Here is a 42,629-nt window from a genome sequence, read left to right as displayed (position 1 = left end):
AACGACCTCCCATAAACCCCGCAACGCCCGCCTCGATCGCCTCATCTTAATCGAGGCACCAAGACTTACGACCCATACGCCGCGGCGGGTCTTGCCTTGGAAGGTCTTTGAGGCCAGCGTTCTTATCGATAGGACACGGCGTATGGGTCCCGGATCGGCGCTCGCTATGCTCGCTTGTCCGGGACGACACCGGTGATCAAGCAAGCCGCCCCCTCAACCTGACTTTCCCAAATGTTCGAGCGCGTCCTCGGCGCGCAGCGGCACCCGCGAGGCCTCGTTGTTGAGATCGACGAGCTGCGTCATCAGCGCCAGCAACACCTTGCGGTCGGCGGCCTTCAGCGGCTGCAGCATCCGCGCCTGCGCGCGCTCGACTGATGGCATGATCTCGCGCAGCGTGGCCGCGCCCGCCTTGGTCAGATAGAGCAGTTTGACCCTCTTGTCTTCTCGCGCGGGCTTGCGCTCGACCAGGGCTTTGGATTCCAGCCGCTCGATCACGTTGCCGAGCGTCGAGCGGTCGAACGCGATCACCGCCGAGAGCCGCGTCGCGTCGATGCCGGGATGGGTGTGGATCGAAACCAGCGCGGCATATTGCACCGGCGTCAGGTCGAACGCCCGGCATTCCTCGACAAAGATCGCGACCGCGATCTGCTGCATGCGGCGGAACAAATAACCGGGCGCCGCGTAGACGGCGTCCATCGTGATGGCTGCGGGCTTACTCGGCATCGGGCTGCTTGTCCGGTGCGGCGTCGGCGAACGCCTTGATTTCCTTCGCCGCGGCTTCGGCCTGAAGCAGGCGGGGGAATGCCGAGACATCCACCCCAAAGCGCCGTGCGTTGCCGAGTTGCGGCACCAGGCAGAGATCCGCCATCGTCGGCATCGCGCCAAAACAGAATGGGCCAGCTTCAGCGGCAACCAGGGCTTCGCAGGCCGTCAGCCCCTCACGGTTGACCCAGGCCGCCCACTCCGTCACCTTCTCTTCGGGCAAACCAAGCCCACGCAATCGATTCAAGACCTTGAGATTCTGTACCGGGTGAACGTCGCATGCCAGCGCCATTGCAAAGGCGCGCACCTTGGCGCGGCGCAGCGGATCCTTCGGCAGTAGCGGCGGCTCCGGATAGGTCTCGTCCAGCCATTCGATGATGGCAAGCGATTGGGTCAGCACCGTGCCGGCGTCATCTTCCAGGGTCGGGACCAGACCTTGCGGATTGATGGCGAGATAGGCCGGCGCGCATTGTTCGCCCTTGCGAAGATGCTGCGGCAGATGATCGACGCTTCGTCCCTTGAGATTGAGTGCGATCCTGACCCGATAGGCCGCCGCGCTGCGAAAATAGCCATGCAGCTTCATCGGAACCTCCCCTTGATTTTGTCGTTAGGGCCCGCAGCCCGCATTGACGCTAGCCAGATTGTAAGTATGCTGTCAATTAGGCGGGATGACAAGAACCGGACTGAGAAAAATAACGGGAGGCTGACCATGGAAGCCGTGCAGAAGACCCCGGAACGCGAGGCGTTCTACAAGAAGATCGACGGCGAGAACCTCTCCGCGCTCTGGAACGTGATGGGCGATTTGATCACGCCGGAGCCGCGCAGCGCCTGCCGGCCGCATCTGTGGAAGTTCGACCAGATCCGCGACTACATGACCGAGGCCGGCAAGCTGATCACCGCCAAGGAAGCCGAGCGGCGGGTGCTGGTGCTGGAAAATCCGGGCCTGCGCGGCCAGTCGAAGATCACGACCTCGCTGTTTGCCGGCGTGCAGATGGTGGTCCCCGGCGACGTCGCCCCGGCGCACCGCCACAGCCAGTCGGCGCTGCGTTTCGTGCTCGAAGGCAAGGGGGCGGCAACCGCGGTCGACGGCGAGAAGACGCTGATGGAGCCCGGCGATTTCGTCATCACGCCGTCGATGACCTGGCACGATCATTCCAACGAAACCTCCGAGCCGATGTTCTGGCTCGACGGGCTAGACATTCCGATGGTGCAGTTCTTCGACGCGTCCTTTGCCGAAGGCTCGAACGAGGACCAGCAGAAGATCACGCGACCTTCCGGCGACAGCTTTGCCCGCTACGGCCGCAACCTCCTGCCCGTCGACGAGAAGCGAAAGTCGAAGACCTCGCCGATCTTCAACTATCCCTACAGCTACACCCGCGAAGCGCTGGAGCAGGCCAAGACCCGCAACGAGTGGGACGCCTGCCACGGGCTGAAGCTGAAATTCTCCAATCCCGAGACCGGCGATTTCGCGATGCCGACCATCGGCACCTTCATCCAGATGCTGCCGAAGGGTTTTAAAACGGCGCGCTATCGTTCGACCGACGCCACCGTGTTCGCGGCGATCGAGGGCAAGGGCCGCACGCGGGTTGGCGATCAGACGTTTGAATGGGGCGCGCGCGATCTGTTCGTGGTGCCGAGCTGGCAGTGGGTCACCCACGAGGCCGACGTGGACTCGGTGCTGTTCAGCTTCTCCGACCGTCCGGTGCAGCAGAAGCTCGATTTGTTCCGCGAAGACCGCGGGAATGCGTGAGAGAACCGGGCTCTATCCCCGTCATGGCCGGGCTTGACCCGGCCATCCACGTCTTACCCGCTGCGGGTAAGCAAGACGTGGATGCCCGGGTCAAGCTCGGGCATGACGAGTCTGAAAAACTCACCGCCAGTGCAGCAGCCGCGCCTCCAGCAGATTAATCCCCTTCCCCACCACCAGCCCGAACACCGACAGGATCACGACGCCGGCCAGAAGCTGATCGGTCTGCATCAGATTGCCGGCCTGCAGTACGAAGGCGCCGATGCCGTATTGGGCGCCGATCATTTCCGCGCTGACCACCAGCAGCAGCGCGACCGACGCCGTGATACGAAAGCCAGCGAGGATCGAGGGCAGCGCGCCCGGCCAGATCACGCGGCGCACGATCAGGTGGAACGGCACATTAAAACTCTGCGCCATCCGGATCAGATTGCGGGGCACCGCATCGACGCCGCTATAGACCGAGATCGCGGTGGAGAAGAACACGCCGAGCGCGATGGTTGCGATCTTCGGCTCCTCGCCGATCCCAAGCCACAGGATCAGCAGCGGCAGCAGCGCGATCTTCGGAATCGGAAACAGCGCCGAGATGAAGGTGATGCCGACGCCCCGCGCCAGCGTCGACAGCCCGATTCCAAATCCGACGATGACGCCGGCGATGGTACCGAGGATCCAGCCCGATCCGATCCGCATCACCGACCAGGACAGATGTTGCCAGAGCGCGCCCGATAGCGCGAGCTTGTAGATCGCGGCAACGATGGCCGAGGGCGGCGGCAGGAACAGCGCATTGACCCAGCCGGCGCTGCCGGCGAGTTGCCAGAACGCGATCACCAGCGCGAGCGCGATCCAGCCCGAATAACGTCCCGCGCTTGGCGTAAAGCCCGCGCCGCGAAACGCCACCGGCCGCGGCCTGGTCTCGTCCTGCGTCTCCTGCGGCGCGCGGTCAAGCATGCTGGACCTCGCGCTCGGCGTCGATCGCCTCCTCACGGATCAGCGACCACAGATCATTCTGTATCGCGAGCAGTTTTCCGCGGGCATTGATGTCGCCGCGCTCGTCGCGCGTCATCGGGATGGACACGACCTCGCGGACGCGGCCGGGGCGGCGCGACAGCACCACGATGCGGTCGGCGAGCCGCACGGCTTCCTCGAGATTATGCGTCACGTAAACCGCGCCCATCGAACCGTCGGCGAGCAAACGGATAAAATCCTCCATCAGCAATTCGCGGGTCTGCGCATCCAGCGCCGACAGTGGCTCGTCCATCAGCAGGATCGCCGGCCGCACCGCGAGCGCCCGCGCAATGCCGACACGCTGGCGCATGCCGCCGGACAATTGCTTCGGGTAGGCGCCGCGAAAGTCGGTGAGCCCCGTGCGGCGCAGCGCGTCGTCGACCACGGCGCGGCGCTCGCTTTTCCCGAGCGCCGTGTGTACCAGCGGAAACTCCACATTGGCTTCCACCGTGCACCAGGGCAGCAGCGCAAAATCCTGGAATACAAAGGTCAGCGGGTTGAGGCTGCCCGCCGGCGGCGCGCCGCGCAGTTCGGCCTGGCCCTCGCTCGGCCGCAGCAATCCCCCCAATATCGACAGCAGCGTGCTCTTGCCGCAACCGGACGGCCCGACGATCGCCACCACCTCACCCGCGCGCACCGTGAACGAGACGTTGTCGAGCACGTCCAGCGTACCGAAGCGGTGGCTGATATGGTCGGCGATCAGGTCCATGTAGTCCTTATATCCCGAAGTTGGTTTTCGCCGTCATGCCCGGGCTTGTCCCGCGCATCCACGTCTTATCGGTACAGCTGCAAGGAAGACGTGGACGGTCGGGTCAAGGCCGGCCATGACGAAGGTGCCCGTCAATCCGCCTTCACATATTCCTTGGCGATGATCGCATCCACGCCGAATCCCTTGTCGACGAAACCCTGTTCCTGCAACCAGCTGATCTGGTTGGCGACGTTCTTGACGTCGAGTTTGCCGTCGGGATCGATATAGGCGCAATTGCCGACCACCTGCTCGACCGGCAGGATGGTGTATTTGGCGATGATCTCCAGCAGCGGTTTTGTCTTGTCGTTGATCGCGGCCTTGCCGTCCTTCACGGACGCCAGGATCACGTCATGATATTCGCGGTCGGCGCGGACCAGCGCGCCCAGCAATTTCGTCACCAGCGCGTTGTTGGTCAGCGCCTTCGGCGAAGCGAACACCGCGCCGAGCTGCCAGGGCGTCTCGTCGCCGACCCAGCCGAGCAGTTTGGCGCCATCGGAATCGATCAGCGTGCGCGCGGTCGACACCGGCAGCAATGCAGCATCGACGGTCTCGCCCTTCAACGCCGCGGCGGCGTTCGACAGCGACTGCAGCGGCAACACTTTGATGTCCGCGAGCTTGAAGCCGTATTTGTCGGCGAGCAGCCCCAGCGAATAATGGAAGCTGGAGCCGACCTGCGTCACCGCGATGCGTTTTCCGGCGAGATCCTTCGGCGTCTTCAGCCCGGCGGCATAGGCGTTGTTGCTGGCGAAATAACCGATCAGGGGATAGCCGGCCTTCTCGCGGCTCATGCCGCCGATCACCTTCAGCGTGCCTTTGCCGGCGAGATTGTAAAGTCCCGCCGTGAACGCGGTGACGCCGAAATCGACATCGCCCGAGGTGGTCGCCACCGCGATCGGCTGCGCCGCGTCGAAGAATTTCAGCTCGATGTCGAGGCCAGCCTCGCGAAAGTAGCCCTTGTCCTGCGCGATGAACACCGGCGCCGACGAGGACAGCCTGAGCACGCCGATCTTGGCCTTCAGCGCGTCATCGGCCCGCGCGATGCCGCTTGCCGCGATCGCCAGCAGGGAAGCCAAAGCGAGCCGTGCAAATCCCGTCATTCCGTTTCCTCCGTAACTTCTCTTACAGCCCTTCGGGTACGTCCTGGCCGCGGCCAATGAAGGCGCCCTGTTGTTGCAGTGCTTGTTGCAACTTTTCAACGGCAATGTCGCGTGGAATCGTGTTGCCTGAAAGCGCCAGGTCGGCAGCGATCCCAACCGCCTCGCCCATCGCAAAGCAGGCGCCGGAAACCCGCGCCGCCGACTGGCCGTCATGCGTCATCGAGGCGCAGCGCCCGGCCATCAGCAGATTGTCGATACCCTCGGGCACCAGCATCCGATACGGCAGCTCGTTGAAGCCGCGCGATTCCGGGATCGGCGGGAACTTGAAGACCACATCGCCCGCGACATGCGACTCCATCGGCCAGCCATTGACACCGATGGAATCCTCGAACGAGGCGCAGCCCAGCACGTCCTCGCCGGACAGCATGTAGCCGCCGACGACGCGGCGAGTCTCGCGGATGCCGAGCTGCGGCGGCAGATCGACGATGTAGGATTGTTCGAAGCCGGGCACGGTGCGCAGGAACTCGAATGCCTGCACCGCCTGGCGGCGGCCCTCGATTTCGCCGCGGGTCATATCGTCAGGCTCGAGGCCGTTCACCGCCGTGCCGTCCTCGCGCGCGAGTTGGGTAAAATTCACCCGCCATTCGACGGCGTGGCGCTGCGGCCGCACAATCGCGGCCTTGCGCGGAAACTTGTGTGTGCCTGCGGCCTCGGCCTTTTCCATCAGCGCCGGAATGGTCCGCCAGGCGTCGCCGGCTCTTTCGGGATCGATGCCGTTGAGGCGGAACATCATCGAGGGGTACATCGTGCTGCCGGCATTGTCGCCGACCTCGAACGGCGCGCCGGCCCAGGCCGCGAGATCGCCGTCGCCAGAGCAATCGATATAGATGCCGGCGCGCACCGCCTGCCGGCCCGCCTTGGTTTCCACCATCAGCGCATCGATGCGCCGCTCGCCATGCATCACCACGCCGGCGCCGAGCGCATGAAAGAGAATGTCCACCTTGTGCGCAGCCAGCAGATCGTCGGCCGCGATCTTGTAGGCCGCGGTGTCATAGGCCTGCGCGAAGATCTTGCCCAGGATCAGATGCGGCGCGTTCAGCCCGCCGAGCCGGTCGATTCGATCCAGCAGTTCGGTCGCAATGCCCTGCACCACCCGGTGCATCTCGCCATGAACATTGGCGTGCAGCCCGCAGAAATTGGTGACGCCCGCCGCCGTGCCCATGCCGCCGAGGAAGCCATAGCGCTCGATCAGCAGCGTGCGCCGCCCCGCGCGCGCTGCGGCCACGGCGGCCGCGATGCCCGCAGGCCCGCCGCCCAGCACGACGACGTCATATTCGCCATAGATCGGTATTTGGCGCGCTGGTTCTTCGATCACATTGGCCCGCACTGGCGGCGCTCCCATTCCCTTGAATTTTGTTAGGTAGCACTATCAATTAACGCGAAGCGGACTACAATCCAGAAAAAAGTGCGAACACCTTTCTCGAATCGCGAAAAGCGGATGGATACGCTCGTCAACCTTCAGGCCTTCCTTGCGACCGCCGACGCCGCCGGCTTCTCCGCTGCCGCGCGCAAGCTCAATGTCTCGACCTCCGTGGTGGCCAAACGCGTCAACCAGCTCGAGGACCAGATCGGCGCCACGCTGTTCCATCGATCGACACGTCAGTTGCGGCTTACCGAGGCCGGGCAGCAATATGTCCATCGCGCGCGCAGCGTGGTGGCTGACGTCGGCGATCTCTTGTCACGCATGGGCGAAAAGGGTCCCGATCTCATCGATCATCTTCGCATCAAGGCGCCGACCTCGCTGACCATTGCGCGCCTCGCCGATGTCTTCAGCGCCTTTCAAACGCAAAATCCGCGGCTGAAACTTGAGATCGTCCTGATCGACCGACCGGTCGATCCCGTGACGGAAGGATTTGACATCGCCATCGGCGCATTCCCGCATTCCTTCGGCGGCGTGGTTGACGAACCCTTGTGCCAACTCAAACGCCTGCTGTGCGCCTCTCCAGGCTATCTCAAAGCCCACGGCGTGCCGAAGCACCCGCGCGATCTGGTCGAGCATCGCTGCCTAAGCTTTCTGCCCACCGGGCCGGAGTGGATGTTCGACGGACCACGTGGCCGCATCACCGTCCAGGTGCGCCCACTGTTGAATTCGAACGAGGGTCACGTTCTCGTAAAAAGTGCTATCGCGGGCAATGGTATTGCCTTCATTTCACACTATCTCGCCGCCGACGCGCTGCGCGACGGAACGCTGCAGGTGGTGCTCCCGGAATTCCCGATCCCGGATCTATGGGTCAAAGCGACCATCCCGGAGCGACGCGCCAACGCTGCTGCAATCCAGGCTCTGCTGAGAGAGTTGAAGCACGCGCTGTCACCGGTGCTATGATCGCCTGCGTTCCAGCAAGAGCAAAGGACTGACCATCTTGAAACTCCTCGTGCTCCTCGCGTCTTGCCTCTTATTCGTCGCCTCTCCCGCGCTTGCGGAGGTGGAAACATGCCGGTTTATCCAGGCCAAGCCCGAACGCGAGGCCTGCTACGCGCGGCAGGAAGCGGCGCTGGCCGCCAAGCGCAAGCCCGAACCCGCCATTACCGACACGCGCAGCACCGACGCCCGCATTATCGAATCGCTGCAGCAGATGCGCCGCGACGATGCCGAGGTCTACCGGAGTGTGAACGGCATCTGCCGGGGCTGCTGAGTCGCCAAACTATCCCTTGCCCGAGCCCCAATTCGCCGCCCGCTTTTCGGCGAACGAGGCCAGCCCTTCGGAAGCCTCCGACGTACGTCGCCGGTCCGAATGCATCTTCACCAGCCGCGCATAGGCGTCATCGTCGACACTCATGCCGCCAAAGGAGCTTTCGAGCGCAAGCGCCTTGGTTTCGGCCAGCGCCTCGGGGCCGTTGGCCAGCAATTGCTCCACGACTTTGGCGCCGGCGGTCTCCAGTTCCGCCAGCGGCACCACCTCGTGCACCAGACCAATGCGGCGCGCATCTTCGGCGCCGAAGCGCTCGCCGGTCAGCGCGTAGCGGCGCACCTGACGGACACCGATGGAATCGCAGAGCTGCGGAATGATGATCGCCGCGGTGAGGCCCCAGCGGACTTCCGTGATCGAAAACACCGCATTGTCGGCGGCAATCACCACGTCGCAAGCCGAAATCACGCCGGTGCCGCCACCGAAACAGCCACCCTGCACCAGCGCCACCGTCGGGATCGGCAGCGTATTGAGCCGCTGCACCGCCTCGAATGTGGCGCGCGACACCAGCTCGTTCTCGGCAGGCGATTTCGGCCGCACGCCATTGATCCATTTCAGGTCAGCGCCGGCCTGAAAATGCTTGCCGTTGCCCTTCAGCACCGCGACGCGCAGGTGAGACTTCTTGCCTAATTCATCCATCGCCGCGAGCACGCCGTTGATGAGCCCGGCATCGTAGGCGTTGTTCACTTCCGGGCGATTCAGCGTGACCGTCGCGACGCCGCGTTGATCGAGATCCCACAAAACCGGATTGGCAGACATTGACGGTCCTTTTTTGGTTGCAGTTGTTTCGTCAGGCAATATGCCGACACACCGGCGATTGATCTATCCCTTTCCGTGATGCCTGCGATGCAAACGGCATCGGCGGTTGCGCTGCGGTGCAAGCTTGTGGAAACTAGTGCCTCACGGTTCCCCTCAGCAGGACATCAACTCGATGCGGATATGCGTTTTCGGTGCGGGCGCCGTCGGCAGCCATTTCGCGGTGCGGCTGGCGCTGGCCGGACACGACGTTTCCTGCGTGATGCGCGGCCCGCACCTCGAAGCCGTGAGGGCCAACGGCCTGACGCTGCGTGCCGGGGAGGCCGAGTTCAAAGCCGAAGTGAGCGCCTCCGACAACCCCGCTGATCTCGGCCCGCAGGATGTCGTGATCAGCACGCTGAAGGCGACGGGCGTAAGCGCGCTCGCCGCCGGCCTGCAACCGCTGTTGCGCGATAATACCGCCGTGGTCTTGGCCCAGAACGGGATCCCCTGGTGGTACGATATCGGACTTTCCGCAAAACATCCGCCGACGCCCGATCTTGGCTTCCTCGACGCCAACAGCCGGCTGCGCGCCGCGATACCCAGGGAACGGATCATCGGCGGCGTGATCTATTCATCCAACGAGATCATCGCGCCTGGTGTTGTCGCGAATCTCTCGCCTGATCGGAACCGTCTCCTGATCGGCGAATGCGACGACCGCCACAGCGAGCGGATCGCGCGGCTGCGCACGGCGCTCAATGAAGCTTCTATTGAATCGCCCGATGTCGCCGAGATCAGGGAAGCGATCTGGTCCAAGCTCCTGACCAACATGTCGATGTCGGTGCTGTGTCTGCTTACCGGCCAGACCGCCCGCGGCGTCCGGGACGAGCCGGCACTCGCCGAGGTGATCCCGCGTTTGCTGGATGAAGCCAACAGCGTCGCCCAGAGCTGTTACCCCGAGGTCAAGCGCGTCACGCGCTCCGGCCCCGCGCCCGCTCACAAGCCGTCGATCCTGCAGGATTTTGAGCTCGGCCGCGCCATGGAGATCGACGTGCTGGTCCGCGCGCCCGCCGCATTCGCGCGGGCGGCCGGACTTTCGACGCCGATGCTCGATTTGATGGCGGGACTTGCAATTCGGCAGGCGCGCGACAAGGGGCTTTACCTGACTTGAACACCACGCGCGGAACACGCCGAACAAAGAGGGAAGCTGCAACATGAACGTCAAAGGCAAGGTCTGTGTCGTTACCGGCGCCGCGAGCGGCATTGGCGAAGCGGTCGCGCGTGCTTATGCCGAGGCCGGCGCGCGTGGCGTGGTCGTTGCCGACCTGAAAACCTCGCGCGACCGGCTGGCTGCGGTCGCCGGCGACATCGACGGATTGGCCGTCACCGCCGACGTCGGCCTTGAAGAAGACATCAAGGCGCTGATCGCCGCCACCGAGGACAAATATGGTCCCGTGGATGTGTTCTTTTCCAACGCCGGCCTGTCACGCAAGGGACAGGAAAGCGCGTCCGATGCCGACTGGGACGTCAGCTGGCGGGTCCATGTCATGAGCCACGTGTTCGCGGCGCGCGTGCTGGTGCCGGGCATGCTCGCGCGCGGCTCGGGCTATCTGCTCAACACCGCATCCGCCGCTGGCCTGTTGGCGTCGCTGAATTCGATGCCCTACGGCGTCACCAAGAACGCCGCGGTGGCGCTCGCCGAGCATCTCGCCATTCAATATGGTGATCGCGGCATCCGCGTGTCGGTGCTTTGCCCGCAGTCGGTACAGACAGGCATGACGACGCCCGGCCCGAGCGCCGCGCGGGTCGATGGCGTGCTGCAGGCGCCCGAAGTCGCCCGCATGGTGATCGAGGCGATGGAAGCCGAACGGTTTTTGATTCTGTCGCACCCGCAGGTCGCCGAATACATGCTGCGCAAGGCGTCCAGCCGCGAGCGCTGGCTGGCCGGCATGCGGCGGCTGCGCGACAAGATCTACGGCGCGCCGCAGTCAGGCTGAAGCCTTCTCAATTCTTCTCGCTCTTGGGCGCGAACGGTGCCAGCAGGCCGGTGTAGTCCTTTGCGCCCGGCAGCGCGTAGGAACCGCGCCGCGATGTCTTGAGCCTCAAGCCGACCAGCGCCTCGGCCTGCTTCACCGCGGCCGCGACGCCGTCGACAACAGGGACACCGAATTTTTGCGAGAGTTTTGCGGCGAGATCGGCCATCCCGGCGCAACCGAGCACGATCGCTTCCGCGCCCTTGTCGAGCGCTTTCGCAATCTCGGCGTCGAGTTTCTCTTCCGCGCCGGAGCCGGGCTTCTCGAGATCGAGCACCGCGACATTGCAGGCGGTGACATGCGCCCGTTCCGCAAAACCGTAACGCCGCACCAGCTCTTCCAGCGGCACGATCGAACGCGGCAACGTGGTCACTATTCCGATGCGTTTTGCCAGTTGCCCCGCCGTCAGCAGCGCGGCCTCGCAAATCCCGACCACCGGAAACGGCGCGACTGACCGCGCGGCGTCGAGGCCGGTGTCGTCGAAACAGGCGATGATGCCGGCATCGGCATCCCTTGCGTTCAACAGCGCCTCGATCAGGCCGGGGACAGCAAAAGCCTCGTCATAAAATCCTTCGATCGAGACCGGCCCCATCGCCGACGTCACGTCGACGATCTCGGTGCCTGACGCTGCGACCGCGCGCGCGGCCTCGCCGATGGTTTTCGTCATTGACGCGGTGGTGTTCGGATTGACGATGAGGATCTTGGCCATAGGCCTGATTAGCATCCGCGACGCGCTTCGCCAACGCTATCCTGCGCCGATCTTGCCGGCCCACGCCGCGAACGCATCCAGCACCTCGGTCATCACCTCGCGGTCGTTGCGGCCTGAACTCTTCAACACGTGGAAGGAATGATCGGCCGCATCAACCAGGTGCAGCGTCGCCCGTTTGCCCAGCCCTTTGACGACAGGGTTAAGCAGGCTCAATTCCGCCAGCGCGTCGCGCGTCCCCTGCAGGAACAGTATGGGGATATCGACTTCAGCAAGATGCTTGGCGCGGTCGCTGGAAGGCTTTCCCGCCGGATGCAGCGGAAAGGCAAAGAAGGCGAGCCCGCGAACGCCCGGCAAGGCATCGATCGCCTGCGCCTGCGAGGTCATGCGCCCGCCGAAGGATTTGCCGCCCGCGATCAGCGGCAGCCCGGCGCAATTTCGCGCCGCTTCCGCCACCGCGGCCCGCACGGCGGCGTGTGCCACACCAGGCGAATCCGGCCGCTTGCTGCCCTTTTCCATGTAGGGAAACTGATAACGCAGCGTCGCGATGTCGCGGTCGGCAAGACCTGTCGCGATCGTCTCCATCGAGGCATGGGCCATGCAGGCGCCCGCCCCATGCGCGAACACGTAACACGCGCGCGCCTGCGGCGGATGGATCAGCAACGCGGACACCGGGTCCGCAGAGGTGATTTCGATCTTGAGCGGTTGCGCGGTGGCGGCTTTCAAATCGGCGATCCCGGGATATGCTATTCCTTGATTCTACATTCAGGGGCGGCGCGTGCAAACGCGTTCGGCGAACCCACCCGGCGGATTCGAAACGGCACCTTCCGCTGCAGCAAAACGGCACAACGCGCGAAATCGGCTTTATGGACAGCCAGCTCATGCTACTATAAGATGGCAAAATATTTGATCGCACGCCAAGGCTGAGTACGGGTTTGGCGATTTTTTAATGAGATACGCATATTTCGCGCTCAAGCGGCGCAATTGAACAAGGGGCTGATCATGCGGGGCAGGACCAAAATTGTTATCGCAGCCTTGATCGCCGCCGCCGGCTACGTCGCCTTCAAGGACGACATCGCAAAACTCTGGGAAAATCTTCACGTCAGGATCGCGGAATACCCGCAGCCGAAGAAAACCGTCTGGCTCGACCAGGGCATCAGCAAAGAAAAACTCAGCTGGTTCTACCACGCCGACCAGGGAACGCGGACCTTCGGCATGCCCTATGAATGGTTCATGGCGCTGGAGCAGCCTGTCATCCCTTGGCTGGTCTTCACCGACGCCGGCCCCTTCAACGACCCGGCCTATCTCGATCGCTACGGCTTCATTCCGGACACCATCATATCAGGCAAGAACGCGCTGCCGATCGGCATTGCGCAGGGCGGTCCGATGCTCGACCCGTCGGGCGCGCCATGGCGCAACCCGCGCAACAAACAGGACATGACCGGCGTCGGCCTGACCTGCGCGGCCTGCCATACCGGACGGTTCACCTACAAGGACACCGCTGTCATCGTCGACGGCGGGCCGGCACTGACCGACCTGTTCAAGCTGAAGCAGGGAATGGGTGTGGCGCTGCTCTACACGCGGCTGATCCCCACGCGCTTCGACCGGTTCGCCGAACGGATCCTGGGGCCGGACTCGGCGGTCGCGGATCGCGATATCCTGAAGTACCAGATCGACCAGGTCCTCAAGCAAATGAAGGCCGTCAAGAATCTCGAGGAGGCCGTCGCTTCCCAGAGCGTCCTCGAAGGCTATGGCCGGCTGGACGCGCTGAACCGGATCGGCAATCAGGTGTTTTCAATCGACCTGAAGAAACCGGAAAATTACGCGGGCTCCTCTGCGCCGGTGCATTACCCGCGGATCTGGAACACGCCGTGGTTCGATTGGGTGCAGTATAACGGCTCCATCATGCAGCCGATGGTGCGCAATGCCGGCGAAGCGCTGGGCGTATCGGCCGAGCTCAATCTGCTCGACCCGTCGAAGGGCCTGTTCAAAACGAGCGTCGACATCGACAGGCTCAACGAAATGGAGCAAATGATCGCAGGCGATCCGCCGAGCCTGGAAAAAGGCTTCTCGGGTCTGAGGTCACCGCGCTGGCCGAGCGACATCCTGCCGGCGATCGACGAAAAGCTCGCGGCACAGGGCGGCGAACTCTACAAGGTGCATTGTCAGGAATGCCACCGGCCTCCGGTCTCGACCAAGGCGTTCTTCGATTTCAACAACAAGGATTGGTGGACCAAGAACGAGACCGGCCAGCCGGTCCTCAAGATCGAAAATATCCCGATCGAGCATATCGGCACCGATCCTGCCCAGGCCGCGGATATGATCGCCCGGAAGGTCGCGATTCCCCCGCATCTCGGTATCGACAAGAGCGATTTCGCCGACGCGCTCAGGCTCCTCGTCGCGAAGACCGTCAACGTCATCTATGACCAGCGGAAACTGGACGACAAGCAGCGCAACGCCATGAACGGCAATATGCCCAATGAGATCCTGGGCGAGCTGGTCTACAAGGTCCGTCCGCTGAACGGGGTTTGGGCGACCCCGCCCTACCTCCACAACGGCTCGGTTCCAAATGTCTACGCACTGCTGTCTCCGGTCGACGAAAGGCCGAAGAAATTCTATCTCGGCAACCGCGAGTACGATCCGGTGAATCTCGGCTACAAATACGACAAGCTCACCAACGGCTTCGAATTTGACACCTCGATCCGCGGAAACTGGAACACGGGCCACGAATTCGCCGACAAGCCGCCGAAGACCAAGGGCGTGATCGGCAAGAAACTGGCTCCCGACGAGCGCAAGGCGATCATCGAGTACCTCAAGACGCTCTGAGACATGATGCCGCGCAGGCCGGACCGGCTCCGGCCGCGCTGCAACACGCTTGCGGAAACGAACGGGCCACGACCGTGCGCAACCCGCCCATGCGGTGGCGCGATTGACGGTTTGCGCGCTTTGGTCTGATGTAGACACAGCTTTCGTCTTCATCGGGAAAAGCGCATGGCTGCGGGCAAGCAAGATCAACAACAGCGTCCGGCCGAAGTTGATACGGTGTTTGACGCGGTCATCGTCGGCGCCGGGTTTGCCGGCATGTACATGCTGCACCGACTGCGCGGGCTTGGCTTCACCGCGCGGGTCTATGAGGCCGGCGGCGGCGTCGGCGGCACCTGGTACTGGAACCGCTATCCCGGCGCGCGCTGCGACGTCGAGAGCATGCAGTATTCGTTCTCGTTCTCCGAAGAACTCGACCAGCAATGGGACTGGTCGGAGAAATACGCACCGCAGCCGGAAATCCTCGCCTACGCCAATCATGTCGCCGACCGTTTTGATCTCCGCCAACACATCCGGTTCGACACCCGCGTCACCGCTGCAAGCTTCGATGAAGCCGCCAAAGGCTGGCGCATCGAAACCGACCGCGGCGACAAGGTGTTCGCCAAATTCTGCATCATGGCGATCGGCTGCCTGTCGGCGGCAAACCATCCGCCCTTCAAAGGACGCGAGGATTTCAAGGGGCCAGTTTATCACACCGGCGAATGGCCGCATGAAGGGGTCGATTTCACCGGGCTTCGCGTCGGCATCATCGGTACCGGATCGTCGGCGATCCAGTCGATTCCGATCATCGCGCAGCAAGCCTCCGCGCTTACCGTATTTCAGCGCACCGCGACCTATTCCGTGCCGGCCTGGAACGCAAAACTGACGCCGGAGTACCGCCGATCGATCAAGGCGGATTATCCGGCGCTTCGGGCGAAAGCGCGGGCGCGGCCGACCGGCTTCTATTTCCCGTTCAACATGAAGCCGGCGCTGGAGGCCTCGCCGGAGGAACGCGAGCGGCAATATGAGGAAGCCTGGGAACGCGGCGGACTGCCGTTCCTCGGCGCCTTCGGCGACCTCTTGTTCGAGAAGGAAGCCAACGACACCATCGCCGAATTCGCACGCAACAAGATCCGCGGCATCGTGAAGGATCCCGCGACCGCCGAGCTGCTGTGCCCCTCCAACGTGTTCGGCTGCAAGCGTCTGTGCGTCGATACCGGCTATTTCGAAACCTATAATCTACCGCACGTAAAACTGGTCGACGTCTCGAGGACGCCGATCGAACGCTTTACAAGCAAAGGCATCGAAGTCGACGGCACAGAATATCAATTCGACGCCATCGTCTCCGCGACCGGCTTTGCAGCAATGACCGGCTCGTTCGACAAGATCAGTATCACCGGGCGCAATGGGCAGACGCTCGCCGAAAAATGGCGCGCCGGCCCCCGCGCCTACCTCGGCGTCGCGACCGTGGGCTTCCCCAATTTGTTCACCATCACCGGGCCGGGCAGCCCGTCAGTGCTGGCGAGCATGATCCAGGCGATCGAACAGCATGTCGACTGGATGGCCGACTGCATCGCGCATATCCGCGACATCGGCGCTGCTACAATCGAGCCCATCGAGCAATATCAGGATGAATGGGTCGAGCACGTCAACGAGGTGTCAAAGATCTCGCTGCGGTCGACCTGCAGTTCCTGGTATGTCGGCGCCAACATCCCCGGCCGCCCGCGCGTCTTCATGCCCTATATCGGCGGCTTTCCGATCTACGTGCAGAAATGCAACGAGGTCATGAGCAACGGTTTTGAGGGTTTTGTGATCGACGGCGCCGACCCGCGCAACGAAGCACCGCGCGTGCGGCTGACCGAGCGCTGGCGTGTCCCGCTCGACATCGACGTCATTTCACCCGCGGCGGTCGCCGCCCGGCGCGTACCCGTGGTTTGAGGCGCTTACTCTGGAGTGCCTACCTGGAGACCACCAGCCGCAACCGCGGCTTGATCGTCTCATCGAGTTCGGCCTTGAGCTCGTGCACGCGCGGATCGTCGGAACGCGCGGCACACACCGAGTATTGATTGACTGAACGCACCAGCGCGCGGCGCTCGTCGGCCCGCTTCGTCACCTGCGGGCTGGACAGCCTCAGAACCATTTGCCCGAGCTGCACCAGCAACTCGTCGATCGCCCGGTCTATCGCGGCAACTTCCTTCATCGCGCGTCTCCTTCCAGAGGAGCAATGAACGGCAAAGCCAGCCGTTCCTCGCACAGGCCTGATGGATAATCAGCCGTAAACGGGGAACCAGCCTACCAAGGCGCGCGCAAATTCTGCTTGATGGAATTCTTCGCAATTTAGCAAACTCGGCAGCATTCCCGTTCGATGTTGCGTCGCCAAAACTGAGCTGGCGCAGCAGCGCGGTATCCCATAGCCATGCGGCAAACGTAATTGCGGCAGCTTTGCGCGCGACCTAAGGTGCGGCCTGTCCAACGCGAGGCATTCTGCATGGTTACGCCGCTCGATCCCGTCATCGCCCAGATCATTCCGCTGTTGCCGCTGCGCGATCCCACGACGATGACGCCGCAGAGCGCGCGCGATGCGCTTCGCGCGCTGGCGGATGCCCGTGCCGCGGTGCCGCCGCCTCCGGTCGCGAGTGCCGAAAACATCAAGGTCAAGGGTGCTGCCGGTTTCCTTGCCGCGCGGGTCTACCGCAACACGGAAGACAAATCACCGACGGTGGTGTTCTTCCATGGCGGCGGCTGGGTCGCCGGCGATCTCGAAACCCACGACCGGCAAGCGCGCCTGCTTGCGATCGAGACCGGCGCCGTCGTCATTTCAGTCGACTACCGGCGGCCGCCCGAGGTGCGCTTTCCAGGCGCGTTCGAGGACGCGTTCGCCGCCATCAGGGACATCGTCGAGCGCATCGCCGAGTTCGGTGGCGACATCAAGCGCGTGGGCGTCGCCGGTGACAGCGCCGGCGGCAATCTGGCGGCGGTGACCGCAATCGCCTGCCGCGATGCCGGCATCAAGCTCGCAGCGCAATTACTGGTCTACCCCGTTACCGACGTGTTCGGCAATTTCGCGGATACCAACGAGAACGCGCGCTTTCCCTCCCGCGCTGAAAACGCCGAGGGCTACTTCCTGTCGCGCGCCGTCATGGAATGGTTCTGCGGCCATTATCTTGAAAGCGCCGCTGACGGCGCCGACTGGCGCGTCTCGCCGCTACGCGCAAAAAGCCTCAAAGGGCTGGCGCCCGCGGTCGTCACCACGGCATGGTTCGATCCGCTCCGCGACGAGGGCAAGGCCTATGCGGATGCGCTCGTCGCCGCCGGCGTCGCCACCAAATATTATGACGGCCCGGGCCTGATCCACGGCTATTTCGGGCTCGGGGAAGCCTCCGAAGCAGCTAGACGCGAAGCGCAACGCGCCCGCGCCGATTTCAAGACGCTGCTGGAAGCGGGCGCATAAAGCCTTGTCAGCACGATCGAGCTAAGCAACTATCCCGCTACATCGGGCCACCGTCAGGTGCGGCCGGGTCGTTCGGACGTGAAGATCCGATCAGGGAGGATAGATATGCACGCATCCATCCGTTTACGCGGCATTGCCGTCACCGCATTTTTGCTCGCGGCCATCTCCGGCGCATACGCCGAAGGCCCCATCACCGCCAAGCCCGAGGAGACCGGTTTTTCGAGCGCAGGGCTCGCGCGCATCGATGCCTATCTCAAGAACGAAATTGCCACGGACAAGATTCCCGGCGCGATCATGATGATCCAGCGCAACGGCAAGACCGCCTATTTCAACAGTTTTGGCGTTCGCGATCCCGGCACCAAGGCGCCGATGACGCCTGACACCATTTTCCGCATCTATTCGATGACGAAGCCGATCACGACGGTGGCGGCGATGATGCTGGTCGAGGAAGGCAAGCTGCAGCTCGACGAGCCCGTGTCCAAATACATCCCGGCTTTCACCGACGTGAAGGTCGGCGTCGAAAAGAAGGGCGAGGACGGCAAGATCGGACTCGATCTGGTCCCGCCCAGGCGACCGATGACGATCCAGGATTTGATGCGCCACACCTCCGGCCTGACCTACGGCGTCTTCGGCGATGGCGCCGTCAAGAAGCTCTATCGCGAGGCAAACCTGTCCGAGGGCGATCCTGACAACGCGCAGTTTGCCGAACGGCTGGCCAAATTGCCGCTGGTCTATCAGCCCGGCTCGACATGGGAATACAGCCAATCGACCGATATCCTCGGCCGCGTCATTGAGGTGGTCTCCGGAAAATCGCTCCTTCAGTTCATGAAGGAGCGCCTGCTCGATCCGCTCGGCATGACCAATACGACCTTCTATGTCACCGATACGGCCAAGCAATCCCTGATCGCCGAACCCTTTCCGAGCGACCGCAAGATCGGGCCCGGTGCTGACATGGGCGACCCGCGCGTCGCGCGAAAGTACGAGTCCGGTGGCGGCGGCATGGTGTCCACCATCGGCGATTATTCGCGCTTCGCCGCGATGCTGGCCAATGGCGGCACGCTCGATGGCAAGCGATATCTCAGCCCGAAGACTGTCGCCTATATGGGCTCGAACCATATCGGGCCGGGATCAGGCGTGACCCCGGGACCCGTCTATTCGCCGGGACCCGGCTTCGGATTTGGGCTCGGCTTCGCCGTCCGCACCGACGCTGGTGTGAGTCCGATCGAGGGATCGGTTGGCGAGATGAGCTGGTCAGGCGCCGGCGGCACGACCTTCTGGATCGATCCGAAAGAAAACATGTTCGTCGTCTTCATGTCGCAGACGGTCGTCCACCGCGGCAGGCTCCGCATCGCTCTGAAAAATATTGTCTACGGCGCTTTCGAAAAATAGGGATCATCGAGCGACCGTCAGGCAAGATTCCGCTTGCGCAGAGCGCATGGACGCGCGCGCCTTGAGCCTGAACCAGAGCTGCGGTCTGATTCAAACAGAATCGATCGTGCTCTACGCCGCCCGGACGCCGGCCAGGAAGCTCGACACTTCGTCCTGCAGCGCCTTTAGCTTGCGGCCGAGCCGGTCGCCGGACTGCAGCACCATCTGCGCTTTCTCGCCGGTTTCCGTCGTCGCCGTGGTGACGTCGGTGATGTTCAGCGAGACCTGATTGGTACCGGCCGCGGCCTTCTGAACGCTCGAGGCGATTTCCTGCGTCGCAGTGCCCTGCTGTTCGACAGCGGCCGCAATCGAGGACGAGATCTCGTTCACTTCCATGATCGTCGAGCGAATGCTCTGGATGTTTTCGACCACCTGCTGGGTCTCGGCCTGAATGGCGTTGATCTGCGCGCTGATCTCTTCCGTCGCCTTGGCGGTCTGGCTGGCGAGCGACTTGACCTCGCTGGCGACCACCGCAAAGCCCTTGCCGGCTTCGCCGGCTCGCGCCGCTTCGATGGTGGCGTTGAGCGCCAGCAGATTGGTCTGCGAGGCGATGTCATTGATCAGGCCGATCACTTCACCGATCTTGTGGGCGGCAATCGCGAGGCCCTGAACGGTCTCGTTGGTGCGCTGGCCGTCGGCGGCGGCCTTGTCGGCGATCTGGGCGGCGTGACCGACGCGCTGGGTGATCTCGGAAATCGACGCGGAAAGTTCTTCGGCGGCCGACGCCACCGTCTGCACGTTCGACGACGCCTCATGGGAAGCCATCGCCACCGCCTTGGAGCGGTCGCTGGCCTGGCTGGCGGTATGGGACATCCCTTGCGCGGTGCCCTGCATTTCGCTCGCATCCTTGATGACGTCACCGACGACGGCCTGAACGCTGGCTTCGAACCTGCTGGCCAGATCCATCATCGATTTGCGCTTCTCGGCATCGGCCTCGGTCTTCAGCTGCGCCTGCTCGGCGTGCATCTTGGTCACCGCCTCAGCATTGTCCTTGAAGACGCGCAGCGATTTGGCGAGCGCGCCGACCTCGTCCTTGCGCTGCGTATAGGGCACCTCGAAAGCGGTATCGCCGGACGCCAGCCGGTCGGTCAGGTTGGTGATGGTCGTGAGCGGCCGCGTCACGCTGCGGCCAATGAAGAACGAGCTGATCAGCACCAGCGCGAACACGGCCAGGCACACCAGCGCGAACATATGGGCGGTCTGCCGGAACACCACATCGACGTCGTCGAGATAGATGCCGGTGCCGATGATCCAGCCCCAGGGCGCGAAGCCCTTCACATAGGAAATCTTCGGCACCGGTTGGTCGAAGCCGGGTTTTGGCCAGAGATAGCTGTAGAAGCCGGCGCCCTTCGACTTCACGACGTCGACGAATCCAATGAACAGCCGGTTGCCGTTCGGATCCTTCATCTCGCCGAGGTCCTTGCCGTCAAGCTCGGGCTTGATCGGATGCATGATCATCTTCGGCGACATGTCGTTGATCCAGAAATACTCGACCTTGTCGTAGCGCAGGCTTTTGATTTCCTGGATCGCCGCCTTCTGCGCGTCGTCGCGCGACAGCTTTCCGTCGGTTTCCAGCTTCTGGTAATGGGTCAGGATGCCGTTTCCGATGTCGACCATCTGCTGCGTCTTGACCTGACGATCCGTCATCATCTGCCCGCGCATGGTGTAGAGCGCGATCGGGGCCATGACGACCATGCCGGCAAGGCTGAGACCAATCATGACGGCAAGCTTGAAGCTGATGCGGGAAAAGAACATCGGGTCAAATCCTGGGCCTGAGACGGGAAAACGACTGCCTCAATATAGACAGGACTTGTTAGCGAACTTTTAAGCATGCGCTGGGCGACTGCAGGGACTCGGTTGTATTGATATTGTTGAGCTTTGTGGTCGCCCTGGAACACCTGAGCACCCGGCCGGCGTTACCCGTTTCGCGCGGCAGCCAGGTGTTGGGGCGTGTTTTCGTGCCGATCGCTCAAATGGAATGCTTTGGCTTGCGTGTTCTGGGCGCCTTGATCTGGTCGAGCGCCGTGACAAGCCAGGCAACGCCTGCATCCATCATTGCAACCTTTGGGAGAACCGCATTGATGGCGAAGTGCGGCAGCGCGATCGGCGCCTTGATGGCGACAATTCCAAAGCGCGGACCATGCATCTCGACGAACCGTCGCGGCAACGCCGACACCAGATCGGTTTCAGCCAGCACGCCGAGGGCAAAGGTGAAGTTCGGCACCGTCAATGCAACGCGGCGCGACAATCCTTGCCGGGCGAGTTCGACATCGACGAAACCATAGGCATCCCCGGTATGCGAGACGACCAGATGCTGCATCTCGCAGTAGTTCCGCAAGCGCGGCGCTTTCTGAAACGGGTGTCCCGCGCGCGCGGCGATGACAAACTCTTCCTCATAGAGCGTTTGCTTGTGGAATCGCAGCGGCACATCGTCGAACGGGATCACGGCAATATCCATGTCCCGCGCTTCGAGATCAGCCAGCGCTACCTTCCAGGCGATATCGGGCGTGGGCTGGCCCTGCGTCGGTAGAATCTGGCGAATGCCGATGTCGATTCCGGGCGCGGTCTTCCCTAACGTTTCGAGCAATGGCGGCAGAAACACCACCGACGTTCCATCCGGCGCGCCGATGACGAAGCGGCGGGTCGAGCGCGCCGGATCGAACGGCGCGCTGCTCGACACCACGCCCCGGATACGCGTCAGGATTTCGGAAACGGGCGCCGCGAGTTCACTGGCCCGCGCCGTCGGCACCACGCCCTTGGGCGTCCTGAGAAACAAGGGATCATCAAGCAGCTTACGCAGGCGTCCGAGGCCATGGCTGACCGCCGATGGCGACAGGTTCAACCGCTCGGCGGATCGGCCGGCGTGGCGCTCCTCCATCAGGATTTCGAACAGCACCAGCAGGTTCAGGTCGGCCCTGGATAGATCAGTTCTGTTCATCATATCGATGAAATCATATCATTTTATTCACCTCTGATGAAGTGGCAAATGCAACCCGTCGGACGTCCTGGATCCGGCCGAAATCAAATCGGGAGTGCTCACATGTTCGGATTCTTGCGCAGAACACCACGGCCATTGGACCAAGTTAAACCCTCTGCTTGCCCGCTCGCCGGCCTATCGAGGCGCGCGGCGATGACGGCCGCGCTGACGGCATCCCTGTCGTTCCGGCCATCGGGATGCCTGGCCAATTCAGCCGCCAGGCGCGGGAAACCCGCCCGTTGAGCTGATCCGGCGCACCGAAGCTCAAGCGGTTGCCTTCATGCGTGGCAAGATGGACGAATGGTCCAGGATGGTTCGTATCGCTGATGACTTCACGCTGATGCAGCCGTTCGGCGGACCGGCCAGCCGCGGCTTTGATGCCAGCCCCGAACGTCTGGCACAGCTCGCCAAATACTTCAGAAACGGCGGCGCGAAACTCGAACTCGTGCAGAGCTACGCGTCCGACGGTCTGGTGGTCCTCGTGATGATCGAGCGCCAGCATGGCGAGGTCGGCGGCCTGCCCGATCAGGACTGGTCACTCCGCGTCACCCAAGTCTATCGCAAGCACGGTTCGGAATGGCAGCTGGTCCATCGCCATGCCGATCCCCTGGTCCCTTACGTCGGCCTGGAGACGGCCGCGGCCATCGCCCGCGGCGCGCCGGCTCGGCGAAAAGTCCTGAGGCCGTCGCGTCTTTAGGCCGCCCGGACTGAACTCAGGAACTGGCCAACCTCGCGCTTGAGCCGGCTGCTTTCGCCGGACAACGACTTGGCCGCAGCGAGCACCTGGGAAGAAGCCGATCCGGTCTCGCTGGCGCCCTGCTGAACATCGGCGATGTTGGAAGAGACCTGCTGGGTGCCGTGCGCGGCCTGCTGCACGTTGCGGGCAATTTCCTGCGTCGCCGCGCCTTGCTCCTCGACTGCGGCTGCGATCGCGGATGCAATTTCGGACATCCGGCCGATGGTATCGCCGATTTCCTTGATGGCGCCGACGGATTCCTGCGTCGCCGCCTGGATGCCGTTGATCTGCTGGCTGATCTCTCCGGTCGCCTTGGCCGTTTGCTCGGCCAGCGCCTTCACTTCCGAGGCCACTACGGCAAAACCGCGCCCCGCCTCGCCCGCCCGCGCCGCCTCGATGGTGGCGTTCAGCGCCAGCAGATTGGTTTGGCCGGCGATGGTGTTGATCAGCTCCACCACATCGCCGATCCGGGCCGCGGCTTTCGCGAGCTCGCCGACGCGATCGTTGGTTCGCTGCGCCTGCTCCACCGCTTCAGAGGCGATCCGAGCCGAATCCTGCACTTGGCGGCTGATCTCGTTGACCGACGATGCCATTTCCTCGGTGGCGGAGGCGACCGACTGGACATTGGTGGAGGCTTCTTCGGAGGCTGCCGCCACCGTGGTGGCCAGTTTCTCCGAACGGTCCGCGTTCGAGGTCAGCGTGCCGGCCGATACTTCGAGTTCGCTCGAGGCGGTCGAGACGATCTCGACGATCTCGCCGATCATCGATTCGAAGTCGCGGGTAATGGTGTCGACGCGCTGGCCGCGCTGGATCTTGGCGTCGGCCTCCAATGCGGCCGCCTCATCGGCGGCCTTCTTGGCGATCAGGGCTTCCTTGAAGACCTGCAATGAACCTGCCATCGCGCCGATCTCATCGGCGCGGTCGCTCGTCGGGATGGTAACGTCATGGCGGCCCGGCGGCGAGGTCACCGACGATTTCGGTCAGATTGGCGAGCGGCGTAATCACCCGGCGGCGCAGCATCATTGTGACGCCGGCGAGCACGCCGAGCAGTGCCACGACGGCAAGCCCCGCCAGCGCCAGCATCGTCAGCGCCCCATCGCGCGCAGCGCCGGCGCGTTCGGCGGCTTCAGCCAATGCCGCGTCGCGCACGGCAAAGAAGCTTTGCACCGCCGGCACGATCGTGGCGGCGAGTTCAACATCGGATTTGATTCCATAGTTGCCGTCGCTGCGCGCGGCCGGCATCTCTTTTTCAAGCCATGGCGCGGCCTTGCCGAAATAGAGATCGATCGCATCCTTCAGCGGTTTGACGAGCCTTGCCGGGCTGCCGATCTGATCGACGCCGGCTTCGATTCGCTCGCGATTCAGGTCCACGCGGCCCTGGGCGCGGTCGAACGAAGATATTTCGGCTACTGTCATCGGACGGCGCGCGCTGATCGCAGGAGACATCGAAGCGGCGCGCCCGCCGGCGGAGATCCGCATATCCTGGGCTGTACGCGCGATGCCCATGAGCGCCGTCAGCGACGCGTCGGCAGTGGCCACCTGATTTTCAAGGCGATTCAAGAGCGGCTCGACAATCGCGACAACCTGGGCAACGCCGGGCAGGAAGCCCTTGACCGCCGCCGCATCACGCGCCGCCATGGGTATGGCGAGCGCGCGATCATTCGCAGCGCGGATATCGGCAAGCCTGGTCGCCGCCTGGTTGAGGCCCGCAACGATCGTCGCGCCATCGCTGAGGGCGCCGACCGCCGTCCGGGCGTTCGCGAAAGCGGCATCGGCCTGTTGCACGGCCTTTGCAATCGTTTCGAGCTGAGCCGGTGTAGCGGTCCCCTCCTGGAACAGCGGACTGAGATACGGCGCGCGATAGCCCGCGACCTGTTGACCAACCGCCAGAACCGCGCCGAACGCCTGCACGGCCTTGATCGCCTCATTCTTGCTCGCGAAGGTACGATATTGCGGGACGAGAACCCCTGCACCAAGTACGACCGCCAGGATCGTCACCGAAAGCATTGATACCGCAAAGAGCCGACCGATTCGCATGTTCTGTTTCCGCTGTCGTGAGGACGGCAAAATACGCAAGCAGGGACTAAAGCGGGCTTAATGGACGAACGGTATAATTACGGGAGTGCGCCGAGTCGCGAGCGTGAGGACGCGCAATACTGCGCAACGACATTTGGCTCGGCCAAACGAAAACGGCCCGCCAAGGCGGGCCGTTTCTGTCAGTTAGGTATCGGTGTCGCTGGTTTGATCGGGCGCCAGCTTGGGATCCTTGTCACCCTTGCCGGGAGCCTGACTCTGCTGGCCCGGATTCTGACCGCCGCCCTGCTGTTGACCAGGCTTCTGACCCGGCGTTTGATTCTGCTGACCGGGTTGGTTTTGGTTCGTCATGTCGTTTCCTTTCATGGGAACGTCATAACAACGGATCGAAGCCCGCGACGTTCCGATCAAGGAAAATCGGCAGTTCGCGTTGCCGCCACGATGTGACGGCGATGCGGGCGTATTCGCGTTTGTCGCTTCCGTTCGTTTTGCTGCGTTCTGCGATTGCGCTGGCTTGAGCGGCGATTGCCCTGGTGCGACACGGCCGGCAAGCACCGGGGTTCCGGAATCATCATACGAACACACAAGCAACGCCCAATGACCAAGCGGGAACCGCTGCTTTGGCGCAACCATGAGCGATGCGAGCCATTGGTTCGCTGTCAAGGAAACAAAGGGACATCAAAAATGTCGAATGCAAACCGCAACAACTCGAACCAGAACTCTACGCAAGAAGCCGATAACGAACGGGTCGACGTAGCGACCGCGTCATCCACCACCTTCCCCGCCGGCTTTCAGGCGCTTGCCACGGCGTACGGCGACTACACCAAGAAATCGTTTGAAGACACCAGGTCCTTCGTCGAGAAGCTCTCGGGCGTGAAGTCGTTCGAGAAGGCGATTGAAATTCAAACCGAATACGCGAAGACGGCTTACGAAACATTCGTAACCGAGTCGCAGAAGATTGGCGCGCTGTACGGCGATCTTGCCAGGCAGTCCTACAAGCCATTCGGCGGTTTCGGCGTTGGGACCAATTCGACGAACCGATAGTTCTTGTAGTTCGTTAGATCACTGCAAATCGAAAGGTATTGCCCCGCGATGCCAGAGCAACGTCGCCTGTGCATCGCGGGACCTTTTCCGATACCCGCTCAATTCGTTCATTTTTTCCAGCACGCGAGAGACTGCGCTCGCAGCTGTTACGAGGAGCATCATGACCATATCCAATCCACGTTCCCGGAATCGCTCGCTCGATCCGGAGGAGGTCTTGGCCGTGAACCAGGCGTACGACCTTGCATGTCAAACGCTTCAGAATATCGGTCAGCTCGAAGTGGATCGTGAGATCATCGCCCGAAAGGTTTTGCAGGCCGCCGAGAGCGGCGAGCGCGCCCCCGAAAAAATATGCGCGCGTGCGATCCATGGCCTGACCGCGTTCGATTACCGGCAGCATGGCACCTAGGGCGCCACCGCCAACGGAAACGAGCGGAATTTAAGCGGCCAGAGGGAGTCCTGCAGGTGAATGCAAGACTCCCTCGTAGGCCTGACAAGACACTGGCGGCAGTCTGTCTTGCCCGGTTGCACTTTGGGGCCGTCTCAGTGCTATGCAGATGGCGCGTTGGCGGTGTCCACCTCTTCCTCATTGCGCCTACCCGCCGCCAAATCCATCTTCGGCGGTGGGATCTAAACTGTCTGTTCAATTTTGATCATGCGAGCAAATTTCTTGGCCGGCGGTTTGCGATGACCGAAGTCGGGGCCATGGCCTCGGCTTCGAAACGGAACATGGTTTGCGTTTAATTTATTTCGGAACCTGAGCGATATTGAGCAGCGCCCCCGATACAAGGCGAGCATGCTGATTCCATCACCGCCCGCCTCGGCATCTTCCGGTGACTGAGAGCTTTGCGCTCCCGCCTGATTCAAAGGGTGGATTGCAATGACCGCTTACCCAACTGCTATTCCGCTGCTCGCCATACAGCACCTCCGCTGCCAAACATGTCAAACGCGCATGAACCTTGCGCAGATATCGCCTGGACCCACCGGGTTTGAGCTTCGCACGTTCGACTGTTCCAGGTGCGGCAACGTCGAGAAAATCGTTATCGCGTCAGATCCAATGAAGTCCGGCGATGTTGGCTGGCTCGTTGGCGAACTGCGGCCAGTGACCTAACGTCATGCAACCGCCCGACTCGCCCGCAACGCCCCGATCGAAAACACTCGATCGCGCCCTTTCGCTTGTCGCGGCATTCATTGTCGCCGCCATCATAGCCGTCATCAGATACTGATCCCGCGGGGCCGAAACGACCGTCGCTGGCAAATTGAGCACCGTGGCGAGGCCTGGCCCGGCCAGACCGCGAAAATGGCAGCGGATCGGCGCACGGTCGCGGCAGCAGCGACCTTGCCCACCACCGTATCGTTCCTGGCCGCAACTCCACGATAGAATAGCTCTATAGCTGCTATGTGCAGGCTTCGGTATCCCGATCGGGCGGTGTCGGCTAGAAGTACACGATGGGTTGATGCACTCGGTTTTCACCCCGCATCACGTCCTTCGACTTGTCGAACTCCATGGAGTAAACCCGATGCGACTGCCAGCGATCATGGTTGCAGCTATTCTGATGACCGTCTCCGCAAATGCGAGCGAGCTGACCGGCACGCTGCAGAAGATCAAGGAGACCAACCGGATCGTGCTCGGCATCCAGGAAGCCTCGGTGCCGTTCAGCTATCTGGACAGCGACCAGAAGGTGATTGGATACGCCGTCGATATCTGCATGAAGATCGTGGACGCGGTGAAGCAGGAGCTCAAGCTTTCCAACCTGAAGGTCGAGACAAGCCCGGTGACGTCGTCCAATCGCATTCCGCTGATGATGAATGGAACGGTCGACCTGGTCTGCTCGTCCACCACCAACAACGCGGAGCGCCAGCGCCAGGTGGCGTTCACAAACTCGCATTTCCTGTCGGCGACCCGGTTCGCGGCGCGGAAGGCCGACAACATCGCCACGATCGACGCGCTGAAAGGCAAGCCTGTCGTTGCCATCTCAGGCTCGACCAATATGGTGCAGCTCACCCAGGCCAGCAGCACACGAAATCTCGGCGTTGCGGTGCTGGCCGCCAAGGACCAGGCGGAGGCGTTTCTGATGCTGGAGACCGGCCGCGCCGCCGCCTACGTCCTCGACGACGTACAACTCGCCGTCGCGATCGCGCGGTCAAAGGACCCATCGGCCTACATCATCAGCGAAGAGGCCTTTTCGAAGGCCGAACCCTACGGGATCATGCTGCGCAGGGATGATGCCCCGTTCAAGACCGTGGCGGATCGCGCGACCGCGAACCTGTACCGCAGCCCCGAGATCGAGGTGATCTACAAGAAGTGGTTCGAATCGCCGGTGCCGCCGAACGGCCTCAACTTTCGCAATCCGATGCCCAAGGTTTTGCGCGACGCATTCGCAAATCCGTCCGACAGCGCGGACCCGGCAAGCTACGAGCGCTGAGGGCGCGTACAGGGAGGAACGCCGTGGATTGCCTGGGGCCACACTCTCTAGACCTCGATCGGTTTGGCGCGCAGCGCTTCCTCAAATGCGCTGACGATGGCCTTGATCAGACGTCCGCTGATCCTGTCCCTCTGCCACAGCGCCGTCATCTCGACGGGTGACGGCTCCCAGTCCGGCAGGACGGGAACGAGTGCGCCGGTTGCCACGGCCTCCTCGATCAGGAATTTCGGCAGATTGGCGATGCCGAGGCCGGCGCGGGCAGCGTCGACAAGAATGGTCTGACGGTTTGCGGCAAAGCCGATCCTCGGGCGGATGATGGCGCGTATCCCCTCGGCATTTTTCAGATCCCATTCGATCAGGTCGCGGCGGATCGCCAGCGCCGGCAGCACTTCCACGTCTTGCGGCGTGCAGAGACCGGAATGTGCAGCAAGGAAGGCGGGGCTCGCGACCAACGCGCGCGGCAGGTCCGCGATTTTCTTGAACATCAATTCGGAGTCCGCGACCGGTCCCATGCGAACGACGAGATCGTAGCCTTCCTCGATCAGCGAGACCCTGCGATCCGCAAGCGTCATCTCGATGATGACGTCGGGGTATCTGCTCTTGAACCCGATCAGTGCGGGGCCAAGAACCGCGGTCGCCATATCAGGGGGAAGCGACAAGCGAACGGTGCCCGACAGCGCGACGCGCTCGTCCTGAACCTCGGCGACAGCCTGCTCAGCCAGCATGAGGGCAGACCGGCCGCGCTCGAACAATTGCTGTCCCTGTTCGGTGAGTATCACGCCCTTCTTGGTCCGGCGCGCAAGCCTGACATTCAGGGTCTCTTCCAGAGCCGACAGCCGGCGCGAGAGCGTGGCCTTCGGGATGCCCGTCGCGCGTTCGGCTGAGGCCAGACCGCCCGCCTGGACGATACGGATGAACAGCGCGAGGCCGTCAAAATCACCGAAGGTTTTCATGTTTCATTTTTGGAACATAAGGTAGAAAATTTCAAGCCTCCCCGGCAGCTCGTTCCAAATGTAGTTCTCTAAACGAGCAATAAAGCTCGTAACGGGCACCGGAGACTGGTTATGACCACGACATTCACCCCGAAGAACTCGGCGCTTCTGCTGATCGACCACCAGGTCGGCACGATGCAGCTCATCAAGAATATCGACGTCGCACAGGCCAAGCGCATGTCCCTCGCGCTGGCCAAGGCCGCCAAAATCCTTGGCATCCCGACCGTGCTGACCTCCAGCCAGGAGGATCGTTTGCAGGGGCCGCTGCTGCCGGAGCTGAAGGACATTCTGCCGGACGCCTTCGAGAAGCGCGTCAAGCGCGAAGGCATCGTCAACGCCTGGACCGATGCCAACTTCAAGGCGGCTGTGGAAGCAACGGGGCGGAAGAACCTGATCATGGCCGGCGTGACCACCGACGTCTGCCTCGTCTTCCCCGCCATCGACGCGGTGACCGAAGGCTACAATGTGCAGGCCGTGATGGACGCTTCGGGATCGCCGTTCGAGTTGTCCGAGGACATGTCGCGCCGCCGCATGCAGGACGCCGGCGTCGTCCTGACCGCCACCAACACCATGATCGCGGAACTCGCCCAGAACTGGGGCACGCCCCACGGCCAACAGTTGATCCAGTTGCTGTTCGCCGAGGTGCTTCCGCCGATCCAGTCGTAACCGGCGACGAGACGCGTTTGTCGAAGAGCACGCGCGCGCCTGGACCCCACCACAGATCAAGAAGGCTGAACGGAACATGACCCAAAAGCAGATGCCGATCGTCCATGCGCCCGCCGCAGGTGAGGCCAACAGCGCTTTCGGATTCAAGCGTTATTTTCGCATCACGCCCGAAGATACCGGCGGCGCGTTCTGCGTGTTCGAAGAGGAAATCGAAGAAGGCGCAGGCCCTCCTTTGCACATCCACCATGTCGAGCACGAGATGTTCACGGTGCTGTCCGGCTCGGTGAAGTTTCACTGCGACGGAACGGAAGCCGTGGCTGAGGCGGGAACGACCGCGTTGATCCCGCCCGGCGCGTGCCACGCCTTCAAGGGCATCGGCCCCGGCACTTCCCGCGTGCTTGTCATGCTGTCCCCGGGAAACGGCGAAGGCTTCTTCCGCGAGGTCGAGAAAGAAGGGCTGTCATCGAAGGACGGAATGGACCGGGTGAACGAGATCGCCGCGAAGTACAGCGTCGAATTCGTCGGCCCGCCCCTCGACTGACCACCACCGGCGCCCGGCCATCCCGTACACGGCAGCGAGTCCTTGAAAATGTTGAAAATCCTACGCGCAGAGCGCAGCCGCGGCTTCGAGCAAGGATCGTTCAAGATCCGTCGCGTGCGGCCGGGCCTCGTCCTCGGATCGAACGCCGATCCGGCTTTCAGGCCGCTCGCCGTCCTCGATCACGCCAATCTCGGCGTCGGCACGCTGGTGCGCTTCCACGAACACGTCAACGACGAGATCCTGAGTTACATGTGGCGCGGCACCATGGTGCACGAGGACTCGTCCGGCAACCGCGTTGCGCTGTCGCCGGACAGATTGATGATGATGAACGCGGGCCGGAGCTTCTGGCATGAAGAATCCGCGCCCTCGGACCCCGTCGAAATGCTTCAGATCTTCATCTGCCCGCGCGAGGCGGATCTGCCCGGCGAAGTCCAGTTCCACGACCGCGACAACACCGCGGCCGACGGCAGGTGGCATCTCATCGCGGCGCCGGAGACAAGCGACGCGCCGCTCAAGATCCGCCAGCAGGTCATCGTCTATGACGCGCACCTGCCGGCCGGCCGCGAGATCGAGATCCCGAAGGCCGATGGCATGGATCAGCTGCTGTATGTCTTTGACGGAGAGATCAATGCCGGCACCGCGCATCTTTTGAAGGGAGATGCGCTCGCCGACGACGAAACCCCGCTTCCGGCCATCAAGACCATTCGTCCTTCCACACTGGTTGCCTTTCTCGTGGATCGCCATGCGCCCGCCACGCGAGCCGGCACCATCAGCGGCGGATGATCGGCGCAAAAAATGTCCACGCCCCTGCCTCAGCTTCCCGCACAGTCCGCCGAGGTGCAGCCGGCGCCATCCGAGCGCACGTCGCATCCGCAAGCGGAACAGACAAAGCCGCCCACCTCGTGGGGACCGCTCGGACGATTCGGTATCCCGCTGTTCGCGCTGGCGATGGTTCTGGGCTTTGTCACCATCGCGATCACGCGATGGGACCGGTGGATCGGCCAGGCCGCGGTTCAGGAAACCGACAACGCCTACGTTCGAACGGAGATGACGCGCCTCGCGAGCAGGGTCGCCGGCATGGTGCGCACGGTCGCAGTCAGAGACTTCCAGCGCGTCAAGGCGGGCGATCTGCTGGCGGAAATCGATCCCGCTGATTACGCCGTCCAGGTTGCTCAGGCCGAGGCCGGCGTTGCCGCAGCCAGAACGGCGCATGACAACCTCAACAACCAAATCGCGCTGCAGCGCGCCACGACGCGTATCCATACCGAAGCACCCCGAAATCAGGAAGCTCGGCCATGAGCGGCCCGGCAGAGACAGGCAATGCCCACCCGGCCGACAAGCCTGCTTCGCCGTACCGCCCACTCTTCGCGGTGGCCGCCGTCCTGTTGGGCCCGTTCATCGTCAGCTTTCACAGCCGCTTCTTCGCGATCGGACTCGCCGACATCAAAGGCGCGCTGGGCCTGAGCTTCGACGAGGGCGCCTGGCTCAGCACGGCCGGAACCGCGTCACAGATCATGATCGCGCCAGCCGTCGCCTGGCTCGCATCCACGGTCGGCATCCGACGACTGTTCGTTGCTCCGACGCTGCTCTACACCATCGTCTCGCTCGCCATCCCCTTCGTGCGCTCGTACGACCTGCTGCTTGCGCTGCACATCGTTCACGGGCTGTGTCTCGGCGTCTTCGTGCCGGCCACCATGATGGTGATCCTGCGCAGCCTGCCACCCCGATGGTGGCTGCCAGCCATGGCGCTCTATGCGTTTCGGCTGGCATTCACGGCGAATGCCGGGATCTCGCTGGTCGACGTGTATGTGCAGACCCTCGGCTGGCAATGGGTCTATTGGGGCGATGCGCTGCTCGCTCCTCTGATGGCCCTGTGCGCCTGTCTGGGCGCCCGTTCCGAGCCGATCAATTACGATCTGCTGCGCCGGGCGGACTGGGGCGGCATGCTGTTGTTCGGCGCAGGAATTACTTTGCTGTTCGCAGGACTCGATCAGGGAAATCGGCTGGGCTGGCTCTCTTCCGGCACGGTCCTGGTACTTCTGTGCGGCGGCGCAGCGCTGATCGCGGCATTCCTGGTGAATGAGGCCGTCGTGCCGGAGCCTTGGGCCCAAGCGAGCGTGATCTTCTCACGCAACATCGGACTGATGCTGCTCGCTGCTCTCTGCTTCATCGTGACCAGCCTTTCCAACGTCGCGCTGATACCCAACTTCCTCACGGCCGTTCGGCAGTTGAGGCCCGAACAAATCGGCCCGCTGCTGCTGAATTACGTCGCGCTGCCGCTCGTGCTGCTGGTTCCGATTGCCGTCATCCTGCTGCGACGGATCGACGCCCGCTTCGTGCTGGTCCTCGGTCTCTCGGCCTTTGCAGCCGCAGGCTTGCTCGGCACAAAGCTGACCAGCGACTGGGATCCCGCAGCCTTCGTGCCCATCGCACTTTTTCAGTCCGCCGGTTACGGCCTGACGTTCCTTGCGATCATGGTGTACGCCTTCGCCAATGCCGATCCGGCCCGCGCGACGGCGTTCTCGGCCTATATCCAGGTTTTGCGCCTCGGCGGCGCGGAAATCGGCGTTGCGCTGATCACGACCTGGCTGCGTGTCCGCGAACAGACCTACTCAAACCTGCTCGGTCAACACGTCGTCGCCGGTGACGCCGGCGTGACACATGCCCTCTCTGTGGTCACCGCGCCGTTCCTCAGCCATGGATCGGATATCGCTTCAGCCCGGGGGCTCAGCACCCTGGCTGCCTTGGTCCGGCGCGAAGCCAATGTTCTCGCCTACATCGACGGGTTTTGGCTGACATTCTGGGCAGCCCTTCTGGGACTCGTGCTTGTCGCATTGATGACGTCTTCGCCGGAAGGGCTCTTCACGCCCAGAACGCGGCATGCACCGGAGCGCGTGCGGTGAGATATCCCCGTCTTTATCCGGGTTGCTGGATTCTGAAACTGGCGATCCCGGCATGACTCGAACATGCGACCTACGGTTTAGGAAACAGCCTATCGGACATTTCACGGGCTTGCATACCATTACATCGAATTACACTCAAATCATTGTACTTATTGACTTTTTTTTCTGTATGACAACTCATGTATTTGCTCGCATTCACTCGGCATAACGCGGCCTTCTGTGCCCCCTAGTGCCCCCAGAGGCCCGCAATGGCGAAGTTGCTGACAGCGGCGGCGGTTCAGAAGATCAAGCCTCAAGCGCAGCGCATCGAGGTGCGTGACAGTGGATGCCGCGGTTTGATCCTCGTCATCCAACCAAGTGGTCACAAGTCGTGGGCCATGCGGTTCCGCGATAGGAATGGCAAGCTCGTGAGGATGACTCTTGGAGCCGTTGACCTCACTGGCAACGAGACAGCCGCCGAACCGATCATTGGCTCCGCACTTACTCTAGTCGCCGCGAGACGTACGGCCGCCGAAATCAACCGTCAGCGCGCCTTCGGCCATGACGTTGTCGCAGCCAAGCATCGCGAAGAACTAGAGCGAAAAGTTCGCGGTGCAAAGACGTTCGACCAAGCCGCGATTGACTTCGTCGAGCAGCACGTCAGACCAAAAACCCGACGTTGGCAGTCACAGGCGAGACTTCTCGGTCTTCGGCCTAAACCTGAAAACGAAGAATTGGAGCTCATCCCCAAAGGCCTTGCCGACCGATGGCGCGCGAGGCAGGTTGTCGAGATCGACGGTGACGATATTTTCTCTATCGTCGACGAGACGAGGCACAAGGGGGTGCCAGGGCTCGAACGGCGCAACAAGAAGCTGAGCGAACCACGGGCCCGAACGATGTATGCGACTCTTTCCAAGATGTTTTCTTGGTTGGTCCAGAAGCGCCGGGCTAAGCAGAATCCCTGCGCAGGGGTGCACAAGCCGGACACGCCAAACGCCCGCGAGCGTGTCTTGAGCGATGCTGAAATCGTCGGGTTCTGGGCTGCTTGCGGTGAAGCCAACGAGCCGTTCGGCCATGCTCTCAGATTGCTACTATTGACTGGATGCCGCCTCAACGAGGTTGCAAAACTGAAGCGATCGGAATTGAGCGACGACGGCCAAACCTGGACGATTCCCGGTGATCGGACCAAGAATCACCGCACGCACGTCGTGCCATTGCCGAAGTTGGCACAAGAAATCTTGCGGGGCGTCCGCTCCGACGGGGACCTTGTTTTCACTACCAATGGCAGAACGCCGGTCTCGGGTTGGTCGAAGACCAAGAAGCGGCTCGAGGAAGCGATGCTCGGCACAACGTCGGCGGCGGAAGATCAAAATGCGGACAAAGTCAAGATCCCTCCATGGCGGCTGCACGATTTGCGGCGAACCTGCGCAACGGGCATGGCGGAGATCGGAATCGCACCCCACATCGTAGAGGCATGTCTGAACCACGTCTCAGGCGCAAAGGCTGGCGTCGCCGGCACCTACAACCGTGCGGCTTATGCTGCGGAGAAAGCGGCCGCACTTAACCGATGGGCGGCGCATATCTTGAATTTAAACGCAAGCCGACCCGCACGAGTCTTTCCATTAAATCAAACCAGAGGGTGAAATGACGGATATTGCAAGGGAGAATACTTTCACGCGATATGCCGCAACGTTCATGATGAAGCGGTACTTGCAAAGCCTTGAGGCCCGCGGTTTACAAAGCCTTATTTTTCCTAATACCCTGGATGACGATCTTTACTCGGTGTTCCTGACCGACCTTATCGAAGTAGCATACGCCATCGACGTCAGAGACAACCCCGAACAGCATCACGAACCGTGTACCTCTGAGCGACACTCCGGATGTACCTCCGAGCGAGACGCAGAATTCGGTAACGCGCTATGTGAAGAATTGAAAAGTTCACTCCTATCGCCGCGCGCTAGGTTCATTCTTGACGATAGTAACTGCCGCCGCGAGAGGAAACAAAGGAGGTCTGGAAACAGAGGTCGGCTCGCAATTGCAGCACATGAGATTTCAATTCACGAGCTGCGTCTGCTTCAGGCCGTAGAAGAAGTGGAACAAAAAATTAACATAGCGGGCAAGCAGTGTATTCCCACAATTGCGCAGCACCGTGGCATTGAAGTTGAAAGACTTAGGAAGGCCGTGAACGGTAGGAACGGACACGTGCAGTTTCTTTTTACTAAGATCTCCAATTTGAGTTGCATGAATTAAAAGTGAAACGAGCTCCTACAGCTAGCACTTTTTGCAATACGTGCTCGCGCCAAGGAACGGCGCAGTTGCAGAAAGGAAAAACGGATGGCGACGATACAGGATTTCCTCTTGTCGGAGGCCGGACAGGATAGCATTGACCGCGAGTTCTCGTCTCGGTTGATACGGTCGGGTGCGCGAGTCTTAACATTGCACACTCTCATGCGCTTCGCCCGAGAGCGTTGGCCGAGCAACTACCCCAGGGATTATCGAGAATCGACGATCGAGATGCCCTACGGGCGTGAGGCAATGAGAGAACTATGGGGTAAGTATTTGCAGTGGTGCGATGAAGAAGCGCTGCAAGGCTAGTGACGCGTTGCCTTTAGCCGTCCCTAATTAGGGGCGGCTTTTTTCCAAGATTGAAGGCCAACTTTCAAACGCGCGGTTGCGCGAGCGAAGTCGCGTGAGACCAAAAATGATGAAGATCAAAATCGAGGTCGAGACCGAGCATTTGATACAGTCCAGGTTGATATTGGAGCTGTCTAACAAGCTCGTCGCCGACGTCTTCTGCGCAGCTATCCCGAATGGTGGCTACAGACGGCCGCGGGATAGGGAGCGATTAAAGCGTGAGGGCGTGAGGCGGGGATCGCCGGACCTCTATTTCGTCGCACCAAACGGCGTATCCGCATGGTTGGAATTGAAGACGCCCAGGGGGTTCTTATCCTTCCATCAAAGGCGCTTCGCAAGGATGTGCCGACGTAACAGGCACCTTTGGGCCGTCGCCCACTCCGTGGAAGAAGCCCTTGAGATCATCGAGCGATGGGGCTTCTTGAGATAGAATATTAGGCTCACTTCTTTGCCCCGATCAAAAAGTGAGACCCCATTTCCCTTGCCAATGATACCGGTAATTACAGGTAATCATCCTCATTTATAAAGAGCAGAAAATGCCTGATACAACAAAAAAGAGCGGATGGTTTCGCAATAGGGACGTGGCGAGACATCTGAACGTCACGGGCGTGACCATCTATCGATGGCAGCGAGACCCCGCGATGAGTTTTCCGCAACCGAGCGTCATCAATGGCATCCCCTATACAGACGTCGAAGAGATCGATGCGTGGATTAGGTCTCGTGCTGTTAATCTTGCGAAGGCGAAAACGAACGCCAGGGTAACTTGAAACTATCTTGAAACCAAGATCATCGCGATAGATGCCATAGGGAGCATCGCGCGGTCAGCAGTACCCACCAACGTAAGCAGACAACAGCAGGCGCCGATCGTCCGACCCTGACCGGGGGCCATGGAAGCCGCGCCATGACGGGTTTCGAACGCCGGCGATGGGGATCTCACTATGAGTGGAAGGGATGTGTCGGACGAACGTAGAGACGAAAACACTCCTGCATCGACCGCAAACAGGCACGCCGAATGCGTCGAGTTTCTCCATTGCCTTCGACCGAACGACCCTTGGATCCTGACGGCCATCGTGCCTGACGGTCCAACCACGACTAGTAGCTTTACTGCTATCCAACGCATTTGGGAGTTCATTGCAAAACACGACGGTCAACGAAATCTCTATTATTCGGTGAACCCCGTGCACCACTCAACGAGCCGAAAAGCTAAAAAACAAGACATTTTAGCCGCTGAGTACATACTTGCTGATCTCGACCCGATTGACGACGAGACGCCCGAACAGGCAAAGAAGCGGTACCTAGTCGCGATCGATAACTCCGGAAAGCCGCCGACAATGACCGTCGACACCGGCAACGGCTTACAGGTCCTCTGGCGTTTACAGTCGCCAGTCCAACCAGAAAATTTCGACGACGTAGAATCGCGTACGTTAGCGCAGATCTTGAGACTAGGCGGTACAAGGGGAACCCAGAACGTAGACAGGATCTTTCGCCTTCCTGGGACGATGAACCTCCCCACCAGGGCCAAGATCAGAAGAGGTCGAGTTCGCTGTCAATCCAGGTTGATTAGCGTAAATCGGGATGCCGCATATCCGTTGTCTTCGTTCCCACGTAACATCAACACGGTCGGCACTGTCAGTCTGCGCGACGCTTCAAAATTCAGGAGCCATGCCTCCGAGAAAGCCACTAACCACGACGAACACGATGAGGTGACGCGAACGATCCGCGACGGTGGCCGCAATCCCGACGGTAGCTTCCGCCACGGCGAGAGCCGATCCGAGAACGCCTGGTACGTTGCTTGCGCGATGGTACGCGCGGGCCGAACGGATGAAGAGATCTTGGCGGCCTTACTGGACGCGGATAACGGGATTTCGGAACATATCCTTGAGCAGGGCGATCCCGACAGCTATGCGCGCAGGCAGATAGAAAAGGCAAAAAAGGCGGTAAGTGAAAATCCTTTGCTCGATCCCTCTGATCCAATGAGATCGGCGCGGACTATGTTTGGGGCCAATTATCTTCATTCCTCGGGAACTGCAACGTTGGTCCGCCACCGGGGAGCCTTTCTTTCGTGGACGGGGTCTCACTACCAAATTCTCGACAATGAAGCCAAACGGGGGAGGATCTGGCGCTTTCTCGAACTCGCATTAAAGATGGACAAGAACGGAGACGTTTCCCCATTCAAACCAAAAATGGACCACGTCAGCAACGTATTCGATTCGCTTTGCGCTATCTGCGAGCTAGACAGCAACGTAGAGCCGCCTACCTGGCTGGATAGCAGCGAAAGCAGACCTCCACCCACCGAATTTTTCGTAGCCAAAAACGGCTTACTTCATCTTTCCACGCAGACCATCTACCCACCCACGCCCGCGTACTTCGGCGTCACCGCGTCGGAAGTGGAATTCGATCCTGGTGCTCCCCCTCCGGAGCAGTGGCTGAACTTCCTCGGCCAAGTCCTCGTCGACGCGGACGCGATTGCCTGCTTGCAGGAGTGGTTCGGCTATCTCTTGGCGGCTGACACTTCGCAGCAAAAAATCCTGTTTTGCATCGGCCCGAGACGGTCTGGCAAAGGAACGATGGCTCGCCTCCTCGCAGGTTTGCTCGGCAGGAACTCGGTCGCGGGACCGACGATGTCCTCACTCGGAACGCAGTTCGGCTTGCAGCACCTGATCACGAAGTCTTTGGCGATCATCTCGGACGCCCGAATTGGCAAGAAGACCGACCAATCTGCTGTCGTCGAAAGACTGCTCACGATTTCTGGCGAGGATACCATCACTGTCGACCGCAAGTTTCTGGACGCGTGGACAGGGCGACTGCCGACCCGAATCGCGATTATGACGAACGAACTTCCAAGTTTGACCGAGGGATCAGGCGCACTGGCGGGTCGATTCATCGTCCTAGCCTTTCAACAGAGCTTCTTCGGCAATGAAGATACAGGTCTGACGGACCGCCTTCTGGGGGAATTAGGTGGCATCTTGAACTGGGCAATTGAAGGTTATCAGCGGCTGCACGAGCGGGGTCATTTCTTGCAACCCGAGAACGCGCGAGAAGAGATCGAAGCCATCGAGATGCTGGGCTCGCCGGTCAAGGCGTTCATCCGCGACAGGTGCGACGTGGCGCCCGGAAATCGCGTCGCCGTCGACGATTGCTTCGACGCATGGATTCACTGGTGCGAAGAGCAAGGACACCGTGCCCCGGGCACCAAGGAATGGTTCGGCCGCAACCTCAACTCGGCGGTACCCGGCTTAAGAATAATTAAGCCCATGATCGACGGCGTGCAAGTTCGGACCTACGCGGCGATTGGTTTGAGGCCGTCACCCCCTTTGGACCTCAACGCTCTTCGCTCGATCAGACGATGATGGCGTGGGCATGGGCTACGTTCGAGGAGAGCATTGGTCCCCCGACCATCTTGCAAAAATTCATGGGCTACCAAGAATGCCGAGGCTGGCCTGAAAGCAACGCAAAGCAACGCAAAGTGATGCATTTTCCGACCTACCAAACAGGTGCTTTCTTACTTTGTTTTTTTAAGCCAATTTTTTTATCTTTTCTCCCGCGTTGCATTTGGAAATGCATCAATATGCGTTGCTATGGTTGTCTAATTTGGGCTGCCTCGACAAAACGGCAAAGTACCGAAGTCTGCTTTGGGCACTAAAAACAGTTCTCAGACAAAGTTGTCGATCTTTCCTGTGGAGGCTTTCATGACCGTGATGTCGGGTGACGAGGACTTTGCGTTAGTCCACCGGTTCGCGTGCTCGTTCTGTGATGGCCCTATCCGTGGCCCGTACGTCCTTTGGAATTGCCACAGGGACCTGATTATCTGCGCTACTTGCTGCGGTCATATTAAGGAGGGTTTCATTTCTGACATCATAGTTTGCGCAGGCATTCCCGAGAGCCGCGAGCGCGCCAGGCGCTTCCTCAAGCGAATGAAGAACCGTAGGGCGAGGAATACGGCTCCGAGAAGTCCGTCATAGCGTGGGGTCCTTGCGCCCTTTGCTTGCAAAACGACGAGCAGGCAAAAAGCGGCAAATTGGCAAAATGGCCCGCTAGCCGAAATCCGATCAAAAGTTCTCATTTCGTGCTCAGAAAAGGTGGGGTCTGCGCCCGTCTTTCCGACGTAGAGCCCCGCGGAACGGGCCATGAGATCACGACTAGGGCGGCCTACGTCGTGCAGGGGCTCAGCAGGGCACAGCAACCACCCTCGTCTTTTGGCGCATCCACGCCCCCTGCTCGCGGTTGCCTAGCCGACGACAAAGGTCGCGCGGGTGTGGGTTCGCTCCCTTGACCTGTCGCCAAGGCAGCCTTGCTACCTCACCAGCAACAAGATTTACGGCCCCACGGAAGGCCGTCACAACATGTCAAGACTGCTTGATGAGGAGAGACGGATGGCCAACGGCAAATGGGTTTCGTATCTGCGGGTGAGCACTAGCCGCCAAGGAGCGTCTGGTTTGGGTATTGAGGCGCAGCGCAACGCAGTCTCTGCCTTCTTGAGCGGGGGCCAGTGGACGCAGCTCAAAGAGTTCGTGGAGGTGGAGAGCGGCGCTAAGGCGGAACGCCCTCAGCTCAACGAGGCACTCAGGATGTGCCGCCTCTACGGCGCCAAGCTCGTCATTGCCAAACTGGACCGCCTGTCTCGTGACGCGCACTTCCTGCTAGGGCTGGAAAAGGCGGGTGTGGACTTTGTCGCAGCCGATATGCCGAACGCCAACAGGCTCACCGTAGGCATCTTGGCGCTGGTCGCCGAGCAAGAGCGCCGCCTCATCAGCGAGCGTGTTAAGGCTGCGATGGCGGCGGCCAAGGACCGGGGCGTTAAGCTGGGAGGCCAGCGTCCCGGGGCTCTGTCCGCCGCGTGCAGGGTCGCAGCTACGAGAGCCAGCAGGCGACGCGCCGAGGCGCGTGCGGCGGAAATCGTGCCAGCCATCAGGGCGCTGCAGTCGAGTGGCGCAACCAGCCTCTGGGCCATCGCTGCGGGCCTGAACGCACAAGGCATTCCCACTCCCCGCGGTGCTGATAAGTGGCGGGCCGCCCAGGTCGCGCGCGTGCTCAGTAGGTGCCCCTCCGCTGCAAGGTAGAAGGGCACTCGGCAGCCATGGCCCTCTGTGCGAACCTGAGGCTCCAACGCCGCTCCTCGAGGAGGCATGACCCCTTCCGCCTCGTTGCAAGACCGGTGTAGTCTGTTCCCGCAGGGCGTCCAGATGGATTGAAAATCCGCGACGTAGCGCCCTGTGGAGGGAGTATCATGAAATTTCCCCGCCGCACATTCTTGCAGCTGGCCGTGGGTGCTGCGGCGCTGCCGGCCTTGCCTCGCACTTCGTCGGCGCAAGCCTATCCGTCCCGGCCGGTGCGGATCGTCGTCGGCTTCGCCGCCGGTGGTGCCACCGACATCCAGGCGCGGCTAATGGGTCAATGGCTGTCGGATCGCCTCGGCCAGCAATTCATCATTGAGAACCGCGCCGGCGCCAGCGGCAACATCGGCACCGAGGCGGTCGCCAAGGCACCCGCGGATGGCTACACATTGCTGCAGATCGTGACGCCGCATGCGATCAATGCCGCGCTCTACAGCAATCTCAGTTTCGACTTCATCCGGGACATCGCGCCGATTGTCTGCTCCGCGCGGCTGGCATATGTCGTCGTGGTGCATCCGTCGGTCCCCGCCACGACGATCCCTGAATTCATCGCCTACGCCAAGGCCAACCCGGGCAGGGTCAACTACGGGTCGGCTGGGCCCGGCACCCCGCAGAACATTGCTTGCGAACTCTTCAAGATGATGGCCGGGGTGAATCTGGTCCACGTCCCGTACCGCGGCGGCGCGCCTGCGACTACCGATCTGGTCGGCGGCCAGATACAGGTGATTTTTGCTCCCGTGTCCGAGTCGATCCAATACATCAAGGCGGGTACCCTGCGCGCGCTCGCAGTAACGACCACGAAGCGTCTGGACGTGTTGCCGGATGTTCCAACGGTGGCAGACTTCGTGCCTGGTTATGAGGCCAGCGGCGTTGCGGGCATTGGCGCGCCGAGGGACACCCCGGTCGAAATCATCGACATGCTGAACAAGGAGCTCAATGCCGGCCTCGCCGACAGCAAAGTCAAAGCCCGGATCGTCGAGCTCGGCGGCACAGTGCTTGGCGGCTCGCCTGCGGAATTCAGGACGATCATCACGGATGCAACCGAAAAGTGGGCGAAGGTGATCAAGTTTGCGGGCATCAAGGCTGAATAGTGCCGAGCGTTTGCTCCAAAGTGTCGGACATTTCCCATGACTGACGGTCAGGTCAATCTCATCGTTCAGCACTTTTGCGAGATTGCACTTGGCGCTCTGATTGAATAGCAGCAAAGCACATCCACCAAACGCCAAGGACATTGGATCGATCCTGCCTCTGTAAGAACTGTTTGCTGACCGGGTTGCGTTCGGCGGGTGTCGCGATCCACCCGTCGTGGTCTTAAACGCAAACCCAAC

The 42,629-nt window shown here is 61.6% G+C and carries 38 protein-coding genes, 1 tRNA gene and 1 pseudogene; 24 read left to right on the top strand and 16 right to left on the bottom strand.

Annotated elements, in window-relative coordinates:
- Window positions 1–213: 213 nt before the first annotated feature.
- Window positions 214–723, bottom strand: coding sequence for a MarR family winged helix-turn-helix transcriptional regulator (locus JQ575_RS37895; RefSeq protein ID WP_212038288.1), 510 nt, complete (start codon window positions 721–723; stop codon window positions 214–216).
- A complete protein-coding gene (maiA, locus tag JQ575_RS37890; protein WP_212038287.1) occupies window positions 713–1,345 on the bottom strand; it encodes a maleylacetoacetate isomerase in 633 nt (210 codons plus the stop codon). Before maiA ends, JQ575_RS37895 begins: the two co-directional genes overlap by 11 nt.
- Before the next feature lie 126 nt (window positions 1,346–1,471).
- On the opposite strand from maiA, the gene gtdA reads away from it, so the two are divergent.
- Window positions 1,472–2,512, top strand: a complete 1,041-nt coding sequence (gtdA, locus tag JQ575_RS37885) for a gentisate 1,2-dioxygenase (RefSeq protein ID WP_212038286.1) — start codon at window positions 1,472–1,474, stop codon at window positions 2,510–2,512.
- 120 nt (window positions 2,513–2,632) lie between these two features.
- Here the strand turns inward: gtdA and JQ575_RS37880 are convergent, their stop codons facing one another.
- The 4 genes from JQ575_RS37880 to JQ575_RS37865 form a co-directional block, all read right to left on the bottom strand.
- Entirely contained in the window at window positions 2,633–3,454 is an 822-nt protein-coding gene (locus JQ575_RS37880) for an ABC transporter permease (RefSeq protein WP_212038285.1), read from the bottom strand.
- Complete coding sequence (locus JQ575_RS37875; RefSeq protein WP_212038284.1) at window positions 3,447–4,220, bottom strand: ABC transporter ATP-binding protein; 774 nt, start codon at window positions 4,218–4,220, stop codon at window positions 3,447–3,449. The genes JQ575_RS37880 and JQ575_RS37875 overlap by 8 nt, the downstream gene beginning before the upstream one ends.
- 131 nt (window positions 4,221–4,351) lie before the next feature.
- Complete coding sequence (locus JQ575_RS37870; protein WP_212038283.1) at window positions 4,352–5,356, bottom strand: ABC transporter substrate-binding protein; 1,005 nt, start codon at window positions 5,354–5,356, stop codon at window positions 4,352–4,354.
- A gap of 22 nt (window positions 5,357–5,378) precedes the next feature.
- Window positions 5,379–6,743 (bottom strand): FAD-dependent oxidoreductase, encoded by a 1,365-nt coding sequence (locus tag JQ575_RS37865; protein WP_212038282.1) that lies wholly within the window; start codon window positions 6,741–6,743, stop codon window positions 5,379–5,381.
- A 111-nt stretch (window positions 6,744–6,854) separates the two neighbouring features.
- Between JQ575_RS37865 and JQ575_RS37860 the strand changes: the two genes are divergently transcribed.
- Window positions 6,855–7,739: a LysR family transcriptional regulator gene (locus JQ575_RS37860; RefSeq protein ID WP_212038281.1), complete on the top strand. Its 885-nt coding sequence runs from the start codon at window positions 6,855–6,857 to the stop codon at window positions 7,737–7,739.
- A 37-nt stretch (window positions 7,740–7,776) separates the two neighbouring features.
- On the top strand, window positions 7,777–8,049 hold the full coding sequence (locus JQ575_RS37855) for a hypothetical protein (protein WP_249167166.1): 273 nt from the start codon (window positions 7,777–7,779) through the stop codon (window positions 8,047–8,049).
- A 9-nt stretch (window positions 8,050–8,058) separates the two neighbouring features.
- Here JQ575_RS37855 and JQ575_RS37850 read toward each other — a convergent pair whose 3' ends face one another.
- Window positions 8,059–8,862, bottom strand: a complete 804-nt coding sequence (locus tag JQ575_RS37850) for an enoyl-CoA hydratase-related protein (RefSeq protein WP_212038280.1) — start codon at window positions 8,860–8,862, stop codon at window positions 8,059–8,061.
- Window positions 8,863–9,034: 172 nt separating this feature from the next.
- On the opposite strand from JQ575_RS37850, the gene JQ575_RS37845 reads away from it, so the two are divergent.
- Together JQ575_RS37845 and JQ575_RS37840 are read left to right on the top strand one after the other, a co-directional pair.
- On the top strand, window positions 9,035–10,009 hold the full coding sequence (locus JQ575_RS37845; RefSeq protein ID WP_212038279.1) for a ketopantoate reductase family protein: 975 nt from the start codon (window positions 9,035–9,037) through the stop codon (window positions 10,007–10,009).
- A gap of 43 nt (window positions 10,010–10,052) precedes the next feature.
- Window positions 10,053–10,835, top strand: a complete 783-nt coding sequence (locus JQ575_RS37840; RefSeq protein WP_212038278.1) for an SDR family oxidoreductase — start codon at window positions 10,053–10,055, stop codon at window positions 10,833–10,835.
- Window positions 10,836–10,842: 7 nt separating this feature from the next.
- Here the strand turns inward: JQ575_RS37840 and JQ575_RS37835 are convergent, their stop codons facing one another.
- Window positions 10,843–11,580: an aspartate/glutamate racemase family protein gene (locus JQ575_RS37835; RefSeq protein ID WP_212038277.1), complete on the bottom strand. Its 738-nt coding sequence runs from the start codon at window positions 11,578–11,580 to the stop codon at window positions 10,843–10,845.
- A gap of 36 nt (window positions 11,581–11,616) precedes the next feature.
- Complete coding sequence (locus tag JQ575_RS37830; protein ID WP_212038276.1) at window positions 11,617–12,303, bottom strand: alpha/beta family hydrolase; 687 nt, start codon at window positions 12,301–12,303, stop codon at window positions 11,617–11,619.
- A 276-nt stretch (window positions 12,304–12,579) separates the two neighbouring features.
- On the opposite strand from JQ575_RS37830, the gene JQ575_RS37825 reads away from it, so the two are divergent.
- Together JQ575_RS37825 and JQ575_RS37820 are read left to right on the top strand one after the other, a co-directional pair.
- Window positions 12,580–14,403: a cytochrome c gene (locus JQ575_RS37825; protein ID WP_212038275.1), complete on the top strand. Its 1,824-nt coding sequence runs from the start codon at window positions 12,580–12,582 to the stop codon at window positions 14,401–14,403.
- A 165-nt stretch (window positions 14,404–14,568) separates the two neighbouring features.
- Window positions 14,569–16,317 carry an NAD(P)/FAD-dependent oxidoreductase gene (locus JQ575_RS37820; protein ID WP_212038274.1) on the top strand — a complete coding sequence of 583 codons (1,749 nt, stop codon included), beginning with the start codon at window positions 14,569–14,571 and terminating at the stop codon, window positions 16,315–16,317.
- A gap of 19 nt (window positions 16,318–16,336) precedes the next feature.
- Here the strand turns inward: JQ575_RS37820 and JQ575_RS37815 are convergent, their stop codons facing one another.
- Complete coding sequence (locus JQ575_RS37815; protein ID WP_192739296.1) at window positions 16,337–16,579, bottom strand: hypothetical protein; 243 nt, start codon at window positions 16,577–16,579, stop codon at window positions 16,337–16,339.
- A 288-nt stretch (window positions 16,580–16,867) separates the two neighbouring features.
- On the opposite strand from JQ575_RS37815, the gene JQ575_RS37810 reads away from it, so the two are divergent.
- The gene (locus tag JQ575_RS37810) at window positions 16,868–17,830 is read left to right on the top strand and encodes an alpha/beta hydrolase (protein ID WP_212038273.1); all 963 of its coding nucleotides are present in this window, start codon (window positions 16,868–16,870) and stop codon (window positions 17,828–17,830) included.
- Between the two features lie 105 nt (window positions 17,831–17,935).
- The gene (locus JQ575_RS37805) at window positions 17,936–19,219 is read left to right on the top strand and encodes a serine hydrolase (RefSeq protein ID WP_212038272.1); all 1,284 of its coding nucleotides are present in this window, start codon (window positions 17,936–17,938) and stop codon (window positions 19,217–19,219) included.
- A gap of 111 nt (window positions 19,220–19,330) precedes the next feature.
- Here the strand turns inward: JQ575_RS37805 and JQ575_RS37800 are convergent, their stop codons facing one another.
- Together JQ575_RS37800 and JQ575_RS37795 are read right to left on the bottom strand one after the other, a co-directional pair.
- Window positions 19,331–21,013 carry a methyl-accepting chemotaxis protein gene (locus JQ575_RS37800; RefSeq protein ID WP_212038271.1) on the bottom strand — a complete coding sequence of 561 codons (1,683 nt, stop codon included), beginning with the start codon at window positions 21,011–21,013 and terminating at the stop codon, window positions 19,331–19,333.
- Between the two features lie 214 nt (window positions 21,014–21,227).
- Window positions 21,228–22,199 (bottom strand): LysR family transcriptional regulator, encoded by a 972-nt coding sequence (locus tag JQ575_RS37795; RefSeq protein ID WP_212038270.1) that lies wholly within the window; start codon window positions 22,197–22,199, stop codon window positions 21,228–21,230.
- A 316-nt stretch (window positions 22,200–22,515) separates the two neighbouring features.
- Between JQ575_RS37795 and JQ575_RS37790 the strand changes: the two genes are divergently transcribed.
- Window positions 22,516–22,932: a nuclear transport factor 2 family protein gene (locus tag JQ575_RS37790; RefSeq protein ID WP_212038269.1), complete on the top strand. Its 417-nt coding sequence runs from the start codon at window positions 22,516–22,518 to the stop codon at window positions 22,930–22,932.
- Here the strand turns inward: JQ575_RS37790 and JQ575_RS37785 are convergent.
- A pseudogene (locus tag JQ575_RS37785) lies at window positions 22,929–25,008 on the bottom strand (methyl-accepting chemotaxis protein). The gene JQ575_RS37790 and the pseudogene JQ575_RS37785 sit on opposite strands and share 4 nt — an antisense overlap.
- Before the next feature lie 183 nt (window positions 25,009–25,191).
- Window positions 25,192–25,356: a hypothetical protein gene (locus JQ575_RS37780; protein ID WP_212038268.1), complete on the bottom strand. Its 165-nt coding sequence runs from the start codon at window positions 25,354–25,356 to the stop codon at window positions 25,192–25,194.
- A 333-nt stretch (window positions 25,357–25,689) separates the two neighbouring features.
- On the opposite strand from JQ575_RS37780, the gene JQ575_RS37775 reads away from it, so the two are divergent.
- The 3 genes from JQ575_RS37775 to JQ575_RS37765 all read left to right on the top strand — a co-directional run bounded on the left by JQ575_RS37775 (window position 25,690) and on the right by JQ575_RS37765 (window position 28,472).
- The gene (locus JQ575_RS37775) at window positions 25,690–26,049 is read left to right on the top strand and encodes a phasin family protein (protein WP_212038289.1); all 360 of its coding nucleotides are present in this window, start codon (window positions 25,690–25,692) and stop codon (window positions 26,047–26,049) included.
- A gap of 160 nt (window positions 26,050–26,209) precedes the next feature.
- Window positions 26,210–26,455 (top strand): hypothetical protein, encoded by a 246-nt coding sequence (locus JQ575_RS37770; RefSeq protein ID WP_212038267.1) that lies wholly within the window; start codon window positions 26,210–26,212, stop codon window positions 26,453–26,455.
- Between the two features lie 1,111 nt (window positions 26,456–27,566).
- Window positions 27,567–28,472, top strand: a complete 906-nt coding sequence (locus tag JQ575_RS37765; protein ID WP_212038266.1) for an amino acid ABC transporter substrate-binding protein — start codon at window positions 27,567–27,569, stop codon at window positions 28,470–28,472.
- Between the two features lie 47 nt (window positions 28,473–28,519).
- On the opposite strand, the gene JQ575_RS37760 is transcribed toward JQ575_RS37765, so the two are convergent.
- Entirely contained in the window at window positions 28,520–29,425 is a 906-nt protein-coding gene (locus JQ575_RS37760; protein WP_212038265.1) for a LysR family transcriptional regulator, read from the bottom strand.
- A gap of 111 nt (window positions 29,426–29,536) precedes the next feature.
- Between JQ575_RS37760 and JQ575_RS37755 the strand changes: the two genes are divergently transcribed.
- The 5 genes from JQ575_RS37755 to JQ575_RS37735 all read left to right on the top strand — a co-directional run bounded on the left by JQ575_RS37755 (window position 29,537) and on the right by JQ575_RS37735 (window position 33,574).
- On the top strand, window positions 29,537–30,130 hold the full coding sequence (locus tag JQ575_RS37755) for an isochorismatase family protein (RefSeq protein ID WP_212038264.1): 594 nt from the start codon (window positions 29,537–29,539) through the stop codon (window positions 30,128–30,130).
- Between the two features lie 76 nt (window positions 30,131–30,206).
- Window positions 30,207–30,671, top strand: coding sequence for a cupin domain-containing protein (locus JQ575_RS37750; RefSeq protein WP_212038263.1), 465 nt, complete (start codon window positions 30,207–30,209; stop codon window positions 30,669–30,671).
- 48 nt (window positions 30,672–30,719) lie between these two features.
- Window positions 30,720–31,454 carry a pirin family protein gene (locus JQ575_RS37745; RefSeq protein WP_212038262.1) on the top strand — a complete coding sequence of 245 codons (735 nt, stop codon included), beginning with the start codon at window positions 30,720–30,722 and terminating at the stop codon, window positions 31,452–31,454.
- A 12-nt stretch (window positions 31,455–31,466) separates the two neighbouring features.
- Window positions 31,467–31,970, top strand: a complete 504-nt coding sequence (locus tag JQ575_RS46735; protein WP_212038261.1) for a biotin/lipoyl-binding protein — start codon at window positions 31,467–31,469, stop codon at window positions 31,968–31,970.
- Window positions 31,967–33,574: an MFS transporter gene (locus JQ575_RS37735; protein ID WP_212038260.1), complete on the top strand. Its 1,608-nt coding sequence runs from the start codon at window positions 31,967–31,969 to the stop codon at window positions 33,572–33,574. Before JQ575_RS46735 ends, JQ575_RS37735 begins: the two co-directional genes overlap by 4 nt.
- A gap of 39 nt (window positions 33,575–33,613) precedes the next feature.
- Here the strand turns inward: JQ575_RS37735 and JQ575_RS37730 are convergent.
- Window positions 33,614–33,700, bottom strand: a tRNA-Ser gene (locus tag JQ575_RS37730).
- Window positions 33,701–33,822: 122 nt separating this feature from the next.
- Here JQ575_RS37730 and JQ575_RS37725 point away from each other — a divergent pair.
- From JQ575_RS37725 to JQ575_RS37700, 6 genes are all read left to right on the top strand, one after another.
- On the top strand, window positions 33,823–35,196 hold the full coding sequence (locus tag JQ575_RS37725; protein ID WP_212038259.1) for a site-specific integrase: 1,374 nt from the start codon (window positions 33,823–33,825) through the stop codon (window positions 35,194–35,196).
- Between the two features lies 1 nt (window position 35,197).
- Complete coding sequence (locus tag JQ575_RS37720) at window positions 35,198–35,803, top strand: hypothetical protein (protein WP_212038258.1); 606 nt, start codon at window positions 35,198–35,200, stop codon at window positions 35,801–35,803.
- Window positions 35,804–36,254: 451 nt separating this feature from the next.
- Entirely contained in the window at window positions 36,255–36,617 is a 363-nt protein-coding gene (locus JQ575_RS37715) for a VRR-NUC domain-containing protein (protein ID WP_212038257.1), read from the top strand.
- Window positions 36,618–37,125: 508 nt separating this feature from the next.
- Window positions 37,126–39,537: a phage/plasmid primase, P4 family gene (locus JQ575_RS37710; protein ID WP_212038256.1), complete on the top strand. Its 2,412-nt coding sequence runs from the start codon at window positions 37,126–37,128 to the stop codon at window positions 39,535–39,537.
- Window positions 39,538–40,560: 1,023 nt separating this feature from the next.
- The gene (locus tag JQ575_RS37705) at window positions 40,561–41,247 is read left to right on the top strand and encodes a recombinase family protein (RefSeq protein ID WP_212038255.1); all 687 of its coding nucleotides are present in this window, start codon (window positions 40,561–40,563) and stop codon (window positions 41,245–41,247) included.
- A 167-nt stretch (window positions 41,248–41,414) separates the two neighbouring features.
- Window positions 41,415–42,392, top strand: coding sequence for a tripartite tricarboxylate transporter substrate binding protein (locus JQ575_RS37700; protein WP_212038254.1), 978 nt, complete (start codon window positions 41,415–41,417; stop codon window positions 42,390–42,392).
- The last annotated feature ends 237 nt before the right edge of the window (window positions 42,393–42,629 follow it).

Origin of the sequence: Bradyrhizobium sp. JYMT SZCCT0428, from assembly GCF_018131075.1 — a bacterium.
Classification (GTDB): Bacteria; Pseudomonadota; Alphaproteobacteria; order Rhizobiales; family Xanthobacteraceae; genus Bradyrhizobium.
Note: the sequence above shows the minus strand (reverse complement) of the source record. Positions and strands in the feature narration are given on the sequence as shown.

What these genes read in the sequence shown, in the direction of transcription:
- JQ575_RS37790 (WP_212038269.1), top strand. Translation starts at nt 22,516, where the DNA reads ATGCGTGGCAAGATGGACGAATGGTCCAGGATGGTTCGTATCGCTGAT.
- JQ575_RS37700 (WP_212038254.1), top strand. Translation starts at nt 41,415, where the DNA reads ATGAAATTTCCCCGCCGCACATTCTTGCAGCTGGCCGTGGGTGCTGCG.
- JQ575_RS37760 (WP_212038265.1), bottom strand. Translation starts at nt 29,425, where the DNA reads ATGAAAACCTTCGGTGATTTTGACGGCCTCGCGCTGTTCATCCGTATC.
- JQ575_RS37815 (WP_192739296.1), bottom strand. Translation starts at nt 16,579, where the DNA reads ATGAAGGAAGTTGCCGCGATAGACCGGGCGATCGACGAGTTGCTGGTG.
- gtdA (WP_212038286.1), top strand. Translation starts at nt 1,472, where the DNA reads ATGGAAGCCGTGCAGAAGACCCCGGAACGCGAGGCGTTCTACAAGAAG.
- JQ575_RS37835 (WP_212038277.1), bottom strand. Translation starts at nt 11,580, where the DNA reads ATGGCCAAGATCCTCATCGTCAATCCGAACACCACCGCGTCAATGACG.
- JQ575_RS37880 (WP_212038285.1), bottom strand. Translation starts at nt 3,454, where the DNA reads ATGCTTGACCGCGCGCCGCAGGAGACGCAGGACGAGACCAGGCCGCGG.
- JQ575_RS37715 (WP_212038257.1), top strand. Translation starts at nt 36,255, where the DNA reads ATGATGAAGATCAAAATCGAGGTCGAGACCGAGCATTTGATACAGTCC.
- JQ575_RS37750 (WP_212038263.1), top strand. Translation starts at nt 30,207, where the DNA reads ATGACCCAAAAGCAGATGCCGATCGTCCATGCGCCCGCCGCAGGTGAG.
- JQ575_RS37725 (WP_212038259.1), top strand. Translation starts at nt 33,823, where the DNA reads ATGGCGAAGTTGCTGACAGCGGCGGCGGTTCAGAAGATCAAGCCTCAA.
- JQ575_RS46735 (WP_212038261.1), top strand. Translation starts at nt 31,467, where the DNA reads ATGTCCACGCCCCTGCCTCAGCTTCCCGCACAGTCCGCCGAGGTGCAG.
- JQ575_RS37810 (WP_212038273.1), top strand. Translation starts at nt 16,868, where the DNA reads ATGGTTACGCCGCTCGATCCCGTCATCGCCCAGATCATTCCGCTGTTG.
- JQ575_RS37765 (WP_212038266.1), top strand. Translation starts at nt 27,567, where the DNA reads ATGCGACTGCCAGCGATCATGGTTGCAGCTATTCTGATGACCGTCTCC.
- JQ575_RS37775 (WP_212038289.1), top strand. Translation starts at nt 25,690, where the DNA reads ATGTCGAATGCAAACCGCAACAACTCGAACCAGAACTCTACGCAAGAA.
- JQ575_RS37845 (WP_212038279.1), top strand. Translation starts at nt 9,035, where the DNA reads ATGCGGATATGCGTTTTCGGTGCGGGCGCCGTCGGCAGCCATTTCGCG.
- JQ575_RS37825 (WP_212038275.1), top strand. Translation starts at nt 12,580, where the DNA reads ATGCGGGGCAGGACCAAAATTGTTATCGCAGCCTTGATCGCCGCCGCC.
- JQ575_RS37735 (WP_212038260.1), top strand. Translation starts at nt 31,967, where the DNA reads ATGAGCGGCCCGGCAGAGACAGGCAATGCCCACCCGGCCGACAAGCCT.
- JQ575_RS37720 (WP_212038258.1), top strand. Translation starts at nt 35,198, where the DNA reads ATGACGGATATTGCAAGGGAGAATACTTTCACGCGATATGCCGCAACG.
- JQ575_RS37770 (WP_212038267.1), top strand. Translation starts at nt 26,210, where the DNA reads ATGACCATATCCAATCCACGTTCCCGGAATCGCTCGCTCGATCCGGAG.
- JQ575_RS37840 (WP_212038278.1), top strand. Translation starts at nt 10,053, where the DNA reads ATGAACGTCAAAGGCAAGGTCTGTGTCGTTACCGGCGCCGCGAGCGGC.
- JQ575_RS37705 (WP_212038255.1), top strand. Translation starts at nt 40,561, where the DNA reads ATGGCCAACGGCAAATGGGTTTCGTATCTGCGGGTGAGCACTAGCCGC.
- maiA (WP_212038287.1), bottom strand. Translation starts at nt 1,345, where the DNA reads ATGAAGCTGCATGGCTATTTTCGCAGCGCGGCGGCCTATCGGGTCAGG.
- JQ575_RS37875 (WP_212038284.1), bottom strand. Translation starts at nt 4,220, where the DNA reads ATGGACCTGATCGCCGACCATATCAGCCACCGCTTCGGTACGCTGGAC.
- JQ575_RS37780 (WP_212038268.1), bottom strand. Translation starts at nt 25,356, where the DNA reads ATGACGAACCAAAACCAACCCGGTCAGCAGAATCAAACGCCGGGTCAG.
- JQ575_RS37755 (WP_212038264.1), top strand. Translation starts at nt 29,537, where the DNA reads ATGACCACGACATTCACCCCGAAGAACTCGGCGCTTCTGCTGATCGAC.
- JQ575_RS37895 (WP_212038288.1), bottom strand. Translation starts at nt 723, where the DNA reads ATGCCGAGTAAGCCCGCAGCCATCACGATGGACGCCGTCTACGCGGCG.
- JQ575_RS37795 (WP_212038270.1), bottom strand. Translation starts at nt 22,199, where the DNA reads ATGATGAACAGAACTGATCTATCCAGGGCCGACCTGAACCTGCTGGTG.
- JQ575_RS37860 (WP_212038281.1), top strand. Translation starts at nt 6,855, where the DNA reads ATGGATACGCTCGTCAACCTTCAGGCCTTCCTTGCGACCGCCGACGCC.
- JQ575_RS37745 (WP_212038262.1), top strand. Translation starts at nt 30,720, where the DNA reads ATGTTGAAAATCCTACGCGCAGAGCGCAGCCGCGGCTTCGAGCAAGGA.
- JQ575_RS37820 (WP_212038274.1), top strand. Translation starts at nt 14,569, where the DNA reads ATGGCTGCGGGCAAGCAAGATCAACAACAGCGTCCGGCCGAAGTTGAT.
- JQ575_RS37805 (WP_212038272.1), top strand. Translation starts at nt 17,936, where the DNA reads ATGCACGCATCCATCCGTTTACGCGGCATTGCCGTCACCGCATTTTTG.
- JQ575_RS37710 (WP_212038256.1), top strand. Translation starts at nt 37,126, where the DNA reads ATGAGTGGAAGGGATGTGTCGGACGAACGTAGAGACGAAAACACTCCT.
- JQ575_RS37870 (WP_212038283.1), bottom strand. Translation starts at nt 5,356, where the DNA reads ATGACGGGATTTGCACGGCTCGCTTTGGCTTCCCTGCTGGCGATCGCG.
- JQ575_RS37850 (WP_212038280.1), bottom strand. Translation starts at nt 8,862, where the DNA reads ATGTCTGCCAATCCGGTTTTGTGGGATCTCGATCAACGCGGCGTCGCG.
- JQ575_RS37800 (WP_212038271.1), bottom strand. Translation starts at nt 21,013, where the DNA reads ATGTTCTTTTCCCGCATCAGCTTCAAGCTTGCCGTCATGATTGGTCTC.